Origin of the sequence: uncultured Aquimarina sp., from assembly GCF_947495315.1 — a bacterium.
Lineage (GTDB): Bacteria > Bacteroidota > Bacteroidia > Flavobacteriales > Flavobacteriaceae > Aquimarina.
The window spans coordinates 1-41501 of sequence record NZ_CANLYD010000027.1 but is presented as its reverse complement, the minus strand read 5'-3'; the positions used below and the strand labels follow the sequence as shown (position 1 = coordinate 41501).

Sequence of the window (41501 nt, the reverse complement as noted above, 5' to 3'; positions counted from 1 at the left end):
TAAACAAACAAAATCCTAATCAATGAACTAAACAAAAACAATATCCCGTTTTGCGGGTGCAAACATACAACCCTTTTCCGTTAAATCAACAACTTTTTTAAAGAAAATTTTAATCTTTTTATAACACCCTCTAAACATTAAACTTACAAACAGAAAAATAATAAATAAATCTAAAATCAAAACAAAGCAACCTCTAATGTAACAACAATAGATTTACTAATTGGTGTATTACTCTTATCTGCATAATGATTATAAGGAACTAAAACATTTGTTTCAGGAAAGTACGCCGCTATATTTCCTTGTGGTATATTATAAGGTATTACTAAAAAATTAGATGCTTTTCTTTCTATATTATCATATAAGCTTACCATATTAATGATATCAAACTTTTTTAGTTCACGTTTATTCATATCCTGAACATTCATTAAAACGATACGGCGTTCATTATAAATTCCACGATAACGATCATCTAACCCATAAATAGTTGTATTAAATTGATCGTGTGAACGAATTGTCATTAATAATAATTCATCTTCTTTTAAAGTATGCTCTGGTAAATCGCAACAACTAAATTGTGCTTTTCCTTCTGGAAGTTTACTAAAGTCTAAATTTCTTACATTATTAGGTAGATAGAAACCCGAACCTTTTGATCTGACATTTAGATTATCGAACCCTTTGATTACTTCTTCTATTTTTTTTCGAATCAACTCATAATCTTCACTAAGTTGTTTCCATTGTACTGGATGTCCTTCATTAAAATATGCATTTGCAATTCCACCTATTATTTCTGGTTCGCTAACTAGGTTGTCCGAAGCTGGTTGTAGCATTCCTTTAGACTGATGTACTTTCCCCATACTATTCTCTACGGTGAAGTATCTTGGTTTCCCATCCTTTTGATCTAATTCTGAACGTCCTAATGTTGGCAGTATTAAACTAGTTTTACCTGCAACTAAGTGTGCTCTATTTAACTTTGTACTAATATTAACTGTAAGCTCACAATTCTGTAGTGCTTCTGCAGTGAATTCCGTATCAGACGCAGCTGATAAAAAATTACCTCCAAGTGCTATAAAGACTTTTGCATTTCCTTTATTCATAGCTTCTATAGCATGTACTGTATCCAAACCTTCTTTATCAGGAGCTGTAAAACCAAAAGTTTTCTCTATCGACTCATTAAGTGCTGGTGAAACGTGATGCATAATCCCAACAGTTCGATCTCCTTGTACATTACTGTGTCCTCTAACAGGGCAAGTTCCTGCTCCTGGTTTACCTAAACTTCCTTTAAGCAATAACAGATTAACACATTCCTTTATATTGTTTACACCATTTTTATGTTGCGTCAATCCCATTGCCCAACAAATAATGATCTTACTTCTTCTTGCTAATAATTGAACAACCTCATCAATTAAAGATTCTTCTACCCCACACAATTCTATTAATTCTTTTTCAGAGTATTGTTCTAAGTCTTTTAGCAACTCATCATAACCACTGGTATAGGCTGCTATAAACTGATGATCAAACACATCTTTATTTTCTTGATCTAAAGTTGCCAATTTCTTTTGAATCACTTTTAATAGCGTAACATCCTGATTGATTTTTACCTGAAGATGTATATCTGTTAGCGAAGTCCCTGAAGCGAATACTCCTTTAACTTCTTGAGGATTTTTAAATCTTATCAACCCTGCTTCTTCTAAAGGATTGACACTAATGATTTTTCCTCCATTCTCCTTACACTTTTGCAAGGCTGATAACATTCTGGGATGGTTGGTCCCTGGATTTTGACCGATTACCATTACTATTTCTGCCTGATCAAAATCTTCTAGCTTCACAGAACCTTTTCCTATTCCTAAAGTCTCGCTTAATGCAACTCCGCTAGATTCGTGACACATATTAGAACAATCTGGCATATTATTAGTCCCAAAAGCTCTTACGAACAAGCCGTACAAAAAAGCTGCTTCGTTACTGGACCTTCCGGAAGTATAAAATATTCCTTCATCTGGTGTATTTAATTCTTTTAATTTCTTAGCCACTAACTCATATGCTTTCTCCCAGGATATTGGTTCATAATGAATACTATCTGGCTTTAAAATCATCGGCTCTATTAACCTTCCACTTTTCCCAATTTGATAATCAGACCAATTAGAGAGTTCTTCTACAGAGTATTTAGCAAAAAAGTCTTTATCTACTCTTTTATTTGTTGCCTCTTCTGCAAGTGCTTTTGCTCCATTTTCGCAATATTCACCAAGTTTGGATGGTTTCTCGGGATCCGGCCAAGCGCAACCAGGGCAATCAAACCCATCTTTTTGGTTCATTTGAAAAAGACCACTTACCGATTTCACAACACCCATCTCTTTAAACGCGTGGGTAAGTGCTACTTTTACTGCAGGAAGTCCAGCAGCATATCCTGCAGGTTCCTGTAGCTTGATTCCTGTAAAAGTTTCCGGGCCTAAAACGGATATATTTCGTTTCTTGGTAGTACTCATAATATGGTTGCTATAAAAAGAAAGTGATCTATATCAAAGATACGTCTTACTATCTATTTACTACAAAGAGTCACTAAGGATTTTCATTGCTTTAACCGGGATTATACATTAAAAAATCTATTACATCTTTCAGCCACTGGAAAATATCAGGTTTTGACTTACAAGCATTCATGAATTTATCTTTTTTCTTTTTTCATTGCCAAAAAAAGAAACAAAAAAGTCTAGTCTTATGAAATTTCCTCTAAAAATTTCAGTAGAACATTTAAAAAAACAATTACAAAAGTTAGATGCTTTATGTTACAGTGGAACAATGTTCTGGAATCCGGGTTTAATAGACTAAAATGAATCGCGCCAGGGATAGCAGTGAAAATCCCGCATCCGCCAAAGCGGAGAGGAATTGTAACGTATAGCCCGCTCGGGCGCCCTAAATTATAAAAAGAAATTCCAAACCAGACCGAAACGGATCACAGCGTCTCGAGGTGCATATCCAGGTGCAGAAAATTCGTTATTCTGACTAAAAGCTTCTCCAAAATTTTCGACTTTAAAATAGATACGGGTCTGTCTAATCTTGGCATTAAAAAAGATATCAAACTGAGGAAACCCTCCAAAAGTTTGTGTTGTATCTCCAGCCTCATCCGTCTTATCAACATCATCAAAATAGTCAATCTCTTCCGGACTTTGCACATAAAATTCTGACAATACCGGATCATACCCATCTGCATCATACTCAGAATAATACTTAAAGGTAACACCTGCCTGTAAAAACAGTGCTTTCTTAAACCAATGATCTTGATAATACAAACTATTTCTAGTTACAATATTCGGGACATTATAGACTTCATATGTCCTAGTAACATCTCCATTAGTAACTGTATTGGTTGCTCCACTAACATTTTGATACACTATGGTATTATCCAAACCTAACCAACCAAAATTTAATGCTTGCGTTAGTTTAAGTTTTAGAAGATTTATACTCCCGCCAAATTGTTCCGGAACAGTTAAAGAATCGGCGTTTTTTGTAAAGTATGTATAATTATCGGTAGTCGTATAGCTAGCTTCTAAATTCGCAAAATTCTTTACCTTAATATTCGCCTGAATCTTTTGTGTTTCTAGATTTTTGAAGTTTTTTTCGGGATCAATATTATTGTAATTCTGCCAATTGTACCCTACATAATCACTTTGATACAACAAAAAATTATAGTTTGGCGCTGCAGACTTTGTACTAATACCTAATTGTAATCCATAATCATTAAGCTGATATCCAGCAGAAGCGTTTATATGATTACCATCAAAATCACCTGATACGATAGACATACCGTTAGCCGCTAATTGAAAACCTTTATAATTTTTCTGATACGATCCTCCTATAGAATATACATCTCCCTTAATCCTATTAGTAATAATGGTATTATCATCATCATCTAAACTAACTAGTGTATTATATCCATAATTATAATTAGAAGTCCCCATATTGATTCTTAGGCTACCCAACCAATCATTATTAACATCTACAAACAGCTGATTACTAAAATCCTCTAGCGCCACTTTGTCAAATAAAGCTCCTGAGGATTCGTAAGACTCACCAAAAAGATCACTAGCCGCGTCTTGGTCAAATTGGAAAGACTTATCTGTTATATCCAATATGTGACCAATTGATATATCTGTAGCACTACTATCTGTTTTCTTAATAATTGAATATCTATGATTGAGATAAAATCTTTTACCAAGCAGTATATTTTCCGCATTTTCAAAATTAACCTCTATAGCACTTCTATCTGCAAAATCAGCTGGCTCACTAAACTCTTCGGTATTATTAAGATATTGATTAAGTCCTGTTGCAGACAAACCTCCATTTTCTTCATTTAACAAATCCTGTGAAACAAAATGTGTTTTTATTCTATATCGATCATTTTTAGTTTGATAATTAGCTGTAGCTCTAAAATTACCTGTACTTGTTAATGCATGCTGATATTTACCTAACGACCGATTCCCTTTATATGCTATAGAAAGATTTAGTCTCGGAGAGGTATTTACTGTAAAAAATGCATCCAGTTGCTGTCCTTGTTCAAAAGTTGTTTTGAAATATAACTCAGTAAGTGGCGTAGGAACATTGTAATACTTGATATCTTCCGCTTCCATAAAGTTAAAATGCCTTGCCCTGGAACCGAAAAGTGGCAATAAATGATCCCGTTCTTCAACTTTGATAAGACTATTATAAGTTTGTCCCACATTATTTATGGGTTGCAATCCAAAGTCATCTCGTCTTAGATAATTAAAATTGTAATCCCTTTGGATAGTTAATGTAGTATCTACAAACGTAGTGTCATTTTTTAGATCGATAATCTTATAATCAGTTATAGGCGGCTTACTCTTAGCCTTTTTAGAACGCTCCCTTCTATTTTGAGAAAAATCCGGCCTTTCTTTAGTTGTTGTTGTACCACCAATCTCTTCTTCATTTCCTTCCTGAGCAAATGCTAGTGATCCAATAAGAAGTATAATTATAAATACTAAGTTCTTTTTCATCTATATAATAAACTGTTGGCAAAAATATACTTTTTTAACGAAAGTTCATGGTATGAATTGTCCGTTTTAGCACTTATACCAATTGCGCTCTAGATTTACAATTGATATACCTTTTTTTCTTGATTCTCAAAAATAGTTTTCTGATGTTCTGTTCATACATTATCTTCGTAGCATGCTCGAATTAAAATTAAAACCTGATCTCATCGAATGTGGCACTGATGAGGCTGGTCGTGGTTGTCTGGCAGGTCCTGTAACCGCTGCAGCGATTATACTTCCCGATGACTTCGGCAATGACATCTTAAACGACTCTAAACAACTTAGCGAAGCGAAAAGAAAAACATTGCGTCCACTATTAGAAGACTGTTGTATTACCTATGGTGTTACACATATTTACATGGAAGAGATTGATAAAATCAATATTTTAAATGCATCTATACTCGGAATGCAACAATCAATAGCGCAATTAAAACCTCAACCTGAACACATATCTGTAGACGGAAATAGGTTTAAACCATATCATAATATACCTTATACTTGCGTTATTAAAGGTGATGGTAAATACATGAATATTGCTGCAGCATCAGTTTTAGCAAAAACGTATCGTGATGAATATATGGAAAAGATTCACGAAGAATTTCCTATGTATAACTGGAAAAAAAACAAAGGATACCCTACTGCAGAGCATCGAGATGCTATACGGAAATACGGTATTACTAAATATCATCGGAAAAGTTTTAGATTATTGCCAGAACAGCTTTCGCTAGAGTTCAAATAATTATCTTTGGTGCCTTAGGCACATTTAGTACTAGTATGCGAAATGATCAGGCTTATTAAAACTGTTATGATTAATAAAGAAAGTTATTGAAATAATAATGGCATCTCTTGAAATAGTAAAGAATAAAAAGGAAAATAAACACATGAAAAAAATAGTTGTAATTCTAATTTCCACAATTGTTTTAGCTTGTAACACAACTACCGAAAAACCAAACACGCTTATTGATTATATTCCTAAGGATGCTCAGGTAATATTAAAAATCAATGATCTGGAACAAACCAGGAATATGTTGAGGGATAATGATTTCTTGAAAAAAAATAGTGGGATTGATTTTTTTACGTACTTCAAAAAGCTTCCGATATTAGATCAGATTAACCAACCCAAAGGATTGCTTTGCTTTTCTCCTATTGGTAAAAATGATTTTGAGTATACTTATATTTCAAAATTTGACCCTTCCATTATCGATAAGGATTCTTTGAATCAAAAAACTATTGAAAACATAAGCTATTCGAACAAAACTATCCATAAAGTAGTTTCTGGTAATGATACTTTTTACGCTATGAAGCAAGATAGTTTGTTGATTGCTTCTTCATCTCAGATATTGATCGAAAATGCAATTAGACAACAAGAAAACAAGATCTCAGTAAGCGAAGATCTTATGAAAGCGTATGACGTTTCTGATACAAAAAACCCTATATCTGTTTTAGTAAATGGAAAACAGCTAAAAGAGATTCATAACTCTATCTTACCCAATAAAAATTTATCTGAATTATCGAACTTTAGTGGATGGATTTCTGTCGACGCTAAGCTAGAGCAAAATGCGATGTATATTGATGGTATTGCTATAGAAAAAGATTCATTATCTACAACCATCGGTATTTTTGACAATACCATTGCCCAAGAAAATAGGGTTGCCAAAATAACTCCTGTAACGGCTGATGGATTTATTTCCTTTACCTATGATGATTTTTATACCCTGAAAAAGAATTTGGCTTTGGCTCAAGATCGAGAAATAGAAAACATCCCTGATGATCTTGATGAAATGTTATCTGGAGTTTCTGAAATTGGAATGATTTTTATGGAAAATGAAAAGATGCTAACCTTAACGTCTTTAGTTCCTGAAAATACTCTGGAGCAATTGGCAGGATCGGCTTCCGGATCTTACAGGAATATTGATATTTTTAGTTATGAAGAGACTACTACTTTTTCGGGATTACTGAAACCTTTGATCCCTGAATTTGATACTAAATTTTATTTTATTTACGAAGATCATATTGTACTATCTCCTACTAAAAATGGGTTACAAACCATTATAGCGAATATCCTTAACAAAACTGTATTGCAGGAACAGGCATATTATATCAACACCACAGAAAAACTATCGGATGAATCATCAATACTTATGGTCGGTTCGATTAAGCATCTTAAGGATTATATTGCTAGTAATGTTGAAGAGTCTAAACAAAAGCAATGGGATGAAACTACAACTAAAGGATATCAAATAGCAGCTTTGCAAGTGATAAAAGAGAGTAACTTTGCTCATATTCACGGAGTTTTCCAAAAGAACGTTAGTAAGGGTTCTGCTACCTCAGTAACCCAAACGGCATCTACCACTTTAGAAAATAAGATATTAAACAGACCTATCCTGGTGCAAAATCACCGAACTAAAGGGATGGATATTGCCGTGCAGGATGTAGACAATAATCTCTATCTAATTTCTGACAAAGGAACTATTTTTTGGAAAAAACAAATTAATGGTGCGATTATGGGTGACATCCAGCAAATCGACATCTACAAAAACGGCAGATACCAACTCTTATTTAATACAGAAACCACATTGTATCTAGTAGATAGAGATGGGAAAGACGTGACTTCTTATCCAAAAAAATTCGAAAAATCAATTACACAGCCACTGTCATTATTTGATTATGATAAAAACAAACGCTATCGTGTTCTTATCACACAAGGCAACGAAGTAACCATGTTAGATGCAGAAGGAAAAATTGTTAGCGGTTTTGGTTTTAAAGGAACAGAAACTAATCTTATCATGGCTCCTAAACATATTCGTATCGGAAGTAAAGATTATATTCTTATAGCCGAGGAAAATGGAAAACTAAATATTCTAGATCGTTTAGGAAGAACAAGGGTAGATGTAAAACAGCAAGTTGATTTCTCTACAAATCAATGGGAACAATATCAAAATAAATTTACATCTCTTACTAAAGACGGAAAACTAGTTCAGGTACAATCGGACGGCACCATATCTTTAGTAGATAAAGAACTGAATGAAAATAGTTCTTTGGTTGCTACTAATAAAACATTGGTTACTTTCTCTGAAAACAAGTTGTCTATTAAAGAGAAAACTTTAGAGCTTGATTTTGGAGTCTACACGAAGCCTCAAATATTTTATATCAATAATAAAATATATGTTGCTATCACTGATATACAATCTAAAAAAGTGTACCTGTATGATAGTAATGCCGAATTATTCCCAAATTTCCCGGTATATGGAAATTCTGTAATAAGTCTTGGTAATATGGATAAAGATCCCAATCTGGAGTTTGCTGTTCAGGGAGAAGAAAATAGTATTTTAATTTATCAAATAAATTAAGGAGTTATCGGTCTAAATTCATTGAGTATGTAATCACAAAAAGATGAAGACTCTTGTTTTCAATATGTAGCTTATAAAACAGAAAATATCTCGACTCTTGTCTGTCCTGAGCAAGGTCGAAGGACTTGGCCTGACAGTGTGATTATATCTGACTAATTTTCATTTATACAAAAGCCAAATACAGATTAACATTAATTATATGTTGACTTTTTGATTATGCGTCTCACTAATGTGAAACAACGTAATTAAAATGTAATGAAAACTTTAAAAATTTTATCAATATTATTTTTCTCTTTATTGTTATGCGCGTGTCCTAACGACTCCATTGATCCTGGAACAATTGATCTAGAAGCTACTTCTATTATTTTCTCAATAGTAAAAGATGAAGATTTTACCGGAACAGCTACTATCACAGGTACCATAACTAATATTGGAGATGCTGACTTTAGCTCATCTTCTGGTCAACAAGTTATATACTTATATGAACGAAATCTTGGAACTACAGCACCAGGAAATCTAGTTGGTACTGTTAATTTTACAAATATACCTGCTGGCGAAACTTTAACAGTTACTTATTCCAGACCCTGGAATTCTTCATCTCCTGCAGAAGGTGAGTTCCCGCCAGATTATAGCATTGCTTTAGACTATGATTCTGATATTTTTATTGATGGAAACGACAACAATAATGATGAAGATCTAACAAATAACGAACTAACTGTTAGTGGATCAGGAATCAATGATCTTTTTAGAAACTAAAAAACTCTTTTGATTTATACCCTAAGACTACCTGAGTATTCTATAAAGTTAAGGGATAGCGAACATCCTTTCATTAAAAAAAACCATAACTCTAAAAATAATATTATGAAAATCATCTACACTGTCCTGCTTCTATGTTTTACAATAACAAGTCAGTCACAATCGATTGACACGAGTGTAATCTCTAATTCTGGAAGCAGTAATAGCAATACATCTCATATGATAACTTTTACTATCGGTGAAACGTTTATTAGGACTATCACAAATTCAGAATCCATAGATCAAGGATTCTGGTCTGGAATTGCTTCTCTAAATGTACTCTCTACAGAAGAATTCCAGTTTAGCGATAGTGCAATCACAATATATCCCAATCCTGTATTGGACTTCTTTACGATCAGGATTCCGGATAGTAAAAACTACACTATTTCTTTATTTAACCTCAACGGCCAGGAAATAATGAATCAAAAAGTAAATACTTCACTCGTTGATAAACGAATTGATATTAGATCGCTATCAAAGGGAGTCTATTTACTAAGGCTTTCGATTCCTTCAACCAACGAGAACAAAACATTTAAAATCATTAAAAAATAATATCATTTTATAAAATTTAAAATCATGAAAAAAATAATATCAAATTTTCTAATACTAAGCGCACTATTATTTAGCACACTATTATCAGCTCAATCGATACAAAAAAACTTTATCAATTACCAAGGAGTAGCCAGAAATGCAAGTGGTGATATTCTTGTCGATGAATCCATTAATATACAAATTGCTTTAAAGTTTGGAGCACCAGATGTCGCTGCAAGATATGTAGAAAACCATACAATTACTACCAGTGCTAATGGTGTATTTGGATTATTAATCGGAGACGGAGTTCCTGTGACCGGTGACTTTAACACCCTTCAGTGGGGTATTGTCGCTTCTTACGTAACCGTATCACTAAATGGAGCAGAAATCGGAACCAATGAATTAATGGCGGTACCTTATGCAATTACTTCTGGAGATACCAGATGGTTTTCTAATGGCGATGATATCGAGAATATGAATAGTGGCAACGTAGGTATTGACAGAACTCCTACTGCTAAGCTAGATGTTAATGGTGATTTAAAACTAGAAAACGGAACCTCGGTTAATGAAATCTCTATAGACGGAACCTTTGCTGATAATAGTAACAATGCAGTTCCTACTGAAAGAGCTGTAAAAACCTATGTAGACAACGCCACAGCCACTACTACGCCAGTTATTTTTAAAGTTAGAGGAAATGGTTTTGCAGTAAAAGACCTAGATGCCAATACAACTATTGAAACGGACATCTGGGATATAAAAACATATGATACAAGAAATACTTTTAACACTACTACAAAAAGATTTGTTGCACCAGAAAGTGGATATTATTATCTACATGCCGTAGTAAGACAATCTAATACAGTAACCTCTTCTTTCTTTAGAATTAGCTTTAATGTGGACACAGGTGTTAATTTTACTCAAATAGTTGATGGCGATGATGTAAAAACAGATGTTAGTGGTATTTACTTCCTAAATGTTGGACAAGAAGTATTTGTTTCCTTAAGAAACTTTGGCCCTAATGATGTTAGAATAGATGGAAGCGGTAGTTGGTTCGAAGGATATAAAATAAATTAACCCCAACCTATTTGATTTGTTTAGTTTTTAGTCAAAGAAAACCGAGGCGATTTACGCTTCGGTTTTTTGTTGTATCATTTCTGCTTCGAACAGCTTTGTAAAATGCTTGAGTAATTTTTCTTTCACTTCAGCTATATCTACTTTTTCTACTCCTAATTCTACATTTAGAGAAGTAACCGCCTTATCATTAATTCCACAAGGAATAATATTATCAAAATACCCTAAATCTGCGTTTACATTAAATGCAAAACCATGCATGGTGACCCATCTACTAGCTCTTACACCCATAGCACAGATTTTACGTGCAAATGGAGTACCTACATCTAGCCAAACCCCTGTTTCGCCATCACTTCTCACTCCTTTAATTCCATATTCTGCTAAGGTGAGTACTACCATTTCTTCTAGAAAACGAAGGTATTTATGAATATCTGTAAAGAAATTATCCAGATCTAGAATGGGATATCCTACAATTTGTCCTGGTCCGTGATATGTAATATCACCTCCACGATTAATTTTATAAAAAGTAGCTCCTTTTTGTTTCAGTTGCTCTTCATTCAATAATAGATTGCTAATATCACCGCTTTTTCCTAGCGTATATACGTGTGGATGTTCTACGAAAAGAAAATAGTTATCGGTATCCAAGTTAGCATCTTCTCTTCTGTTCTTGATTTTTGTGTCCAGAATTCCTTTAAAAAGCACCTCTTGATACTCCCAGGTTTCTTTAAAATCCTTTAGACCCAGTTCTTGTATTTCTATCTTCTTATTCATCGCCACAAAGATACGAGATTAAAAATAGCCTCTGCTTTTGATCATTAAAGTTCTAAAAAAAATCAAAATTACCTGAGTTCAATTATTAATATATTAGATTTAAAAACCGTTAATTCGATTTCGCCTCTGGCGGATTGCCTGCCCGCCTCTGGAGGGTATCGAGAATAGGTTTTTAAATCCAAAACGCTTGTCTTCGATACAAAATTCTTATCAGAATTTCACTCAAACTGACGAGTTTGGGATTAATAGAAACTCAGGTTAATACTCATTATTCTGAAAAATATTATACATCAACTTATTGATTTATAATTCTATATTTGCGACTTCAAAAATTTAAAAGCCTTCAAAATGAAAAAAGTACAGTTAATTTTAGTTTGTTTATTTATTACCGCGCTTGCTTCTGCGCAAAAAGTGAAAGTTAAAAAAGGAGAAGTTTTTATTGACAAAGTAAAAGTAGCGCACATAGAAAAAGTAAAAGGAGATGGCTCTACTAAATATTATCAGATAAGTGATCTTGAAAAAAAACCTCTTTTTAAAGCACAAGAGATGCTACAATCATCTCTACTTTTTGGTTCTGATAAAACATTTCCCTTCCGTGCTTATTATGGAGATCAGATAGCTGACACTATTGTTATCAATAAAAAAAATTATTGGTTGTCAGAAAAACGTGTTATACAATATGCTTTAGAAATTGGAATATTCTCTGTAAACGGTTTTGATCCGTCAAAAACCAAGGAAATAGCTTCTCAAACACCTAAGAGACCAGATTGGATTTTAAAAAGGTTAGACGAGGAAAAAGAATTACTTCCTGGCAAAGGACATAAAGTAGAAAGGAAATTTAACGATACGGATATTTTTGTAAAGTCATATGCTGCTAAAAATGCGATCAGCCAACTTAACAAAAGTATGGTTAATCAAATGAAATTTGATATTTATCAAGGTGACCCAGAGGCTGATTCTATTTTAATTGGTCACGCTATTTATGAGTATGGAACTATAAATGGAGAATACCTATTTATTTTTAATACAAAGAAAGTTCCTGTGGGTTCATACAACAAGGCAACTTTTAAAATATATGATCTTAAGCAAGAACAAGGTTTATTAGATCACGGTTTAGGATCATTGAGTAGTGATAAACGAAATAATACAGTTCGCGAAATGGCTATAAAACTTATCCAAAAGGAAGTGTTATAATATTCTAAAGGTACTAGAAGATAATACAAAGAGACGATCTAATTTGAGATCGTCTCTTTTTTATTTTTCTAACTCTACCTCTACATCCAATACGGTAGGGTCTTCCATATACTCTAAGAAACCTACTTCTAATGTAAAGCTTTTTCCGTCTTGACTAAACATAGCTTTTTCAGATGATATTTTTTTTATTTTCTTCGGAAAGTGATAATTGATTTTATATTTAGAACTAGCCAAAAACATCTTCATTTGCTCCAGGCTATCCAAGCTCATTTTTAGTTTTTCTTTATCCAAAATCTCGGTAACTCTTTTAAACTTATTCTTCTTATAAGAATATACAACTCTTGTTGGATCTTCTCCTTCAGGACTGACTGTAGGATCACCAGGAGGAGTAATTTTATTCTGATTACCAATAGTAGAAGCAGTCTTAAAACTATTGAACACATCTCCTAATTCTTCAACCCCTTTGAATTCTGAGTACAAATCGAATTTCATCTCTTTGGACTGAGGATTCATAAGCATATGCATCTTGAAATTCTCCAATTTCTTCAGTTTTTCCTGCTCCTCTGCCGGTAACTTAGCGATACTATCCTTTTTTTCTTCCAGAAAATCTTTAAAAATCAATGTAGAGTCAATGACTTTTTCTTTTTCTGTGCCTTCAGTTACTTTGTCACCTGCTATTTGCATGATTTCAGAACCATCAAAATTGAAAGAAATCTTTCCACTTCCGTCTTCATTGATATGTAAATCTTCAGAAAACTGGCATCCTACTAATAGAATTGCTACCAAAAACGCCTGTACTAACAGGGAAACTTTTTTCATACATTTAGTTTTTTCAATTTCAAGAAATTGATTTAAAAAATTATTTATTGGGATTGTTAATGATCACTAATGCTGCTATCACACCAGGTACCCATCCACATAAGGTTAATAAAAGTACGATTATGATTGATCCGCATCCTTTGTCTAAAACTGCTAGCGGCGGAAAAAAAATCGACAATAAAACTCTCCAAATACTCATAAACAAAAATAAATTAAATAATATAATTATAGGTAGTGTTATATCTTATTATGTTACACCCTATCTTAAAATTATTTTTATCTTGGGATAGTTTCTAAAAAAGCTACACATTACTATATGAAATGGATAAAAACTATTCTATGTATCTCTTTCTTGATTTGTTCTCCTGCATTGTGGAGTCAGTATAAATTTTCTGGTTATGTGGACAACGATACTAAAGACAATACTATTTATTTATCACTCATAGAAGATTATAGAAAAATGTCTGGTATCTATCCAGAACAAATCATCCAAAAAGTATATCCAGATTCTACAGGTTATTTTGTATTTACAGAGAATAATCTTCCGTCTCAGAATAGAATATATCGCATACATACAGAAAATTGTTCTGAAGAAGACAAAGAATCTGTTCATTTTAACGGAATCTGCCTTAACAGTAAAGAAATTCTTTTTATTGCCAAAAATGAGGATACGATCTCACTACCTTTTACTATCGAAGAAGAAGTGTTTTGCGAGGTAGTTTCTACAAACGAACGAAGTAATACCTTTCTTAAGGTCGATTCTATTATAGAAAATATGCGGTATGCTTTTAGCTCTTATAGAAGTGAAGCGAACAGAAAAGTAAACTCTAAAAAATGGTTCAACACCTTGCAAGAATACGGTAAAAACCAAAATGAGCCTTTAACAGAATTATATATTTATTCATTTCTATCTAACAAATCCAATAATCTATATACATATTACTTACAAGATCTAAAACAGAACACCTATTATGATGCCTTATTAAATCGGTTAAAGAACAAGTATCCTAACAGTTCATATGTTCAGCAATACAAAACGGAATTAGCCACGGATAAATTTTCTGTAGAAATCACCACTAAAGAAACCTCGTCATACTGGTTATGGATCATAATTGCATTATTAATTCTATCCGGATTATTGAATGTTTTTCAATTTCAGAAATTAAGAAAACATAAGAATTCTTATAAGATAACCGAAAGAAGACTTACCCAACAAGAGAAAAAAATATTGAACTTGATTCTACAAGATAAGACCAATAAAGAAATTGCTTCCTTATTATTCTTAAGTGTTAGTACTATAAAAACACATATCAATAATTTATACAAGAAAATAGATGTAGAAAGCCGTGACGAAGCAAAAACACTATATAAAAACAGATAATCTTATTCCTTTTTTATAGTCAATCCTAAATTTCCATCGGGGGTCTAGTCCCTTTTTCCACCTCGCTTTTATTGTTTTTTCATCAACATGTCTCGAGTTTTGGTTCAGAATCAGAATTCTAAAACTATTATTAATTATACCCGTATTAAGCAATAGAAAATCTATTACGGGTTAAAACATTTTTAAAGACATGAAAAAAGCAAACACATTATTAATACTACTTATGATTGCCTCTGGCTTTATGATTTCTTGTACTCATCAAACTAAAGAGAATCCTACTGCTACGACTATCGCTATGCAAGGGGATCCTACTACAGAAACCAAAAACGCGGTTCCTGTAATGACTTTTACTGAAACTGAATTTGATTTTGGCACCGTTACAGAAGGAGATATCCTAAAACATACATTTTCATTTACTAATACAGGTAATGCTCCTTTAGTGATTGTGAATGCCAAAGGAAGTTGTGGTTGTACAGTTTCTGATTGGCCTAAAGAACCTATCGCTCCTGGCGGAACTAAAGAAATGCAAGTTACTTTTAACACCAATGGTAAACCAAACTTACAAAACAAGCAAGTGACCATCACCACCAATACAACTGCCGGAAAGCATATTCTAAAAATTAAGGCTATGGTAACTCCTAAAGCTAAAAGCGTGGTCAGTGGTGCTCCCATAAGCAAATAAAAATCAAAAACAACACCATTATTTCTACAACCTGAGTTAAATATAAAAAAGATGTAGGTAATGTCTAATTACTTATAATTATGGGTTTCAAGTTTCCTCTCCCTCTGGGAGAGGATTAAGGTGAGGGTTTTTATTATTAATATCTCCTCATCCTAACCTTCTCGCAAAGGAGAAGGAACTCCTTTAGCTAGTATAACATTAAATAACAGAATATTTAATATCGAACTCTGGTTATTATTGCTGCCTGAGTTTTATAAATGACTACCAATATAAGCATACAACTCAGGTTAAAATTAAGTTTATTTCTTCAAACAAAATGTCATATCCATTCTAATTCTATTCTAATGAAAACAGCTATACGTATATTGATTTTTTTAGTAATTACTAACCATACATTTTCTCAGGCATTTAATCAAGAAATCGTTAATGCTAAAGGCACTGCCAATCTTACCGGAAAAATTAATTTCGAAAAACTAAACACAGCTCCTTATAACGAATGGTTTTCTAAAAATTATGAATCCTACGCGCCCAAGGAAAATATTATCAATAACATCAAAACTGACATACAAGCATATACAATTAAAATTTTTATGGGAACCTGGTGTGGAGATAGCAAAAGGGAGGTGCCAAAATCTTACAAAATATTAAATGAAGTTAATTTTCCACTAAACAGACTAACTACTATCGCGGTAGAAGCTGATCGAGAACATTATAAAAAAAGTATCGGAGGGGAGCAGGAAGGTTTAAACATTCATAGAGTACCGACTTTCATTTTTTATAAAGATGGAAAAGAAATAAATCGCATTGTAGAATCTCCAAAAACAACTATCGAAGAAGATATTAGAGATATCCTATCCGGAAATTATACACCAAACTACACCTCTGTAACTAAAATGAATACTATTATTAAAACACTAGGAACAGATTACTTATCCAAAAATTCTGAAAACCTTGTGAATGAATTCAGTGCTATTTCTAAAAGTTTGTATGAATTAAACACCTATGCTAATGTTTTGTTCTTTGCTGGTAAAGAAAAAGAGGCTATAGAGGTATTGAAATTTAATACATTACTATTTACTAAAGAAGCCGATGCTTATGTAAGCTTAGCCAATAAATTGGTAATTACTGAAAATATAACTGATGCAATTAGCAACTATGAGCGTTCTTTGAAATTTCAAAAAAATGAAAAAATAAATATCAAAATACAAGAGTTAAAGAAATCACTCTATTAAAAAAGAGTTTCTAAGAAACAAGATTAACATAAGTAAAAAGTAAAGCGAACTTTGGTTCGCTTTACTTTTAAATGTTTTAAAAACCACAAGCTGGATGTTCTGGTAATACACATAAACCGTTACAGCATATATGATCCGGAACTCCACAGAAAAAAGAATTAGGTCTTGGACACACTCCATATCCATCTCCATCAAAAGATCCACCGTTAATGCCTTTTTGTACTGACTTATTCAGCACCTGAATACCATTAATTTTTGAAATTTTTTTGAACATAATATATTTTTTAAGGTTAATGCCTCTAAGATATTATGTTTATCAAATCACCGCCTGTTAATTAATGTTATTTAACAGAAAAATACCCTGTTAAAATTAAGCAAACATCTCCTGTCCTTTGTTATTATTTTTTAAAAAGAGGTAATTTCTTCTTTTGCAGGTTTTATCTCTAAATGTCTTTTAATTTTTCGCTTGATTTCCGGCATAGGATTGCGATATTTTTGTAGTGGAGCAAGCTGCTTAAATCCATATATATCATCACCTCCTTTGCCTCCATCACGGTTACTGGCAAAATACCCCATATTATTCTCTTCATTGATAATAAAAGTAAAATCATCTTTAGGACTATTAATGGGTGCTCCCATATTATACACTACCCAGTTTCTTTGCTCATCAGGCAATACCATAAAAATATCTAAACCTCCAAAACCTACATGTCCATTACTTGTAAAAAACAGGGTTCCTTTATCACTTACATACGGAAACGTTTCTCTACCGGCAGTATTTATCAAACTACCTAAATTTTTGGGAGTACCGTAACTTCCATCTTCGTGTATTGCTACTGCATAGATATCTGATTTACCATAACTGCCCGGCATATCACTAGCAAAGTACAAGAATTTCCCATCAGGTGATAATGCAGGATGTGCTGTAGAGTATTCATCACTGTTAAACGGTAACTCTTCTACATTTTTCCATTTACCATTATCATAATCTGCCTTATATATTTTTAACAAGACACAGCCTTTTGTGTTTCTTTTAAATTTTCTTTTAGAATAATTGTTTCTGGTAAAGTACACTGTTTTTCCATCTGGACTAAAAGCAGCCGAAGATTCGTGAAACTTGGTATTAACAGCGCCTTTTAATCTGGATATTCCTTTATTAGGTATGTTCTTGCTGGTTGTATATAAATCTAAAAAAGGTTCATTACTATTCTCCTGAAGTATAACAGTCATAGATTTACTATTTCGAGAAGAAGCAAATACGAGTTCCCCTTTATAAAAACTGGGTGCATAATCCGAGTTTTTAGAGTTTATACGCAAGGATTCTACTATAAAATTTGCTGTATCATCATAGGTCGATAAAGATCGACCAGACAGAAAATCATAGACTTTCGATTCTTTCGGATCCTTAGGAATGGTTGATACATTAGCTACAGATGTAGCTATATTTAGATATACATTGGCTGTTTCTACAAAAGCATAGTCGTATTGAGTTTCATTAGCTAGTGCTAATGGCTTTTGTTGAGAAAATGTTGAATTCAGAAAAAAGAAAAAAACCAGCCCCAAAAGGTTTTTTTGCAATGTCATTAATTACTTTTTTGTTGATCTTGTACAACCTATACGAAACTAGTGTATACTACAAAACACTTTTGTTTACGGTGTTATCATAAACAAATGCCTTTATATTTTATAAAAGTTACGATAATGCTATCCCCATAGCGCTAATTGTACTCTGATTTGTGTTACAAGACACAATGTACTGATCCTTAATAAAATAAAGTGTTAAAAAAATAAAAAATATAGATTTGGTATTGATTTTAACAACTGTAGGAAATCTATTTTCTGCTCTTATTCGCTCTATGACCGCGCTTGGCGCCTAAGAGAAGTTTTATATACTTGTAGAACAATGAAACTACACTGTTTTTGTTAAAAAATCAACAGTTCTTAATTATTTAGGGGTACTTCATAAGTACCCTCTCCCTACTTACGAAGTACCCTGGGGGTAGTTCGAACACAAGTAGCACTTGGTTCTAAGGGAAGCGGCACTTCTGTCTACACCTAGTCTTGCCTCTGTTTTAAGTACCCTATCCCTACATGAGAAGTACCCCCTACTAAAGTATGAACCAAGAATACCCACTACCATGAGTACCCCAAGTAATTGTTTTATGTTCGGATACCCACTTATATAAGTACCCCCTCCCCACTTATGATAGTAGGTTTTGAGCATTTTTAAATAATTTTTGTTACAAAAGTGTTAAAATTTAATCATTAGTTACACTGGATTGTAAAGCTATTTTAGGATTAATGTAAAATATATAAACTTCTTTTAGGACGAGACAGTAAACGAGGGTTGAGGCTCTCGAAGCCCGGTAAACCCAAGGTTCGAGAACCTCACCTTTCGGAAACGTATAATAGCTATACCGTAATACCAAGCAAGGACTGAGGCTCTCGAAGTCCCATATTCTTAGCTGATCCAGATAGCGCAGATTTGCAATCTGTGCGGTAAATCATTATTAAAAACATTAAATATTATTGTAAAAAAACAGCCATATCATTTTAAAGACACGACTGTTTTTATACTATTTCTTACTCTTATCGCTTACTCATACGCATCAGGGAAAACATTTCCGCGCTATCATATCCGAGCGATCTGGGTAAACATTTCCGCGCAATCATATCCGAGCGATCGGGGTTGCAATCTGTGCGGTAAATCATTATTAAAAACATTAAACATTATTGTAAAAAAACGGCTATATCATTATAAAGACACGACTGTTTTTATACTATTTCTTACTCTTATCCTTTACTCATACGTGGCACGGAAAAAATTTCCGCGCTATCATATCCGAGCGATCGGGTTTTTAAGAAAGTCTCAAACAGTTTTTTTTTAATCGATTAAGGTCTGTATATTTGCTCTATTCAGGATTTTACGCCCATTTATAACCGTTTAAGAGTAATTTTATGTTGTCATTTGGTAAGCGTATTGCTTCTTTAAGGAAAGAGTTAAGATTATCACAGACAGAACTAGCTAAACAGCTCAGTACATTTATCAGTGTGATTTCCCGTTATGAACGTGACGAGATAATACCTTCTGTAGATACTGCCAAAAAATTGGCACAACTTCTTAATACTTCTGTAAGGTACTTGCTTGGAGAGAACAATAATGCAGAACTTTTTAAAAACTATAATATGCTTAGAAGGTTTCAGGATATTTCTGAGTTTGGAAAGGAAGATCAAAAACATATCCTATATACCCTTGATACACTCATCAAAAATGTAAAACTTAAATCGATTGCATAAAAATACCACTCAGTTAAGAGTGGTATTCAGTTTTATTATGATACAAAAATATTTACCAATAATTCTGCCTATTCTATTCTTTGTTATTTTATTATATGTAAAGTATAAGAGAAAAGAAAAAATTAACGACTCTACATCTGATTTCGATGATTTTGATTTCGACTAATTTTCTTTGTCTTCTATAAATATTTCTTTATCAAAGTAAATTTTTCTTGTTGCAAAATCATACTTAAAGGTATCACCATTTTTTAGAGTTTGTTTTTCTATTAACATTCCTCTTAGTCTTTTTTTTCCAGAAGATTGATAGTCCAAGTCAAATACAACATCGTGATTTCTGTCGCGATACTTTCCTTGGTTTCTAAATCTGTTCGCAAGATTATCGATTGTATCCCATTCAATCATATTTTCATTAGAAAAGTCGTCTTTGAGTTTATTGTCATCTTTTGGAAGACAAACAACAAAATCACTATAGTATGAAAAATAAGGCTGCTTAAGAAAAAAATATACTCTCTGTTGGCTGAATTTTAAAGTGTCTTTGGACATCAGTTTATAGTGATTACCCTTAGCTAGTGTATCTCGATTTTTATTTAATAGCCAATTTTGATTTAAGTAAGTACTATCTTTTATAACAAAAAACTCTTGTATTTCTTTAAGATAACCTTCGTTACTGTCAAAATACTTCCATTTTTCTGTTTTCAGCCCATCATCTAATTTCCCCTCACTCACTATATGATCATTTTTACCGATATCTTTTTGATAATACAAAGTGTCATTTTTCCAAGAGGTTTCTGATTTTAAAAGTTTATCTACAGGTTTGTAATATTGAACAAATTGCCCTTGTTTTAAACCTTTTTCAAAATTACCTTCAATCTTTAAAGTTCCGTCTTCATAATACTCTTTATATAAGCCATTGTATTTGTCATCAACAATAATTACTTCATATTTCAAATTTCCATTAGCGTAATATTCATTTTCTCTTTTTATATTATTACAAGAAAATAGAATTATTAAAATTATTAACGATAATAAGTATTTCATTTTACTAATTTTTGCGAATTTTTTGTATCGAATCTAATTCTGGAAAGCTCGACATACCATCTCTTACTGCTTCATTTGCAGCTTCTTCTCCTACAGGGTTCGGAGAACGACCTCCGTTAGGTACACCATCTTGCCAATATTGGATTATAAAAACAACAGAATCACTATTGGATACACTGATAGAGCCTAATGCAGTTCCATATTTTTTAGCTTTCTTAGCATGAGACATACCTTTTTTAAATTCTTTAACCTTTTTATTTATATTAGATGCTTTATTACTTTTTTTTGTAGATGCATTAGTTCTTCTGTCTCCAGTCTTTCTGTTTTTACCAGTTTTGGCAAATGAAGATAATGCAGAAATAACTTCTTGAGGAATATAAACATCATCTGTTGGATTTTCGGATCGATTATTACTTCTGGTGGTTTGTCCTTTTCCTACAATTACAAAACCAGAGCCTATACTCTCAATAGTATTCCCTTCCGAATTCAAGTTTTGAAGCCATAAAGCAAAACTCCATCTAAATTTTGAAGGGTAAAGAGGGTTTCTTTCGTAATTTTCGTGAGCAACACCATTTTCATCATAATAAGTATTTGTACTTTTATCATAGTAATCATCACCAACATATGAAGCTCCATCTAGTCCAAGTGCATCAACATCACCTTGATTATTTACATTAGGGTCATAAACTAGATTACCCGCACCATCATCATAGTAACCTGTAAATGCTTGAGAGACCATTTGAGAACCAAAAGCTGATAATCCATCTGGATCTATAAAGTAGATAGGATTATTAAAAGCAAAATGATATGGATTATGAGAATAAGTAACTTCTGCAAGAGGATCAATATTCATCCATCGACCTAGAGCAGCATTGTAATTCCTTGCTCCAAAGTCTAACCATTGCAATCCAAGTTCCGAGTTTTCTTCTTTACCACCAAACCCATAGTTATGTTCCGATACGATCAGATCGTTATATCCTTTATGTTGTAGTCCAAAGGGATAATAGCTTATGCGTTTTTTTTAAGCGCGCACCATTTTTTTAAACGGTTACCTTCTAAAGATGCTATTTTTTAAGAACGTTCTTTCTGTCGTGTATCTTTCTACATTGCTAAAATAGTAATTCTCCCTTTACCTTGATTACGGGTTTGTGTATTTGTACTAGCTAACTTCTAAAGCCAGCCGCATCACCAAAGTTATGTTTACATAATTGGGCATTATGGATACTCCCAAAGCTCGCTCCATAATACAACTATGTAAAATAACCGCGCACCGACTGCTATACTTAAAGATTTGAGCTTTAAGCGATGATTTTTTGAAGGAATATTATAATACCAGACCTATATTATCGCCTCGTAGACTTGATTTAGTGGATTCTGGATGGCTTCCGACTGATTACCGGAGGTTTTTTAGCTAGTTTGTGTGACGTTCATTCGCCACTTTGGCTAACACTTCCAAAGCGGAAGAGCCTCTGCGCTGCATCCTTGCGCTATTCCGCTTTGGAAGCGTTTTTACTTTTAAAGTAAGCTATACAAGCTTCTGCTACTTTTGTTATAGGGAGGACTTGTAATATTGAAGTCAAAAATTTACGTATTGTATTTATTTTTTTATCTGGCATCATCCATAACAAAACCACCAGAACCACAAAAAATATCATATACATTAGAGTCTTATCCATAGAGTGTTGTATTTGAGTACGATATTAGATAATTTTAGTTAATCTGTAGTGTAATAAACCTATGAGGTTTCCACCAGTCTTCAACAAAAAACTTGTTGACAACTAGGTAAAAATGTTAGTAAACCCTAAATTATTTCCACGTTTGAGTAAGAAGGATTGATCTTAAAGCTGAAGTGCGCAACTGCTGTTGCTGCTGACCTTCAGCTTTAAGATTAATCATAGCCATCTGGCGACTGAAGATATCTGCGTGTACGCATAACTGGCGTAGCCGTAGCGGAGAGGAGCAGCCGACACATAAAAAGGAGTGTAACGGTTTTATGTGCCAGACGATTTTTATGTTTTCCGATTTATCAAAATATAAACTTCAACATAAATAATCGGCTAGGCTGCGACCAAGCGGCGTAGCCAATGAAGTAGCGGTTTTGCTTAATTTATTATTCAGCGATAGCGTTCTTTATTGTTTTTAAGCAAAAAGTAGCTACGAGTGAAAGAGGAACGTAATAAGGTCATATGTTTCTAGTGAAAACTGACGACCGAAGGTGAGGAAGTTATAACGATCTGGAACAATTGCTTTTTCTGCAATTGTAGAAGAAGAAAATATGGCTTATGAAGTGACGAAGGAACACCTTATAACAGCTTATTACAAAAGCCCTTTTGGGCTGATGTGATAATAACTAATTGGAGCATAGCGACTCACTTGGCTATTTATCTATGGAAACAAAAAGCCCGAACCTTTCGATTCGGGACTATATTTCTAATGAAGATTTTTAATATTCTAAAGGTTCTTTTCCTGCGTATCGTATTCGAATAATGTAAACAGTATCTTTTTCTACTTGGTAAGAGATTCTATAACTATGCTTTTCAAAAGCTCTGATAGTTCCTTTATTGTTCTTTCTAAGTTTATCTAATTTATAGATTTCTGGATGGGTTTTCAGTATCTCAACAGATTCTACAACTTCACCCATAACTCTTGTTGTGATTTCTATAGATTCTGATTGTTCCAGTAAATCTAAAAAAGCTTCATTCAATTCTACTGTAGCGTAGTTCGTCCAGATTATTTCCTTCCCCATTGTTGCATCATCGCTTTTACTTCCTCGTGAGAATGAACCCTGCCTGCTTCTATATCTGCAATAGATTCGTCTAATTCCTTATTGTACTGTTCGATACTTATACGTTCAGTAGTGGACACTTTTTTTCTATACTTGAGCATATTTTTGATAGCTTCAATAAAAGTAGGATCTTTTACATCTTTCAACTCCTTCAATATCCATTTGATGTCTGCCTGTAAATCCATAACATTCATGTTTATATTCATAACAAAGATAATTTATATATTAATATTATTAGTTTTTTGATTTCTATTCCACATATTTTTAATGTATTGGATGGAAGTTATTTATCATTTCCTGTAGGTTTTCCAGATCATCTTGTAAATATCTTTCTGTAGAACTAATGTATTTATGTCCTGCCATATATTGACTTTTTCTAAGATTGTATTGTTTTAACCAGTTAGTAATTACCGATGCTCTGATTTGTTTAGCACTTTCTACTTTTTGATTTACTTTCTTTAGTTTTTTGATAATCGTATGTGTCATTGTAAATCGTTCGCCAGATGGGAAGAGTTGATTCGTATCACTGTTTAATCGTACTAATAAATGAGGTCTAATGTCATTTAGATACGTCATAAAATCCATCATTTGCCAAGGCTTTAGTTCTAATTCTCTGGCATTACTTCGTTTTCTACTAGGAACATAGATTTTACCTTTATTAAGCTGTACATCTTCTACTTTTAATTTACTTAAATCTGCGGTATCTAATCCTTGATATACGAGTAGTCCAACAATGATTTTATTACGTTTTGCTGTGTAACTGTGATATATTTCCTGATAGTTTTCTGTATAATAACTGTAATATAAATCCTCTAGTTCTTCGGGTTCTAATAAGTTATAATGGATCGTTCGTTGTGTTCCTCGTACATTCGTATTTTCAATTGGATTATCTATTCGGTAGGCTTCACTGATCAGATAGGTAAAGTAGGTTTTTAGGCTAGCTAATCTGTGATTAATACTTCTTTTACTATTGCCTTTTCTGGTTAGATGCTTGATGTATTTTAAACAAGTTTTATAATCGATTTCTATAGGGGTTGTGGATTGTCGTTTGCACCATTTGGTAAAATAGAGTTGTTCTCTCTTTTTTGATGTAATCGTCTTTTGGGTATAGCCTTCTTCTTCCAAGTATTGTTGATACGTTTTTTGCTTATCGGTTTTCATTAGTAATAGTTTTTAAAAGATGTGTATAAATCTGTGTACTCTCTAAGCTGCTATGCCCTAAAAAATGTTTGATACTTTCTAGTGGCACTTCTTTTTGCAGTAAATGAGTAGCAATAGAGTGTCGTAGTGTATGTGGTGTGATATATTTTTCTATAATGATTTTGTTTTCTGTTGCTGCTACAATAGCTTGTAACCGATTCGCAAAGCTCATTCCTTGTAATCGTGTCCCGTGTTGATTGAGTAATAAAGCTTCTGTATTATTCTTGATATTAAAATCTGGTCTGCCATCATAGATATACTCTTCTAAAATGCTTAGATTGTATTTATTGATTGGTACAAAACGTTCTTTGTAATTCTTTCCCTTACGAACATAGATACGTTGCTTATCAAACAACACATCTTTTATATCTAAGTGTACTGCTTCATTTCTACGTAATCCACAACTATAGAAGATTGTTAAGAGTGCTTTATCTCGTATTCTAATGCATTGCCGTTTATTACTATAATTACAAGCTGCAAACAACTCTTTGATTTCGGATTGTGTCAGGATATTGATGCGTTCTTCTGTGGGTTGAGTCTCTGATTTTAAATGCACCCTCAAGGGTGTTTTGGCATTGTGTTGTATTAAATATTCTCTGAACTTCTTTAATGCTTGTTGGTGTTTATTGAGATAGGATTTACTGAGTGCGCCATCGATACGTTGGTTACTTCTTTCTTTTAAAACTTTATAATAATTAGTAACATCTTGTGCGGTAATATGATTAATATCTGTACGCTTTTGGCACTCTAACCAATAAAAGAACTCTCTAAGATGGTTTGGCAAGTTATACACTGTAGTTTCTGCATATCCTAATATATCTAACCATTCTTTATAATTGGATAATAGAACGCTATAGCTAGCGTTTTCTAACTTTAATTTTTTCATACGGTATGTGTTTTTTGGGAAGTGGTAGCGAGTTGATTATAACTCATTAACTATCTTGTTGTTAACCTCGCCATTTGAGGTGTGGCGACTTGGTGGCGAACTGGCGAGACTGAGACCATTCAAACAAGTATTTAATGCTGTATCTATTTGAGATTTGAGAGTGTCATATTCTAGGATATCGATGACCTCGAAGCAATAACTTTTAGTTTTAGCATTCTTCTTTCTTCTTATATAACCTTCTTCTTGTAATTGCTTGTTATATCTACGTAAAGTCGTTTCTTTTACTCGTAGATTTCTTCTAATTTCTGCATTTGTAAATGTGGTTTGATTATTCTTTTTTAGATAAGATTTAAGTCTTTCTAGATGATTACGTAATGCTCCTGTAATGGTATCACTTTTTCTAAGTAATACTTCTTTAATGATTTCATTAGCTTGTTGTATATCCTCAATGGTGGTTTCTATATATTCTTCACCTGTTTGCTCATCATATTTTTTCTCTCGTTGATATTGGCTGTAAAAGGTAACCGCTTCAATAAATTGTAGATAGTGTGAGTTTGTTCTTCTTGGTTTAAATACAGATTGAGGAAGACTAAGTCCCATTGCATAAGGGTTGATCACTTTTACAGGTTCGAGCATCCGTTGTACATCTCGTAAAAACCGAGCAGATATAAACTCATCATCCTTGTTTACTTTTCCTGCAGATAGTAAGCGTTGATACTGCATAATCTTTTGATCTTGCTCGTTACTTTCATCAATGTATAATAAAAAACTACGGTTACTATTATCTTCATAAACACTTTCTTGAGTAGTACAACCTGCAACACTTACAGGACCTTCTACGGTTAAGTGGATGGTTTTGGTTGTACCTTTTCTATCTTTATGTACGACAGTTTTTGTAATTCGTTTTTTAGATTGTAATTCTCTAAGAGGGTAGAGTACACTTTCTGCTCCGTCTAAATCTTCTATTAAAATCAGTTTGTTTTTTAGTTCGGTACGATTGAAGTAATAAAATGCATTAGCAGATAATACTGTGATTTCTATTTTATCTTCATCAGGTATGAGTTCTGCTACTTTAGATTGTAAATGTGTTTTTCCAACTCCGCTACTTCCTAGACTAATACAGTGTAATGGATTGGCTGTTTTACGACTTGTGAATATTAAATACATTAATAATCGGTTGACTTCTTCACCTATTACACCACTTTTACCGATTAACTCATTGGTCTTTTGTAATAAATCTTTAGATTTTAAAAACTTGATGGCTGCTTTTTGTTCTTTGCCTGATAATTCGGGTATAGGTTCTTCTTGCTGATTCTCTTTATTGATTTGATCAATACGATATTGCTCTAAGGCTCCAGTAAGATCTTGCAGTGTCTTTCTAGTAATGCTTGTGCCGATTTCTATACGTTCGGCAATAGTTCTAACAAATTTCTCAATCATCGTATCGTTATACAAGTCAATACTATGACGCAACACATTGTGTTGTTTTGGTTTTTTTATGCTTAATGTAACACGCATACGCTCTAGATTATTGAACTTAACACCTCCTAAAACATGGATTTCTAGGTCTTTTGTCTGATAGCTATAATTATTGACGTTGGTGGTATCTAACATAATCTAAAAATATTTTAATAGTACTTTTCAGTTTCAAAAGTAACTAATAGATTCTATATAAACAATATTAATTCGATTTGATAGATACTTTTAGGTTCTGTATATTTGCTAAATACTTGATTTAACTGTATTAATCAGCACTTATGAGTTTTGGAAAAAGATTAGCAGATGTTAGAAAAGATAAAGGTTTATCCCAAGAAGTAGTGGCTAAACATTTGGGAACTAAAGCTCCTGTGATTGGTCGTTATGAACGTGATGAGATGAAGCCTTCTATTGATACAGCCACAAAACTAGCTGATCTATTAGAAGTAAGTTTAGATTATTTGGTAGGTAAAACAGATATAGAACTTGACAACACTACATTACAACGTATTCTAGAAGTACAAAACTTACCTTTAGAAGTTAAAGAAAAACTATTCTATTTCATTGATATGTCTATCCGTGACTTTAAAGCTAAAAAAGCATACTCATAAACTTATATCATGAAAAACGGATTTTTTCTATTATTAATTATAACAGTCTTTTCTTGTAATAACACACAGAAAAAAGACGTAAAAATTGATGTCAAAAAATATAATTCTCTGATAGAAAAAGGGTCTTTAGCTATAAAAGATAATAAAATTGAGGAGGCAATTAATAACTTTCAAGAAGCAGTATCTATTGATCCTTCTAAGACAATAGGTTATTATCGTTTAGGCGTTATACAAGGTGTATTGTGTAATCGAGGTGATAATATTTATTGTCAAAAAGCTTTAGATAACTTTCAAAAAGTTCTTGATAAAGATTCTGATTATGAAAAAATAAGTTATAACATAGGAATAGTACACTTTAATCAACAAGAGTATAATAATGCATTGTTTTATTTTAATAAAGCAATAATTAAAGATTCTACTGATGTAGATTATTATATTAATAGAGGGTTTACAAAATTGAACTTAAAGGATACTTTAGCTTCGTGCCTTGACTTTAAAAAAGCTTATCAATTAGGGGACAACGAAGCTAAAACCTTATTTCTTCAATTTTGTAAAGATTAAATAATAAAAGCTAAAATAAATGTGGCTAGTATATAAATTATCGTCAAGCTAGTTTTTAACAACTTCTTCTTTTTGCTTTCTTTATCATATTTATCTTTTATTATAACATGCTTTTTGTTCTTGATAAAGAGAAAATAACCCGCCAATAAAATACACAGATAAAATGCAACAAATATTTCTTTCTGTTCAAAAAAATTATTTACAAAATCTACATTATAATATCGAAGAATATTAATAACTACAAATAGATTGAAACATAGAACCATAGCCAGAACTATATTGGCTATATGTTCTGGCTGCTCTTTCTTTGAAGGTGTTAGTAATGTAAACTTATAGAGTACATAATAAATATAATACATCTTTTAAAATTTAGGATTTCGTAATGTAGATCCTCCTCCCAATGCTTTTGGATGGTTTGTTTTTCCTCCGTTCTGTTGTATTTCCTGAGCCATTTGAGCACCTCGTTCATGGCCTCCCAATAAATCTCCTACCACATAATATGCACCAGAAGCAAACCAACCGAATGGACCTCCAAATAAACCTATTCCTGTATAAGTAGTATTCATACCAAACCTACCTCCGGACATTTGTCCTTCTTTATACGCTAAATAATCAAGCCCTACTGTCAAACCTCCTGCCATTCTTCCCGCAGTTCTAAAACCAACACTACTAAAATTTCTTAACCAAGGCAATCCTCCAGATTGGAAACCAGAAGGTCTCATTGCACCAACTTTACTCCATAATACTTCTGTCTCGGATAATATTGTACGACCCCAAACAGCAACTGTTCTTTCTGCAGACCATAAACTGTGAGAATAAGAAAGCCCAATAGCCAAACCTCCTGCAGTTTTTCCTATACCACTTATTTGAGATTTAATACTTCCTAAAGTAGTTATGATACCATCTCCTCCAACAACTTCTACGCCATCAGCTCCCATAACCAAAGTTCCTCCATCTGATAAAGCCGTTCCTGCTCCATTTCCACCACAACAATTATCGTTACTATTGCCAGATCCATTTGTGCTTTTACCTGCTTCTCCAGCTATATATTTAGGTATCATATGATCAAAAATGTCAGACTGTGAAGCATCAAAATCTTTTAAATTATTATTCCTATTATCAAAAGGAGATCTTCCTAAAGTATTTCTATCAAAATTATTAGTCTCACCCATTCCTCCAAGACCAACGGGCATCATTCCATCAGGATCAATAAAATATATTGGATTATCAAACGCATAATTATAAGGTGAGTGTCTACGCATTCCTTCTGCCATTGGATCAAGATTCATCCACCTGCCTAATGCAGGATCATAGTTACGCGCAGTAATATCTATCCACGCTAACCCAAGTTCATCTTGTTCTTCTTTTCCACCAAAACCGTAGTTATGTTCTGATACAATTAGATCATTGTATCCTTTATGTTGTAGTCCAAAGGGATAATAGCTTATGCGTTTTTTTTAAGCGCGCACCATTTTTTTAAACGGTTACCTTCTAAAGATGCTATTTTTTAAGAACGTTCTTTCTGTCGTGTATCTTTCTACATTGCTAAAATAGTAATTCTCCCTTTACCTTGATTACGGGTTTGTGTATTTGTACTAGCTAACTTCTAAAGCCAGCCGCATCACCAAAGTTATGTTTACATAATTGGGCATTATGGATACTCCCAAAGCTCGCTCCATAATACAACTATGTAAAATAACCGCGCACCGACTGCTATACTTAAAGATTTGAGCTTTAAGCGATGATTTTTTGAAGGAATATTATAATACCAGACCTATATTATCGCCTCGTAGACTTGATTTAGTGGATTCTGGATGGCTTCCGACTGATTACCGGAGGTTTTTTAGCTAGTTTGTGTGACGTTCATTCGCCACTTTGGCTAACACTTCCAAAGCGGAAGAGCCTCTGCGCTGCATCCTTGCGCTATTCCGCTTTGGAAGCGTTTTTACTTTTAAAGTAAGCTATACAAGCTTCTGCTACTTTTGTTATAGGGAGGACTTGTAATATTGAAGTCAAAAATTTACGTATTGTATTTATTTTTTTATCTGGCATCATCCATAACAAAACCACCAGAACCACAAAAAATATCATATACATTAGAGTCTTATCCATAGAGTGTTGTATTTGAGTACGATATTAGATAATTTTAGTTAATCTGTAGTGTAATAAACCTATGAGGTTTCCACCAGTCTTCAACAAAAAACTTGTTGACAACTAGGTAAAAATGTTAGTAAACCCTAAATTATTTCCACGTTTGAGTAAGAAGGATTGATCTTAAAGCTGAAGTGCGCAACTGCTGTTGCTGCTGACCTTCAGCTTTAAGATTAATCATAGCCATCTGGCGACTGAAGATATCTGCGTGTACGCATAACTGGCGTAGCCGTAGCGGAGAGGAGCAGCCGACACATAAAAAGGAGTGTAACGGTTTTATGTGCCAGACGATTTTTATGTTTTCCGATTTATCAAAATATAAACTTCAACATAAATAATCGGCTAGGCTGCGACCAAGCGGCGTAGCCAATGAAGTAGCGGTTTTGCTTAATTTATTATTCAGCGATAGCGTTCTTTATTGTTTTTAAGCAAAAAGTAGCTACGAGTGAAAGAGGAACGTAATAAGGTCATATGTTTCTAGTGAAAACTGACGACCGAAGGTGAGGAAGTTATAACGATCTGGAACAATTGCTTTTTCTGCAATTGTAGAAGAAGAAAATATGGCTTATGAAGTGACGAAGGAACACCTTATAACAGCTTATTACAAAAGCCCTTTTGGGCTGATGTGATAATAACTAATTGGAGCATAGCGACTCACTTGGCTATTTATCTATGGAAACAAAAAGCCCGAACCTTTCGATTCGGGACTATATTTCTAATGAAGATTTTTAATATTCTAAAGGTTCTTTTCCTGCGTATCGTATTCGAATAATGTAAACAGTATCTTTTTCTACTTGGTAAGAGATTCTATAACTATGCTTTTCAAAAGCTCTGATAGTTCCTTTATTGTTCTTTCTAAGTTTATCTAATTTATAGATTTCTGGATGGGTTTTCAGTATCTCAACAGATTCTACAACTTCACCCATAACTCTTGTTGTGATTTCTATAGATTCTGATTGTTCCAGTAAATCTAAAAAAGCTTCATTCAATTCTACTGTAGCGTAGTTCGTCCAGATTATTTCCTTCCCCATTGTTGCATCATCGCTTTTACTTCCTCGTGAGAATGAACCCTGCCTGCTTCTATATCTGCAATAGATTCGTCTAATTCCTTATTGTACTGTTCGATACTTATACGTTCAGTAGTGGACACTTTTTTTCTATACTTGAGCATATTTTTGATAGCTTCAATAAAAGTAGGATCTTTTACATCTTTCAACTCCTTCAATATCCATTTGATGTCTGCCTGTAAATCCATAACATTCATGTTTATATTCATAACAAAGATAATTTATATATTAATATTATTAGTTTTTTGATTTCTATTCCACATATTTTTAATGTATTGGATGGAAGTTATTTATCATTTCCTGTAGGTTTTCCAGATCATCTTGTAAATATCTTTCTGTAGAACTAATGTATTTATGTCCTGCCATATATTGACTTTTTCTAAGATTGTATTGTTTTAACCAGTTAGTAATTACCGATGCTCTGATTTGTTTAGCACTTTCTACTTTTTGATTTACTTTCTTTAGTTTTTTGATAATCGTATGTGTCATTGTAAATCGTTCGCCAGATGGGAAGAGTTGATTCGTATCACTGTTTAATCGTACTAATAAATGAGGTCTAATGTCATTTAGATACGTCATAAAATCCATCATTTGCCAAGGCTTTAGTTCTAATTCTCTGGCATTACTTCGTTTTCTACTAGGAACATAGATTTTACCTTTATTAAGCTGTACATCTTCTACTTTTAATTTACTTAAATCTGCGGTATCTAATCCTTGATATACGAGTAGTCCAACAATGATTTTATTACGTTTTGCTGTGTAACTGTGATATATTTCCTGATAGTTTTCTGTATAATAACTGTAATATAAATCCTCTAGTTCTTCGGGTTCTAATAAGTTATAATGGATCGTTCGTTGTGTTCCTCGTACATTCGTATTTTCAATTGGATTATCTATTCGGTAGGCTTCACTGATCAGATAGGTAAAGTAGGTTTTTAGGCTAGCTAATCTGTGATTAATACTTCTTTTACTATTGCCTTTTCTGGTTAGATGCTTGATGTATTTTAAACAAGTTTTATAATCGATTTCTATAGGGGTTGTGGATTGTCGTTTGCACCATTTGGTAAAATAGAGTTGTTCTCTCTTTTTTGATGTAATCGTCTTTTGGGTATAGCCTTCTTCTTCCAAGTATTGTTGATACGTTTTTTGCTTATCGGTTTTCATTAGTAATAGTTTTTAAAAGATGTGTATAAATCTGTGTACTCTCTAAGCTGCTATGCCCTAAAAAATGTTTGATACTTTCTAGTGGCACTTCTTTTTGCAGTAAATGAGTAGCAATAGAGTGTCGTAGTGTATGTGGTGTGATATATTTTTCTATAATGATTTTGTTTTCTGTTGCTGCTACAATAGCTTGTAACCGATTCGCAAAGCTCATTCCTTGTAATCGTGTCCCGTGTTGATTGAGTAATAAAGCTTCTGTATTATTCTTGATATTAAAATCTGGTCTGCCATCATAGATATACTCTTCTAAAATGCTTAGATTGTATTTATTGATTGGTACAAAACGTTCTTTGTAATTCTTTCCCTTACGAACATAGATACGTTGCTTATCAAACAACACATCTTTTATATCTAAGTGTACTGCTTCATTTCTACGTAATCCACAACTATAGAAGATTGTTAAGAGTGCTTTATCTCGTATTCTAATGCATTGCCGTTTATTACTATAATTACAAGCTGCAAACAACTCTTTGATTTCGGATTGTGTCAGGATATTGATGCGTTCTTCTGTGGGTTGAGTCTCTGATTTTAAATGCACCCTCAAGGGTGTTTTGGCATTGTGTTGTATTAAATATTCTCTGAACTTCTTTAATGCTTGTTGGTGTTTATTGAGATAGGATTTACTGAGTGCGCCATCGATACGTTGGTTACTTCTTTCTTTTAAAACTTTATAATAATTAGTAACATCTTGTGCGGTAATATGATTAATATCTGTACGCTTTTGGCACTCTAACCAATAAAAGAACTCTCTAAGATGGTTTGGCAAGTTATACACTGTAGTTTCTGCATATCCTAATATATCTAACCATTCTTTATAATTGGATAATAGAACGCTATAGCTAGCGTTTTCTAACTTTAATTTTTTCATACGGTATGTGTTTTTTGGGAAGTGGTAGCGAGTTGATTATAACTCATTAACTATCTTGTTGTTAACCTCGCCATTTGAGGTGTGGCGACTTGGTGGCGAACTGGCGAGACTGAGACCATTCAAACAAGTATTTAATGCTGTATCTATTTGAGATTTGAGAGTGTCATATTCTAGGATATCGATGACCTCGAAGCAATAACTTTTAGTTTTAGCATTCTTCTTTCTTCTTATATAACCTTCTTCTTGTAATTGCTTGTTATATCTACGTAAAGTCGTTTCTTTTACTCGTAGATTTCTTCTAATTTCTGCATTTGTAAATGTGGTTTGATTATTCTTTTTTAGATAAGATTTAAGTCTTTCTAGATGATTACGTAATGCTCCTGTAATGGTATCACTTTTTCTAAGTAATACTTCTTTAATGATTTCATTAGCTTGTTGTATATCCTCAATGGTGGTTTCTATATATTCTTCACCTGTTTGCTCATCATATTTTTTCTCTCGTTGATATTGGCTGTAAAAGGTAACCGCTTCAATAAATTGTAGATAGTGTGAGTTTGTTCTTCTTGGTTTAAATACAGATTGAGGAAGACTAAGTCCCATTGCATAAGGGTTGATCACTTTTACAGGTTCGAGCATCCGTTGTACATCTCGTAAAAACCGAGCAGATATAAACTCATCATCCTTGTTTACTTTTCCTGCAGATAGTAAGCGTTGATACTGCATAATCTTTTGATCTTGCTCGTTACTTTCATCAATGTATAATAAAAAACTACGGTTACTATTATCTTCATAAACACTTTCTTGAGTAGTACAACCTGCAACACTTACAGGACCTTCTACGGTTAAGTGGATGGTTTTGGTTGTACCTTTTCTATCTTTATGTACGACAGTTTTTGTAATTCGTTTTTTAGATTGTAATTCTCTAAGAGGGTAGAGTACACTTTCTGCTCCGTCTAAATCTTCTATTAAAATCAGTTTGTTTTTTAGTTCGGTACGATTGAAGTAATAAAATGCATTAGCAGATAATACTGTGATTTCTATTTTATCTTCATCAGGTATGAGTTCTGCTACTTTAGATTGTAAATGTGTTTTTCCAACTCCGCTACTTCCTAGACTAATACAGTGTAATGGATTGGCTGTTTTACGACTTGTGAATATTAAATACATTAATAATCGGTTGACTTCTTCACCTATTACACCACTTTTACCGATTAACTCATTGGTCTTTTGTAATAAATCTTTAGATTTTAAAAACTTGATGGCTGCTTTTTGTTCTTTGCCTGATAATTCGGGTATAGGTTCTTCTTGCTGATTCTCTTTATTGATTTGATCAATACGATATTGCTCTAAGGCTCCAGTAAGATCTTGCAGTGTCTTTCTAGTAATGCTTGTGCCGATTTCTATACGTTCGGCAATAGTTCTAACAAATTTCTCAATCATCGTATCGTTATACAAGTCAATACTATGACGCAACACATTGTGTTGTTTTGGTTTTTTTATGCTTAATGTAACACGCATACGCTCTAGATTATTGAACTTAACACCTCCTAAAACATGGATTTCTAGGTCTTTTGTCTGATAGCTATAATTATTGACGTTGGTGGTATCTAACATAATCTAAAAATATTTTAATAGTACTTTTCAGTTTCAAAAGTAACTAATAGATTCTATATAAACAATATTAATTCGATTTGATAGATACTTTTAGGTTCTGTATATTTGCTAAATACTTGATTTAACTGTATTAATCAGCACTTATGAGTTTTGGAAAAAGATTAGCAGATGTTAGAAAAGATAAAGGTTTATCCCAAGAAGTAGTGGCTAAACATTTGGGAACTAAAGCTCCTGTGATTGGTCGTTATGAACGTGATGAGATGAAGCCTTCTATTGATACAGCCACAAAACTAGCTGATCTATTAGAAGTAAGTTTAGATTATTTGGTAGGTAAAACAGATATAGAACTTGACAACACTACATTACAACGTATTCTAGAAGTACAAAACTTACCTTTAGAAGTTAAAGAAAAACTATTCTATTTCATTGATATGTCTATCCGTGACTTTAAAGCTAAAAAAGCATACTCATAAACTTATATCATGAAAAACGGATTTTTTCTATTATTAATTATAACAGTCTTTTCTTGTAATAACACACAGAAAAAAGACGTAAAAATTGATGTCAAAAAATATAATTCTCTGATAGAAAAAGGGTCTTTAGCTATAAAAGATAATAAAATTGAGGAGGCAATTAATAACTTTCAAGAAGCAGTATCTATTGATCCTTCTAAGACAATAGGTTATTATCGTTTAGGCGTTATACAAGGTGTATTGTGTAATCGAGGTGATAATATTTATTGTCAAAAAGCTTTAGATAACTTTCAAAAAGTTCTTGATAAAGATTCTGATTATGAAAAAATAAGTTATAACATAGGAATAGTACACTTTAATCAACAAGAGTATAATAATGCATTGTTTTATTTTAATAAAGCAATAATTAAAGATTCTACTGATGTAGATTATTATATTAATAGAGGGTTTACAAAATTGAACTTAAAGGATACTTTAGCTTCGTGCCTTGACTTTAAAAAAGCTTATCAATTAGGGGACAACGAAGCTAAAACCTTATTTCTTCAATTTTGTAAAGATTAAATAATAAAAGCTAAAATAAATGTGGCTAGTATATAAATTATCGTCAAGCTAGTTTTTAACAACTTCTTCTTTTTGCTTTCTTTATCATATTTATCTTTTATTATAACATGCTTTTTGTTCTTGATAAAGAGAAAATAACCCGCCAATAAAATACACAGATAAAATGCAACAAATATTTCTTTCTGTTCAAAAAAATTATTTACAAAATCTACATTATAATATCGAAGAATATTAATAACTACAAATAGATTGAAACATAGAACCATAGCCAGAACTATATTGGCTATATGTTCTGGCTGCTCTTTCTTTGAAGGTGTTAGTAATGTAAACTTATAGAGTACATAATAAATATAATACATCTTTTAAAATTTAGGATTTCGTAATGTAGATCCTCCTCCCAATGCTTTTGGATGGTTTGTTTTTCCTCCGTTCTGTTGTATTTCCTGAGCCATTTGAGCACCTCGTTCATGGCCTCCCAATAAATCTCCTACCACATAATATGCACCAGAAGCAAACCAACCGAATGGACCTCCAAATAAACCTATTCCTGTATAAGTAGTATTCATACCAAACCTACCTCCGGACATTTGTCCTTCTTTATACGCTAAATAATCAAGCCCTACTGTCAAACCTCCTGCCATTCTTCCCGCAGTTCTAAAACCAACACTACTAAAATTTCTTAACCAAGGCAATCCTCCAGATTGGAAACCAGAAGGTCTCATTGCACCAACTTTACTCCATAATACTTCTGTCTCGGATAATATTGTACGACCCCAAACAGCAACTGTTCTTTCTGCAGACCATAAACTGTGAGAATAAGAAAGCCCAATAGCCAAACCTCCTGCAGTTTTTCCTATACCACTTATTTGAGATTTAATACTTCCTAAAGTAGTTATGATACCATCTCCTCCAACAACTTCTACGCCATCAGCTCCCATAACCAAAGTTCCTCCATCTGATAAAGCCGTTCCTGCTCCATTTCCACCACAACAATTATCGTTACTATTGCCAGATCCATTTGTGCTTTTACCTGCTTCTCCAGCTATATATTTAGGTATCATATGATCAAAAATGTCAGACTGTGAAGCATCAAAATCTTTTAAATTATTATTCCTATTATCAAAAGGAGATCTTCCTAAAGTATTTCTATCAAAATTATTAGTCTCACCCATTCCTCCAAGACCAACGGGCATCATTCCATCAGGATCAATAAAATATATTGGATTATCAAACGCATAATTATAAGGTGAGTGTCTACGCATTCCTTCTGCCATTGGATCAAGATTCATCCACCTGCCTAATGCAGGATCATAGTTACGCGCAGTAATATCTATCCACGCTAACCCAAGTTCATCTTGTTCTTCTTTTCCACCAAAACCGTAGTTATGTTCTGATACAATTAGATCATTGTATCCTTTATGTTGTAGTCCAAAGGGATAATAATTCTTCTCTTGCAAGATTTCGTGAGCATAATCATTATCTCCGTCTGCATCAGCATCATTTCTCAGCACATCAATTTTCCCATCTTTATCGTTATCAGAAAATGAGAGTCTGATGTTACCAAGATGATCTTTATATTGGTATACGTAATCAAATTCACCCTCTCCATTAGGTTCTATGTATCCTTCTGCATGGTTAAAGAACTTAAGTTGTCCGTTTTCATACACATGGTTACCAGCGTATTCTACTATTAAAGAACTTCCTCCAGAGACAACTTTCTTTTGTTTCGCTCCAGTGGCATCGTAAATATAAGTAATATTTCCTGTTCCTTCACTATTAGAAATCGCAACAGTATTAGGTAAGTTTAAATGATTATAACTAATACTAGATATTCCCTTATTATGATCCACAGTCATATTACCGTTAACATCATATTGATAATCATCTCCTGCAACTGTGGCATTCTTGGTAAACCCAAAAGGCATTGTTACCTCATCGGTAACTTTTAGTAATCTGTTCCCTGCATCATATTCGTAGGCAAGATGATCCATCATGCCAAAATCACCAGATCTATTTCGATCAGGATTGGTAACAATGGCACCGGTTCTTTGTAAGGTTTCGATGTTTCCGTTTTTGTCATAGGATACATTACTTAAGTTATACCTACCATCACTGCTCGTTCCTGCAAGAATTCTATTCAATGCATCATACTGATATCCATAAGCTCGTTTGGTATTATCATTAGCAGTTTTCCAACTGGTTTCGCTAATATTACCATTATACAATGCAATTGCTCCTAAGTTTTCTGTAGTGGTGTTGTAATTAATCGTAAAACCAAATAAATCTCCATTATCTGTGGTACCCTCATTAATTTCTTTTAACCAACCTCTAACATTATAGGTATAATCTACTTTCTGTAGTCCATCTTCGACTCCGCTCTGGGATCCTTGGGCACTGATAGACGCAGAAGTACCTCCAACTGCTTTAGACTCCAATTGCCCTAATGCATCATAGGTATTGGATACAATTCGCTCTTCTGCTTGATTGTTAATCGTTTGATTTTGATCTAACAATCTCCCCATATGATCATAGGTAAAGGTATCAATGGTTACTATCGCAGCATTGCTTCCTTTGGTATGGGTTGTTTTTACAGTCTCTGGCTTACCAGTAAAATCTAACAAACTTTCAGCAATATCAGTAGTATTTAAAAAATCATTCTTAATAGAGGTATATATTACCTGTCCTTTGTCATCATACCCTATTTGGGTGGTTATCCAAGCATTTTCAACTCCTAATACTTTTACCTTTGAAGTAGCTAACAATCCTTTTATATTATTACTAATAGGTACCTGATAAGAAGATGAAGGTACTTCGATATCATTTGACCAAATAACATGTTCATCATAATAATTAATCGTATATACATCATAATATGGAACATTGGTGGGATATGCATTCTTAGAATAATTAAAAAGGCCTCCACTACTGACTCTATTTTCAAACTGTTCTGCATTCGCATTTACTGATTCTTGCACAGCTTCTCTATCCCTGTCATCTTTAAAAAGTCCGGTTAGAATAACACGTCCCAAAGCATCATATTTGGTAAACAACCATTCTTTTGAGGATTTTGCTTTTTGGTTGGCATCTTGAGTTAGCACAGGTTGGTCCAATTTGTTATATACGATATACTCCCATCCTTTTCCCGGTATTTTCTTTTCGATCAATCGGTTTCTGTAATCATATGTATATTGGTAGCACAGTTCGGCAAGTTCTTCTGTAGATACTCCATCTGTAGCACTTAATGTTACTTTTGGAGGAATCACATAGGTAAGATTCCCAAAATCATCATATACATAATAGGTATCATGAGCTACACCTGCATTGTACGTTCTTTTTAGAATGACTCTGCCAGATTTATCAGTGAATTCCTGTGTAATGTGATTATCACCATCACCTGTGGCCCAATTCTCATCTTTGGTGATGTTTACAAAGAGTTCATTATCTGGATAATCTCCCACTTTTACCAAGCTAGGCGCTTCGGTATTGCCGTCTGTAAAGTTTACTCTAAAATAGACCACATCATCCGCGACATTATTGGCCCTTCTATCTAATTTTATGGTATGATCATCTCCTGTAGTTTTTGCAATCCAGTCTAATCCTGGTGCAGCCTGTTTTAAAGGTCTACTTAATGGAGATTTCTCAAAAATAGTCTCTGAATAGGCATTGACATCAGCTTCTGCCATTCCGATAAAATCATTAGGATATTTTGTTTTATAATAACTATTAATATCTGTAATAACATCAACGGTATTATAACTTCCTATAACTTCATTTTGTCTCTCGAAAGGCAAATACTGTTTTGCTTGTCTTCCATAAGTATCATATTCCATATAAGTTACAATATCCTTTTTATCTGGAGATCCTTTAATTCCTATTTGTTGTGTAGCACGACCTAATCCATCAAAGTAGGTAATGCTTTCGATCACATCGCTATTATTGCTAACTTCAGAAAAACTGGTCTTCTCCTTTTGATACACTCGTGTAAATACATAATTCTCGTCAGTGCTTAATAATGGATTTACATAAGGATCTCCAGAAATCGTTGCAGAAAATACAGTACCCGGTTGTATCCATGTGGTTGGTTTAATGATAATTTTTTGACCTGCGCTTACATTAAGTAATGCCGGATCACTAGATGCATTAATGGTTTCGTTTTCTATGATTACTGTATCTGCTGTTTGGGCAGTTACCACTACGCTTACTAAAACTAGCAAGACTGTAGCAATTTGTGTTACAATATTTTTCATCTGTTACTAGTTTTTGTAGTTATACTCGTTTTCTGACATCAAATTACCATCCTGGTCTTTTACCGTTGATAATCGATTAAAACCATCATATTCGTAATACATCGTATACCCTCTGGGATCTGTTATACTAGTCACACCAATCTGTGGATTATAGGTATAACTCGTTATTTCTGCATTGGCAAAGAATGTGTGAGATCTTAAGTCCTTGAACTTAGATCGCATAGCAATCTCTTCAGAAGCAGTATCCTCTGCATTAGAGATTGTTTTGATCTGATCAATCAAATCGGTCACTGCTGCAGGCATCCCTGTATAAGTAGCGTTGGCAATTTTGGCAATCGGATATCTATCGTTGTATCCCCAAATAAATATAACTGGACTTCCTAAGGTCTGTACAACTTCTAATGGATGTCCTAGATTATCATAATCTATATATCGCATACGCTCTTCCAGCGTTGCATTTCCTTTGCTGGTATACACAAATTCTGGAGATACGTGCTTTTCGGTACCCCATAATTTATAATCTGTTCTTTGTTTAGCCAGTAGGATGTTTTCAGTACCTTGTTTGGTATACTGCTCTACT

At 33.2% G+C, this 41501-nt stretch carries 38 protein-coding genes; 14 read left to right on the top strand and 24 right to left on the bottom strand.

Features of this window, described 5'->3' with window-relative positions:
- Positions 1-176: 176 nt before the first annotated feature.
- Both Q0910_RS28115 and Q0910_RS28110 read right to left on the bottom strand, forming a co-directional pair.
- Positions 177-2480, bottom strand: a complete 2304-nt coding sequence (locus Q0910_RS28115) for an FdhF/YdeP family oxidoreductase (protein ID WP_299224024.1) — start codon at positions 2478-2480, stop codon at positions 177-179.
- A 429-nt stretch (positions 2481-2909) separates the two neighbouring features.
- On the bottom strand, positions 2910-5003 hold the full coding sequence (locus tag Q0910_RS28110) for a putative porin (protein WP_299224021.1): 2094 nt from the start codon (positions 5001-5003) through the stop codon (positions 2910-2912).
- 172 nt (positions 5004-5175) lie between these two features.
- Here Q0910_RS28110 and Q0910_RS28105 point away from each other — a divergent pair, with 172 nt between their 5' ends.
- From Q0910_RS28105 to Q0910_RS28085, 5 genes are all read left to right on the top strand, one after another.
- Positions 5176-5778, top strand: coding sequence for a ribonuclease HII (locus Q0910_RS28105; RefSeq protein ID WP_299224018.1), 603 nt, complete (start codon positions 5176-5178; stop codon positions 5776-5778).
- A gap of 142 nt (positions 5779-5920) precedes the next feature.
- The gene (locus Q0910_RS28100) at positions 5921-8389 is read left to right on the top strand and encodes a ribonuclease HII (RefSeq protein ID WP_299224015.1); all 2469 of its coding nucleotides are present in this window, start codon (positions 5921-5923) and stop codon (positions 8387-8389) included.
- Positions 8390-8644: 255 nt separating this feature from the next.
- Positions 8645-9145 (top strand): hypothetical protein, encoded by a 501-nt coding sequence (locus tag Q0910_RS28095; RefSeq protein WP_299224012.1) that lies wholly within the window; start codon positions 8645-8647, stop codon positions 9143-9145.
- Positions 9146-9250: 105 nt separating this feature from the next.
- Positions 9251-9736, top strand: coding sequence for a T9SS type A sorting domain-containing protein (locus Q0910_RS28090; RefSeq protein WP_299224009.1), 486 nt, complete (start codon positions 9251-9253; stop codon positions 9734-9736).
- A gap of 24 nt (positions 9737-9760) precedes the next feature.
- Positions 9761-10789, top strand: a complete 1029-nt coding sequence (locus Q0910_RS28085) for a hypothetical protein (RefSeq protein ID WP_299224007.1) — start codon at positions 9761-9763, stop codon at positions 10787-10789.
- A 51-nt stretch (positions 10790-10840) separates the two neighbouring features.
- On the opposite strand, the gene lipB is transcribed toward Q0910_RS28085, so the two are convergent.
- A complete protein-coding gene (lipB, locus tag Q0910_RS28080; RefSeq protein ID WP_299224004.1) occupies positions 10841-11557 on the bottom strand; it encodes a lipoyl(octanoyl) transferase LipB in 717 nt (238 codons plus the stop codon).
- Between the two features lie 348 nt (positions 11558-11905).
- Between lipB and Q0910_RS28075 the strand changes: the two genes are divergently transcribed.
- Positions 11906-12751: a hypothetical protein gene (locus tag Q0910_RS28075; protein ID WP_299224001.1), complete on the top strand. Its 846-nt coding sequence runs from the start codon at positions 11906-11908 to the stop codon at positions 12749-12751.
- 60 nt (positions 12752-12811) lie between these two features.
- Here Q0910_RS28075 and Q0910_RS28070 read toward each other — a convergent pair whose 3' ends face one another.
- Both Q0910_RS28070 and Q0910_RS28065 read right to left on the bottom strand, forming a co-directional pair.
- Positions 12812-13570, bottom strand: a complete 759-nt coding sequence (locus tag Q0910_RS28070; protein WP_299223998.1) for a hypothetical protein — start codon at positions 13568-13570, stop codon at positions 12812-12814.
- A gap of 40 nt (positions 13571-13610) precedes the next feature.
- Positions 13611-13769: a YqaE/Pmp3 family membrane protein gene (locus Q0910_RS28065; RefSeq protein ID WP_081415682.1), complete on the bottom strand. Its 159-nt coding sequence runs from the start codon at positions 13767-13769 to the stop codon at positions 13611-13613.
- A gap of 117 nt (positions 13770-13886) precedes the next feature.
- Between Q0910_RS28065 and Q0910_RS28060 the strand changes: the two genes are divergently transcribed.
- The 3 genes from Q0910_RS28060 to Q0910_RS28050 all read left to right on the top strand — a co-directional run bounded on the left by Q0910_RS28060 (position 13887) and on the right by Q0910_RS28050 (position 16865).
- Positions 13887-14951, top strand: a complete 1065-nt coding sequence (locus tag Q0910_RS28060; RefSeq protein ID WP_299223996.1) for a helix-turn-helix transcriptional regulator — start codon at positions 13887-13889, stop codon at positions 14949-14951.
- Between the two features lie 190 nt (positions 14952-15141).
- The gene (locus tag Q0910_RS28055) at positions 15142-15633 is read left to right on the top strand and encodes a DUF1573 domain-containing protein (RefSeq protein WP_299223995.1); all 492 of its coding nucleotides are present in this window, start codon (positions 15142-15144) and stop codon (positions 15631-15633) included.
- Between the two features lie 344 nt (positions 15634-15977).
- Positions 15978-16865, top strand: coding sequence for a thioredoxin family protein (locus tag Q0910_RS28050; RefSeq protein WP_299223994.1), 888 nt, complete (start codon positions 15978-15980; stop codon positions 16863-16865).
- A 76-nt stretch (positions 16866-16941) separates the two neighbouring features.
- Here Q0910_RS28050 and Q0910_RS28045 read toward each other — a convergent pair whose 3' ends face one another.
- Together Q0910_RS28045 and Q0910_RS28040 are read right to left on the bottom strand one after the other, a co-directional pair.
- Positions 16942-17139: a hypothetical protein gene (locus tag Q0910_RS28045; RefSeq protein ID WP_299223993.1), complete on the bottom strand. Its 198-nt coding sequence runs from the start codon at positions 17137-17139 to the stop codon at positions 16942-16944.
- Positions 17140-17270: 131 nt separating this feature from the next.
- Positions 17271-18449, bottom strand: coding sequence for a hypothetical protein (locus Q0910_RS28040; protein WP_299223991.1), 1179 nt, complete (start codon positions 18447-18449; stop codon positions 17271-17273).
- A 1374-nt stretch (positions 18450-19823) separates the two neighbouring features.
- Between Q0910_RS28040 and Q0910_RS28035 the strand changes: the two genes are divergently transcribed.
- Entirely contained in the window at positions 19824-20162 is a 339-nt protein-coding gene (locus tag Q0910_RS28035; protein WP_299223989.1) for a helix-turn-helix transcriptional regulator, read from the top strand.
- A gap of 162 nt (positions 20163-20324) precedes the next feature.
- Here the strand turns inward: Q0910_RS28035 and Q0910_RS28030 are convergent, their stop codons facing one another.
- The 8 genes from Q0910_RS28030 to Q0910_RS27995 all read right to left on the bottom strand — a co-directional run bounded on the left by Q0910_RS28030 (position 20325) and on the right by Q0910_RS27995 (position 27685).
- Entirely contained in the window at positions 20325-21200 is an 876-nt protein-coding gene (locus Q0910_RS28030) for a hypothetical protein (protein WP_299223987.1), read from the bottom strand.
- Between the two features lie 4 nt (positions 21201-21204).
- Positions 21205-22212: an RHS repeat-associated core domain-containing protein gene (locus tag Q0910_RS28025; protein WP_299224030.1), complete on the bottom strand. Its 1008-nt coding sequence runs from the start codon at positions 22210-22212 to the stop codon at positions 21205-21207.
- Between the two features lie 475 nt (positions 22213-22687).
- Positions 22688-22876, bottom strand: coding sequence for a hypothetical protein (locus Q0910_RS28020; protein ID WP_299223985.1), 189 nt, complete (start codon positions 22874-22876; stop codon positions 22688-22690).
- Between the two features lie 767 nt (positions 22877-23643).
- Positions 23644-23946 carry a type II toxin-antitoxin system RelE/ParE family toxin gene (locus tag Q0910_RS28015; RefSeq protein WP_299223983.1) on the bottom strand — a complete coding sequence of 101 codons (303 nt, stop codon included), beginning with the start codon at positions 23944-23946 and terminating at the stop codon, positions 23644-23646.
- A complete protein-coding gene (locus Q0910_RS28010) occupies positions 23931-24191 on the bottom strand; it encodes a hypothetical protein (RefSeq protein ID WP_299223981.1) in 261 nt (86 codons plus the stop codon). Before Q0910_RS28010 ends, Q0910_RS28015 begins: the two co-directional genes overlap by 16 nt.
- Before the next feature lie 58 nt (positions 24192-24249).
- Positions 24250-25146 carry a tyrosine-type recombinase/integrase gene (locus Q0910_RS28005; protein ID WP_299223978.1) on the bottom strand — a complete coding sequence of 299 codons (897 nt, stop codon included), beginning with the start codon at positions 25144-25146 and terminating at the stop codon, positions 24250-24252.
- Complete coding sequence (locus tag Q0910_RS28000) at positions 25133-26071, bottom strand: tyrosine-type recombinase/integrase (protein ID WP_299223975.1); 939 nt, start codon at positions 26069-26071, stop codon at positions 25133-25135. The genes Q0910_RS28005 and Q0910_RS28000 overlap by 14 nt, the downstream gene beginning before the upstream one ends.
- 36 nt (positions 26072-26107) lie before the next feature.
- Positions 26108-27685 carry a hypothetical protein gene (locus tag Q0910_RS27995; protein ID WP_299223973.1) on the bottom strand — a complete coding sequence of 526 codons (1578 nt, stop codon included), beginning with the start codon at positions 27683-27685 and terminating at the stop codon, positions 26108-26110.
- A 143-nt stretch (positions 27686-27828) separates the two neighbouring features.
- On the opposite strand from Q0910_RS27995, the gene Q0910_RS27990 reads away from it, so the two are divergent.
- Positions 27829-28158 carry a helix-turn-helix transcriptional regulator gene (locus Q0910_RS27990; protein WP_299223970.1) on the top strand — a complete coding sequence of 110 codons (330 nt, stop codon included), beginning with the start codon at positions 27829-27831 and terminating at the stop codon, positions 28156-28158.
- Between the two features lie 9 nt (positions 28159-28167).
- Positions 28168-28719: a tetratricopeptide repeat protein gene (locus tag Q0910_RS27985; RefSeq protein WP_299223967.1), complete on the top strand. Its 552-nt coding sequence runs from the start codon at positions 28168-28170 to the stop codon at positions 28717-28719.
- A gap of 362 nt (positions 28720-29081) precedes the next feature.
- Here Q0910_RS27985 and Q0910_RS27980 read toward each other — a convergent pair whose 3' ends face one another.
- From Q0910_RS27980 to Q0910_RS27950, 7 genes are all read right to left on the bottom strand, one after another.
- A complete protein-coding gene (locus Q0910_RS27980; RefSeq protein WP_299224027.1) occupies positions 29082-30167 on the bottom strand; it encodes an RHS repeat-associated core domain-containing protein in 1086 nt (361 codons plus the stop codon).
- Positions 30168-30642: 475 nt separating this feature from the next.
- Positions 30643-30831: a hypothetical protein gene (locus Q0910_RS27975; RefSeq protein ID WP_299223985.1), complete on the bottom strand. Its 189-nt coding sequence runs from the start codon at positions 30829-30831 to the stop codon at positions 30643-30645.
- Between the two features lie 767 nt (positions 30832-31598).
- Positions 31599-31901, bottom strand: coding sequence for a type II toxin-antitoxin system RelE/ParE family toxin (locus tag Q0910_RS27970; protein WP_299223983.1), 303 nt, complete (start codon positions 31899-31901; stop codon positions 31599-31601).
- Entirely contained in the window at positions 31886-32146 is a 261-nt protein-coding gene (locus tag Q0910_RS27965; protein WP_299223981.1) for a hypothetical protein, read from the bottom strand. Before Q0910_RS27965 ends, Q0910_RS27970 begins: the two co-directional genes overlap by 16 nt.
- Before the next feature lie 58 nt (positions 32147-32204).
- Positions 32205-33101, bottom strand: a complete 897-nt coding sequence (locus Q0910_RS27960; RefSeq protein WP_299223978.1) for a tyrosine-type recombinase/integrase — start codon at positions 33099-33101, stop codon at positions 32205-32207.
- Positions 33088-34026, bottom strand: coding sequence for a tyrosine-type recombinase/integrase (locus Q0910_RS27955; RefSeq protein WP_299223975.1), 939 nt, complete (start codon positions 34024-34026; stop codon positions 33088-33090). The genes Q0910_RS27960 and Q0910_RS27955 overlap by 14 nt, the downstream gene beginning before the upstream one ends.
- Before the next feature lie 36 nt (positions 34027-34062).
- Positions 34063-35640: a hypothetical protein gene (locus Q0910_RS27950; protein WP_299223973.1), complete on the bottom strand. Its 1578-nt coding sequence runs from the start codon at positions 35638-35640 to the stop codon at positions 34063-34065.
- A gap of 143 nt (positions 35641-35783) precedes the next feature.
- On the opposite strand from Q0910_RS27950, the gene Q0910_RS27945 reads away from it, so the two are divergent.
- The gene (locus Q0910_RS27945) at positions 35784-36113 is read left to right on the top strand and encodes a helix-turn-helix transcriptional regulator (protein WP_299223970.1); all 330 of its coding nucleotides are present in this window, start codon (positions 35784-35786) and stop codon (positions 36111-36113) included.
- A gap of 9 nt (positions 36114-36122) precedes the next feature.
- Positions 36123-36674, top strand: a complete 552-nt coding sequence (locus Q0910_RS27940; RefSeq protein ID WP_299223967.1) for a tetratricopeptide repeat protein — start codon at positions 36123-36125, stop codon at positions 36672-36674.
- 362 nt (positions 36675-37036) lie between these two features.
- On the opposite strand, the gene Q0910_RS27935 is transcribed toward Q0910_RS27940, so the two are convergent.
- Positions 37037-40921, bottom strand: a complete 3885-nt coding sequence (locus Q0910_RS27935; protein ID WP_299223964.1) for a DUF6443 domain-containing protein — start codon at positions 40919-40921, stop codon at positions 37037-37039.
- 6 nt (positions 40922-40927) lie between these two features.
- Positions 40928-41501 (bottom strand): RHS repeat domain-containing protein (locus tag Q0910_RS27930; RefSeq protein WP_299223961.1); only part of this gene is annotated, 574 nt, incomplete at its 5' end.

What these genes read in the sequence shown, in the direction of transcription:
- Q0910_RS27955 (WP_299223975.1), bottom strand. Translation starts at nt 34,026, where the DNA reads ATGAAAAAATTAAAGTTAGAAAACGCTAGCTATAGCGTTCTATTATCC.
- Q0910_RS28035 (WP_299223989.1), top strand. Translation starts at nt 19,824, where the DNA reads ATGTTGTCATTTGGTAAGCGTATTGCTTCTTTAAGGAAAGAGTTAAGA.
- Q0910_RS28050 (WP_299223994.1), top strand. Translation starts at nt 15,978, where the DNA reads ATGAAAACAGCTATACGTATATTGATTTTTTTAGTAATTACTAACCAT.
- Q0910_RS28015 (WP_299223983.1), bottom strand. Translation starts at nt 23,946, where the DNA reads ATGGGGAAGGAAATAATCTGGACGAACTACGCTACAGTAGAATTGAAT.
- Q0910_RS27985 (WP_299223967.1), top strand. Translation starts at nt 28,168, where the DNA reads ATGAAAAACGGATTTTTTCTATTATTAATTATAACAGTCTTTTCTTGT.
- Q0910_RS28110 (WP_299224021.1), bottom strand. Translation starts at nt 5,003, where the DNA reads ATGAAAAAGAACTTAGTATTTATAATTATACTTCTTATTGGATCACTA.
- Q0910_RS27990 (WP_299223970.1), top strand. Translation starts at nt 27,829, where the DNA reads ATGAGTTTTGGAAAAAGATTAGCAGATGTTAGAAAAGATAAAGGTTTA.
- Q0910_RS28115 (WP_299224024.1), bottom strand. Translation starts at nt 2,480, where the DNA reads ATGAGTACTACCAAGAAACGAAATATATCCGTTTTAGGCCCGGAAACT.
- Q0910_RS28000 (WP_299223975.1), bottom strand. Translation starts at nt 26,071, where the DNA reads ATGAAAAAATTAAAGTTAGAAAACGCTAGCTATAGCGTTCTATTATCC.
- Q0910_RS28070 (WP_299223998.1), bottom strand. Translation starts at nt 13,570, where the DNA reads ATGAAAAAAGTTTCCCTGTTAGTACAGGCGTTTTTGGTAGCAATTCTA.
- Q0910_RS28100 (WP_299224015.1), top strand. Translation starts at nt 5,921, where the DNA reads ATGAAAAAAATAGTTGTAATTCTAATTTCCACAATTGTTTTAGCTTGT.
- Q0910_RS28045 (WP_299223993.1), bottom strand. Translation starts at nt 17,139, where the DNA reads ATGTTCAAAAAAATTTCAAAAATTAATGGTATTCAGGTGCTGAATAAG.
- Q0910_RS27935 (WP_299223964.1), bottom strand. Translation starts at nt 40,921, where the DNA reads ATGAAAAATATTGTAACACAAATTGCTACAGTCTTGCTAGTTTTAGTA.
- Q0910_RS27970 (WP_299223983.1), bottom strand. Translation starts at nt 31,901, where the DNA reads ATGGGGAAGGAAATAATCTGGACGAACTACGCTACAGTAGAATTGAAT.
- Q0910_RS28030 (WP_299223987.1), bottom strand. Translation starts at nt 21,200, where the DNA reads ATGAAATACTTATTATCGTTAATAATTTTAATAATTCTATTTTCTTGT.
- Q0910_RS28105 (WP_299224018.1), top strand. Translation starts at nt 5,176, where the DNA reads ATGCTCGAATTAAAATTAAAACCTGATCTCATCGAATGTGGCACTGAT.
- Q0910_RS28075 (WP_299224001.1), top strand. Translation starts at nt 11,906, where the DNA reads ATGAAAAAAGTACAGTTAATTTTAGTTTGTTTATTTATTACCGCGCTT.
- Q0910_RS27975 (WP_299223985.1), bottom strand. Translation starts at nt 30,831, where the DNA reads ATGGATAAGACTCTAATGTATATGATATTTTTTGTGGTTCTGGTGGTT.
- Q0910_RS28040 (WP_299223991.1), bottom strand. Translation starts at nt 18,449, where the DNA reads ATGACATTGCAAAAAAACCTTTTGGGGCTGGTTTTTTTCTTTTTTCTG.
- Q0910_RS28055 (WP_299223995.1), top strand. Translation starts at nt 15,142, where the DNA reads ATGAAAAAAGCAAACACATTATTAATACTACTTATGATTGCCTCTGGC.
- Q0910_RS27945 (WP_299223970.1), top strand. Translation starts at nt 35,784, where the DNA reads ATGAGTTTTGGAAAAAGATTAGCAGATGTTAGAAAAGATAAAGGTTTA.
- lipB (WP_299224004.1), bottom strand. Translation starts at nt 11,557, where the DNA reads ATGAATAAGAAGATAGAAATACAAGAACTGGGTCTAAAGGATTTTAAA.
- Q0910_RS28010 (WP_299223981.1), bottom strand. Translation starts at nt 24,191, where the DNA reads ATGAATATAAACATGAATGTTATGGATTTACAGGCAGACATCAAATGG.
- Q0910_RS28060 (WP_299223996.1), top strand. Translation starts at nt 13,887, where the DNA reads ATGAAATGGATAAAAACTATTCTATGTATCTCTTTCTTGATTTGTTCT.
- Q0910_RS27940 (WP_299223967.1), top strand. Translation starts at nt 36,123, where the DNA reads ATGAAAAACGGATTTTTTCTATTATTAATTATAACAGTCTTTTCTTGT.
- Q0910_RS28085 (WP_299224007.1), top strand. Translation starts at nt 9,761, where the DNA reads ATGAAAAAAATAATATCAAATTTTCTAATACTAAGCGCACTATTATTT.
- Q0910_RS27960 (WP_299223978.1), bottom strand. Translation starts at nt 33,101, where the DNA reads ATGAAAACCGATAAGCAAAAAACGTATCAACAATACTTGGAAGAAGAA.
- Q0910_RS27950 (WP_299223973.1), bottom strand. Translation starts at nt 35,640, where the DNA reads ATGTTAGATACCACCAACGTCAATAATTATAGCTATCAGACAAAAGAC.
- Q0910_RS28005 (WP_299223978.1), bottom strand. Translation starts at nt 25,146, where the DNA reads ATGAAAACCGATAAGCAAAAAACGTATCAACAATACTTGGAAGAAGAA.
- Q0910_RS27965 (WP_299223981.1), bottom strand. Translation starts at nt 32,146, where the DNA reads ATGAATATAAACATGAATGTTATGGATTTACAGGCAGACATCAAATGG.
- Q0910_RS27995 (WP_299223973.1), bottom strand. Translation starts at nt 27,685, where the DNA reads ATGTTAGATACCACCAACGTCAATAATTATAGCTATCAGACAAAAGAC.
- Q0910_RS28065 (WP_081415682.1), bottom strand. Translation starts at nt 13,769, where the DNA reads ATGAGTATTTGGAGAGTTTTATTGTCGATTTTTTTTCCGCCGCTAGCA.
- Q0910_RS28020 (WP_299223985.1), bottom strand. Translation starts at nt 22,876, where the DNA reads ATGGATAAGACTCTAATGTATATGATATTTTTTGTGGTTCTGGTGGTT.
- Q0910_RS28095 (WP_299224012.1), top strand. Translation starts at nt 8,645, where the DNA reads ATGAAAACTTTAAAAATTTTATCAATATTATTTTTCTCTTTATTGTTA.
- Q0910_RS28090 (WP_299224009.1), top strand. Translation starts at nt 9,251, where the DNA reads ATGAAAATCATCTACACTGTCCTGCTTCTATGTTTTACAATAACAAGT.